We start from the raw sequence: 41953 nt of genomic DNA, 5'->3' as shown, positions 1-41953 counted from the left end.
AGGATGTCGTTTTTGCTCAGACCGAAGCGCAGGTGCCAGGGCGTGCCGTGTTGCGCGCGGTAGTCCAGGCGCGCGACTTCGTGGGCCAGGTTATGGAGGGCCAGGATTTGCTCGTGTGGGGTTTGCGCCTGTTGCAGGGCGATCAGCGTGTTTTGCTCTTGGAGGATAAGCGCACGGTTGCCGTTGAAGGACAGGAGCAGGCCGATGGACGAGACCAGAGCCGACGCCATAAACAAGGCGTAGAGCATCCGGGTCGCGGGCCAGCCCAGGCGACGGCCTTTGCCGCCGCGCTCGCTGAGCACGCCCTGCCAGGTCGCGTCCGCGCACCAATGGTTACTTTGCAGATCCTGCGCTTGAGCGGCGGGCAACGGCAGGCTGAACCACAAACCGCGCAGAGGCAGGCCATACGCGAACTCACCGAGCAGCGGCGTCAGGGCCTTGCGCCAGCGAGCGATACCCTCGACATGCAGATCACGGGACAAGCGCGTCAAAAAGTCATGGGTGATCTTGACCTTCATCTGCTTCCAGCCAAGCTGACGCAGCGGCTCCACCAGTTGCGTGAGGCTGTCTTCCAGATGCTGCGCGGTAAAGCGTGCCGCCAGGCTTACGCCCACCGGCTGGGTGTCACGCCCGGTCTGCGGCGACAGACTGGCACAGACCTGCCACAGGTGGATCGGCAACTGCCAGTGCAGCGAGCGCGCCAGATCCTGCAGACGGCGCACGCCCTGACTCATCGCCGCCGTACCGCTGCTGCGGTCCTTGTCCAGCGCCCAGATCACCCCGTCCAGCGCCCGCCAGCGACTCAGGCCCTGCCATTGCTCGGCAAAGGTGACCTTCAATTCATCCTGCGGTCGGCCGCCCCACAGCAACACGGCGTGCTGGCCTTCCAGCCAGTGCTTGTCGGTCAGGCCGGGGGCGATGGCCTCGACGTGATCGGGTTCGCCGACCACCAGCAGCAGCCGTACCTTGTAGCGCCAGAGAGGGCCGTAGTGTTCGCGGAGATACGCACGCGCCTTCGCTCCTTGGTTCGGTTCAATGGCTGCGGGCTTGGGCAGCGAAGGCAGCGGCTGACGCCCCACCCGCATCAGTTTGCCAATGCTGTCCTGCAGTAACTGCCACACCACCAGCGCGACGACAAACAACACCATCCAGCACAGCAGCGCCTTGAACTGCAGATCACGCACCCTGGCTTGATCAATGGGCGGCGCGCCTTCCCAGCCCCACCAGATCACGCCACCTCCGGCGACCAGGAGCGCCGTGATCAGGGCCAGCAGCAGCGTGGTTTGCCAGAGCGGTGTTTTTTCAGTTTCAAGTTCTTGAGTCATCAGGTTTCACGACTCCCAGGGTCAAGGTGTGATGAGGGTCATTGCCCAGCCAGGCGCAAGGCACGCCATGGGTCTGGGCATAAGCGGCGGCCAGGGTCTGCACGACCATGGCCTCCAGGCTGCCCAGGGCACCGAAGTTGGCGTCCTGCACGAACGGACGAATGTTCCAGTTGAGCGCCGCGAGCTCGGCGATAGTGGGTTGGGCGAACGACACGCAGGCGGGCGCGGGTTTATCCAGCTCGCTCTGTTGCAACACCCGCTCGGCCACCGTCGCCAGGTCTTCGGACTCGGCGGCGAACCATTCGCCACGGCAAAAGCGCACACCGCCCTGCGTGCCGAGCAGCCACAGCACCGCCGCTTCCCCGGCCGGCAGGCGGCTATTGGCTTGAGGTGGCAAGGACGCACAGCCGGCACAGAGAATCCGCGCATCGGCGGCCGCGCCCTGCAACTGATCGATGATCACGTCCAGGCTGGCCAGGCCTTGCCAGGGTTCGGGGTGCTCCGGCAGTTTTACCTGCGGGCAGGAGCTGGCCATTTGTTCAACGAAGGCTGCCCAGGCGCTGGCGGTGCCTTGCCAGTAGCAGCGCAGGGGGTGCAAGGCGATGGAGGTTTCATGTTGTCCTTTCCACTGCATCGCAAGCAGCATCGCCAGCTTTCGTTCGCGCTCGGCGATACCGTTACCCTTGAGCTGACGCAGACGCATCGCCAGGCCGCCATCGACTTTTTCCGCAACGGGCGGCTGGTGATCCGGGGTAAACAGTTTCATGCGCGATTCAACGGAGTTACAAACCGGCCCGACCAGCACCGCCTCGACCAGCGCAACCTGCTGCCGATGGCGGGTCCACCAGGCACGCTGAATCTGCCGCGCCGTCTCGGTGTAAGTGTGAGCAAAGTGCTGATTGAAATGGACGTACAGCACCCGCAGCAGAAACACCGTCAGCCACAACAAAAGCACGCCGACCATGCCGACAATCATCACCCTTGGCTCGTACAGATCGGCCAGGAATAACTTGCCGCCCACGATCAAAACGCTTAGCAATGCAGCGCCACTGAGCCACCAGCGTGAGTAGACCGGAGAGCGCGCTCGTGGGTACGGCGCGAAATAGGGGGCCTCGTTCATGGGGTCACCGGTGCAGTAGATTTTGCTGATCGGGTTGAGGCGTTGGGCTTCACGATACCCAGAACCGGAGGGCGTTGAGGATCGCGCCCCCTCCACGAAGTGGGCTTTTTTTGGCGAACAACACCCAAGGCGGCTTGGGTCATCGAAATCATGTCAGACAGATCATCCAACGTCCTGACAGTTGGATCGTCCTTCTCGCTTCTTTTATCGCAGCGGATATCAAGTGTGCGTGGCACGTATGGCTGGGCAAACGACACGCAGATTTGATCAGGCAATGTGTATCCACACAGGTACGGCTTCCCCTGAACCATCGGAGCAAACCTCGGTGCGACGGGAGTGGGCCATTCACCTCGGGAAAAAAACAGCCTGCCCTCCGCGCCGAATACCCAAAGCAACGCAGTCGCATTCTCAGGCTGAGAGCTTTGCGCCAACGTCGATAAGCCTTGGCAACCGCCGCAGAAAATAAAGGCATCGTCAGGCACGTCCTGTAACCGATCGATGATGGCGTACAGGCTGTCAATGCCCTGCCAGGACTCCGGATGTGCGGGTAATCGAACCTCTGGGCAAACATGTGCCATCTGTTCGATAAAGGCCTCCCAGCTATCTTGGGAGCCCAGCCAATAACAACGTAAAGGCTGTAATACGACAGGCTTCGATTGCTGTACAGACCACTGCACTGCAAGCAATTTCGCCACTTGGCACTCGCGCTCAGTAGTATCTACACCGGACACAGTGCCGTGATGGATCGTTATCCAATCAAGGGGTTCTGTTAAATCGGTGGGTTGACGATCTGGATCGAACAAAGCCTGGGTGGCCTCAGGTCTTCTGCAAGTAACCTCTACCAGTACCGCCTCGACCAGTGCGGCTTTGTGCCGATTGCGAGCCTGCCAGTCGAGCTTGAGCTGTTCTACCGTGTTGGCAAAGCGCAGAGCGTCGCGCTCGCGAGAGAAATAAATCAGGTGGACGCAAATAAACCCTACTAGCCAAAGTCCGAGGATGAATCCCGATAGGGGAGGCATAAATATCACGAGGTACCCCCATGGGAGAGTGCTACCAAGCAACACCAGTAACACCAATAGACTCGTGAACCACCACTTATAACGCGGCGGTCGTACTTCAGGACAAAAATCAAATTCAGGCATCTTGCTCATGACACCACCGTCCCTTCATCCATGGAGCTGACCAACGTGCAGCCACAGGCACAACGATGCCCCGCCAGCGCCAGCGCCACCGCACAGCCGTCGACTTCGTACAGATCACTGCCTTCGGCGATAGCGTTCAGGCCATGCAAGTTGCAGAGCACCGCATCGCCCTGGCAGGCAATGGGCTTGCCGTAATAGGGGTAATGCCCCTCCAGCACCTCGCCACCAAACTCACGCAAGGCGTCGCCTTGTCGAATCACGAACTTCATGGCATCACCTCGCGCACTCGGGCGCTCTCGGGTTGTGGGCAGGACTGCGGCTCCGGCAGGCGCAGCGGCGTCTTGATCGGGTAGTCGGGGCTGCCATAGGCGTGGCAGGAGGTCGTGACCTCAAGCTCGTCGCAGGGCAGGAAATGCACGGTGATGCCGCAGACCTTCTGGTGGGTGTAGTCGGGGACGGGGATGACTTTGCTGTGTTTGCGTTTTTGGGCACGGACCTTATCTCGCCAGATCACGTACTTTGCTTCGTCAGCAAAACCCGGGAATTCATAGGAGAGTGGACTCACGGCACTGGCTCCCGTCACCCAATCGACGCGCACTGTCATACCTGGCTGCCAACGCTGAGGCGCGATATAGCAACAGCCTCCCCCACCTCCTTGGTAGGCGCCGATTATGTCTATACCCGACTGGCCATCGACGCTAAAGCGGTTGATGGCCCAGTGAGTGTGGTTGATGGCTTCGATGGTGCTGGCTTGGGCGTTCAGGCTAATCACCGTGGCGGCCATCCCGCACAGAACAGCAAACAACGAGCGCAGCGGGGCAAAGTAATAGTGAGTAGCATCAGGCTGGCGCATCGTTCACCTCGCTGGCCTGCGCGTGATAAGCATCCCAACGGGCGGCGATGGATCTTTGTGCCTCGGCCTTGCGCTCGGCGTCCATGGGCGCTGGCTGCGCGGGCAGAGCCTGCTCAATACATTGCAGGCGTGGATCACCCGGCAGTAGCGCCTGACCGTTTCTGTCATAGGGCGCCAACTTTCTGGAGTTGGTCTTGCCGAAGAACACCATGCGCTCGCGCAGGTAGCTGCCGAGGGGTTCACGGGACCAGATCGGCAAACTTAAGAACATGTAATAGAGAAACCAGGCGCGGGAGTCGTGGACCTGATTGTCGAACAGATCGCGCAACAAGCGCTCGGGCTGACAGGCCTCGCGAACGTCATCCTGGTAAGTGCGCCAGCGCTCACTTGCAAGGCTTTTCGCGGGTGGGAACATCCGGCCGACCAGGGCCTGAGATTGCGATGTCATCCACTCGCCCCCGGTCATGGCGGCTTCGAACTGCCGGGCGGCCTCAGGCGTTGTGGGCTTATCCCGGCCCAACCGGATGGCCAAGGCGTCAGGGCCTCTATCGCGGTAATGCTCAGCAAACTCCTCGGCTGCTTCGCGCAACTGGGTTCGCGCCATATCCGGATCGAAGTCCTTGAAGCCGGGTTTCATCGGCTTTTTGACCTTGCCACCGCCGCGCTCGTTGGCATATTGCTGCTTGCGGTCCGCGACGACCAGCGCATGTTTACGGTCGCGCAGGGCTTCGGCTTCGGCGCGGATGGCAGGGTCGGCATGATCATCTGTTGCCGCCTGGTAGAACGCGGTCTGCTTGAGGCTGCCACCGGCATAACGATCAATACGCCAGGCAGTGATCCAGGCCATCTGTGTGAGCAGGGCTTCTTCCAGGGTAACGCTGGCGGACACTGGCTCATAGCGTATGGCCTGTTCGTCTGTGATGGGTTGCTCGGCAGGAGGCAGACCGAGGGTGACTTGACGCCAGGCGTTGAAGCGGTTTATGAGTTCTTGCGCGACATCAAACTCCCTCACTGCTTCAGTATCCATCACCCGCCATGGCTCATTGTTTCTCGATACAGGCAAGGCGGTTTTTGGCACTTTCAACGGGGCGCCGTGGGCAAACGCATCGGCATACAGATCGCCCAGCGCTATCTGCGACAGCAACAGGCCGTCACCTACCCTGGGATCGTCGCTTATGGCCTTGCCCTGATCCCCCGGCGGATATCCCCCACCCTGATCGGAGTGCATGCCGGGATGCAGCACCTCCACGCTATTGGTCGGGTAACGGCCATCCTCGCGCCGGATCGAGTCCAGCGGAAAGCACAGCCGCTGCTCATGGCTGGCGACGATATGCAGGCAACGCTTGACCAGTTCACCGTCGGGCAATTGCTGATTACCATCGGCCCAGCCCTGATGGCCTTCGGCCCAGGGAATGATATCGGCCGCGCCCACCGAAGCCACGGTATCCAGCAGGCCGATGTATTCGACCGTAATGGGCAACGTCACTGTATTGTTCATTTTCAGGGCGGGCGGATTCTCGTAAGCCGTTTTGCCGAAGGGGATCAGCAACTCGTGCAGCCAACTGACAAAAGCCCGCGCCGCCGCCGCGCCCCGGGAAAAACCATAGACATACAGCTTGACCCCCAGCAGTTGGCACTGACCGGCATTGGGCCGCATGGCAATTTCCAGGGGTTTGACCAGGGGCCAGAATTGCGTGATGAACTGGCGCTTGCGATTCTGGCTACCACTCAAGGCCTCCATGCCGTGAGTGGTGCCCATGGCGTTGACAGCCGCGCGCAGGCTGTCGTTGTCCTGCCGGGGCAACTTCAGGGCACGGCGCAGGGCATCGATGATCATCAGCAGGCCCCAGTTGATCCGTTCTTCGCCATAACCGGCGACAGCCAGGCCATAGGTGCCGTAGTCAAAGTCGCCCACTTCCGGAAAGGGCGTGCCAACGCCGGGCATGTAGTACTTGTAGTACTGGCCATTGCCCGTGCCGGGTTCATCGGTCAGGCGCTGGGCCTGATCGTTATGTGCAGTGCCTGCGGCATAGCCATCACCAATACTGGCGCGAAATAGCCGGGCGATATTGGTCGGGTGCGGTGCATTGCCGGACTCATACAAATCGTTATTGAGGTTATTGCCCGTGCCATCGAAAAACAGGCTGATATGCAGGGTCTTGCAGCACGGTGGCTCAACCGGGTGCCCGGCCGCCACGCTCAGGGCATCCTGGTAATCGTCTTCGAGTTGCTGCTGACGCTGGATATTCTGCTGGACCTGCTCTGGGCGGCTGGGCAAACGGCCCTGCATGGGAAATTGCGGCGGGTACCAAAGAGAGGCAGGTTTCATTGCGGACATGATTGTGGCTCCGGCAATTGCAACGGGGTCTTGATCGGGTAGTCGGGGCTGCCATAGGCATGGCAGGAGGTGCTGACCTGCAATTCATCGCAGGGCAGGAAATGCACGGTGATGCCGCAGACTTTTTGGTTGGTGTAATCGGGGACGGCCACGACTTTGCTGTGTTTGCGTTTTTGTGCCTCAAGCTTGTCAACCCAGGCGTAATACTTGGCTCTATCGGCAAATCCCGGAAACTCATAGGCAAGGGGGCTTACCCCACTGGCTCCCGTTTCCCAATCCACCCGCACCTTCATCCCCGGCTGCCACCGCTTAGGGGCGATATAGCAACAACCTCCGCCACCCCGTTGGTAGGCGCCGATAATGTCGATACCCGACTGGCCATCAACGCTGAAACGGTTGATGGCCCAGTGGGTGTGGTTGATAGCTTCAATGGTGCTGGCCTGGGCATTCGGTGTGAATAGAGTGATGGCTAGGCAGCAGGCACTGCTGAGCACGGTGAATTTCATTGCGGACATGATTGTGGCTCCGGCAATTGCAACGGGGTCTTGATCGGGTAGTCGGGGCTGCCATAGGCATGGCAGGAGGTGCTGACCTGCAATTCATCACAGGGCAGGAAATGCACGGTGATGCCGCAGACTTTTTGGTCGGTGTAATCGGGGACGGCAACGACTTTGCTGTGTTTGTGTTTTTGAGCGTCGATTTTGTCAAGCCATGCATAGTATTTGGCTCGATCAACGAAACCAGGGAACTCACCCGCGAGATCGCTCATCCCGCTGACGCCCGTTTCCCAATCCACCCGCACCGTCATACCCGGCTGCCAACGCTTAGGGGCGATATAGCAACAACCTCCGCCACCCCGTTGGTAGGCGCCGATAATGTCGATACCCGACTGGCCATCAACGCTGAAGCGGTTGATGGCCCAGTGGGTATGGTTGATGGCTTCAATGGTGCTGGCCTGGGCAGTTGAGGCGAGCAAGCTGATGGCCAGGCCGCAAAGCGTGGCTGCCAGCGCCTGGGACAATGAGGTTTTAAGCATCGGGTTTTTCCTGCCCATGCAGTCGTGCGAGGGCGAAAGCTGCGCGTTCGGGCTTAAGCAACAATCCCGCCTGACTGGCCTCAAGCAGAGCAGCGAAACAGGTTTGAAATCGCTGTTCGGCGTTCGAGGTACGAGGCAGGTTGTCTACCAATTGACTAGCCTCACCGGCACATCTGAGGGCAGCCATCTGCAGGTCATCGAGCACGATGGGGCCTGGGGCCTCCGGGTGGGCAGGTGCTGTATCCTCGCCTGGCAGGTACTGAGGCGCACCATCGCGATCAAGCCAACTCCAGAACACCACAGGGCGCAGCAATAGCTGTTGCTGCTCAGGATCCAGGACATGACTGAGCAGTTGCGGGAGCAGGCGTGCGCTATAGAAGCGAAACAGCCCCAAGTCGTTGCCATGGCGCGCCTCTGCGCAGGCACCGAAGTGTTCGGCCAAGGTCTCAAAGGGCCAGCGCGAGGCCAGCAACAAAAGCGGCAGATTGTTTTGGTAGTGCTCGATCAGATTGATCAGCCAGAACCGCTGCAGTGGTTGCGCCAGATCGACCCGCACCAGCAGTGGCACCAGATCGTCGTCGCCTTCTTCCGCCAACCCGCTGAACAGCGGGTGCCAGAGCAGTGGCGGCTCGACGCTTAGTACGCTGCGCAGCAGAAAATCAGCGTTGCGGGCCTGATCGATGATGAGGTCAATGCTGCTGATGGCCGCATCGACGCAGCTGTCTTCGAGCAATTTGAACCAGGTATCGATATGAGTAGCGGTCATACTTTTCTCTCCTTGCGTACGAACCCTGTTTCTTGTGCGGCTGCTTTTATCTGGCATTCCCGGCACACCGACCCCGGCAACTCCGGCAGCGCAAACGCCTGCCCCTGCGGCCCCTCGACCCGATGCCGGCCCTTGATACTCACCAGCCCCGGCCCGTGGATCTGGATCTCGCCACTGGGGGTGATGCGGATGTAGCCGCCGCCACTGGCCAGGGTGATGCCGTTCTTGGCGGTCAGTTGCAGGTGGCCTTGCACCGATTGCATGGTGATGTCCTGCTGGGCGATGAGGTTGAGCAGGTCGCCGTGGGACTCGATCTCTAGCGGGCCTTTGCCCGAGACCAGGCGCATGCCTTCCTGCTGGGCCAGCAGGGAGATGGCCTGGTTGGACTGGGCAGACAGGCGCTGGGCGGCGGCGATGTGGATGTCATCCTTGCTTTGCAGGTACAGGGCCTTGCCGCTGTTGAGCAGCAGGCTGGCCGGGGTGACAGCAGCGATGCCGCTTGGGGCGCTGAGGAGGATGGCCGGGGCGTGCAGGTCCTTGGCGTCGGTCTGCAACTGGCGCAAACCGTCAAGGGCGGGCTCGTGGCTGTGGTGGGCCTGGGCGACGGTTTGCCAGCCGGCCATTTGTGTATTCGCGCCCTCGATCAGGTGGGTCGCCGGGGTCATGTCCAGCGCTTGGCCCTGGGCCTTGGCCTGCTTATCCGCACTGATAAACACACCCTTGCCGCCACGTATCGCGCCCCAGCCATCGGTGCGCAGTTCAAACCCCTCACCACGTTTCTTCTTCTCGGCATCGACCAGATGCCCGAGATTGAGCTGGCTCTTGCCGCTGTACTCGGTACTGAGCTTGACGTGCTCTTCACCGCGCCGATCTTCCATGCGCAGTTTGTTGTTGGCTGGCGTGCGCAGGACGTTGCGGGTGTAGTCGCGTTTGCCCAGGGTGACGTGGTCGGGGTGTTTGTTGTCATGCAGGGCGTGGGCGATGTAGGGCCGGTCGATATCGCCTTGTTCGAAGGCCACCGCCACTTCTGTGCCGCAGATCAGCGGCAGGTGCAGGCCGTGGGTGTCACCGGCGTAGGGCCGGGCCAGGCGCAGCCACATACTTTCCCAGCCGGGTTTCCAGGTGTCGCGGTCGAACAGGAAGTTGACCTTGTAGCGGCCTTCCATATCGATATGCCCGTAGGGGTCATTGGCGCGGGTGCTGGCGACTCGCGCGGGGACGGTGCCGGCGATTTGGGGTTTGGGCAGCAGCGGTGGGCGAAAGCAGATGTCTTCCGCGTAGGGCATGGCCTGGAATGTCACTTCCAGGCTGCGGTTACGGGCCGCAGTGAGTGTTACCTGGGTAATCACTGCGCCGGGCTTGAAGGCGACGGGGGCATTGTCGGTGATCTTGAGGATCTGCGCCGGGGCCAGGGTCGCCAGGCTGCTGATACCGCTGAGGCGGGTCTGGTCGTTGAGGTAGCGTTCGTGACGCAGGCGCGCATAGAAGAAGCCGCTTTCACTTTGCAGGTCTTCGTCCTTGGCCAGTTTGTCGCCGAGTACGCTGTAAGGCTCACCGTAGTGGTAGGCCTCACCGTAGGTGGTGGGGTCGCCTCGGGTCTGGTCCACCTCGCCATCAAGCCAGGCGCGGGCATCACGGTGATGGTAGGCGCGGAAGTTGATGGCTTTTTCGACAACCTGATGCTGGGTCTGCAGAGCCCAAACGCTGTCCTGATCGCTGTCGCTGAGGCCCGAAGGCGGCAGGTTGGGCAACTCGATACGCGGCCTGATGTAGTGACGCTGGTCGTCGTGGAACTCCACCACGTCGATCTTCAGGCGCTCGTCACGGGTCAGGCGATACCAGATGCCGACCTCGGCCAGCAGCCGGGAAATAAACGCCAGGTCGCTTTCGTTGTACTGCATGACCTGTTCACGCTGGGGGTAGTCGCGCACCAGACTGAAGAGAAAGTCCTGCCCCTCGAAGTCGTGACGACTGCGCAGGACACTTTCAACGATCTGCGGCACGGACTGCTGTTGGTAGATGCGAAACTGTTTGCCCTTGCCGAGCAGGGCCAGGCGTGGCTGCACGGTGACTTCATAGCGCGCTTCGTCGCGGGAACTGGACAGGCGTTTGAAGTCAGTGATCATGCCGTGCAGGGTGCGCAGGGGCGCTTCGGGCAAATCGTTGAGCGAGCTATAACTTCTTTTTGCAAGCGTTACAGGCATCCGGTGCAGAGTGAAATCAGCGCGTTTGCCGAGGATGCGGTCCACGGCGATGTCCTGCTCGGGGCAGGTGAATTCCACGATGTATTTGTAGGGTTCGCTCAGTTGCTCCGTGCCGGTGAAGGCGAGGATGTCGAGGGTGGCGTCGAGGCCTTTGACGCGGAGTTTGTGGCGGGTGTGGTCGAAGAAGATGCGTGAAGGCGTGGACATGGTCAGTCATCCAGGTGCAAGAGCATGCTGATTTAGGCAAGGAAGGCTTTTATCAAGCGGCTAACAGTGTTTTTTCACAGGTGGCCCAACTAAAATTATTAGTAGTTAGTGAGAGTCAGCCCTTGTTTGACGCGCTCAATAGACGGCCTGTCGCGAAGGCTTTAACGATTATTGAAATGGTTCGAGTGTGGTAATTAACTGCGCGTTGCGAGGGCGACATTGATTTATCGCTGAGTGGAAATCTATAGGTATTGCTGAATTAGAGATGATCCTTACATTGATTTCGGAAAACTCCTACGTATATGGCTTTTTAACGTAATTAAATAAACTGTTACTTCATTCTAATGTTTTGTTACTCAAGTCGAATAAGCCGAGGTACTCAAGAGTGCAGATGGTGATGCGTCTCAATCGTAACGACGTACTGACGTTCCCTCATTCCCGGTTTGCCGCTGGGTCGGGCTTTCGCCCATAATCGATTTCTTTAGCCTCATCGAATATCCGCAGGAGCCCCATGGAGCAATTTCGCAATATCGGCATTATCGGCCGCCTGGGCAGTGTCCAGGTGCTCGATACGGTTCGCCGACTCAAGAGGTTCCTGCTCGAACGGCACCTGCATGTGATCCTCGAGGAGACCATCGCCGAAGTGCTGCCCGGTCACGGCCTGCAGGTCTCTTCGCGCAAGATGCTCGGTGAAGTCTGCGACCTGGTCATCGTCGTCGGCGGCGATGGCAGTCTGCTGGGCGCGGCGCGGGCCCTGGCCAAGCACAATGTGCCGGTGTTGGGGATCAACCGTGGCAGCCTGGGTTTCCTCACCGACATTCGTCCCGATGAGCTCGAGCTCAAGTGCGGCGAGGTGCTGGACGGCCACTATCTGGTGGAGAACCGCTTCCTGCTCCAGGCCGAAGTACGGCGGCACGGCGAGGCCATTGGTCAGGGCGATGCCCTCAATGACGTGGTGCTGCACCCCGGCAAGTCGACGCGGATGATCGAGTTCGAGATCTATATCGACGGCCAGTTCGTCTGCAGCCAGAAGGCCGACGGCCTGATCGTTGCCACGCCTACCGGTTCGACCGCCTACGCGCTGTCCGCAGGCGGGCCGATCATGCATCCCAAGCTCGATGCCATTGTGATTGTGCCGATGTACCCCCATACCTTGTCCGGGCGGCCGATTGTGGTCGACGGCAACAGTGAGCTGAAGATTGTGGTGTCCAAGGATATGACGATTTATCCACAGGTGTCCTGTGACGGCCAGAACCACTTTACCTGCGCACCGGGCGATACGGTCACGGTGAGCAAGAAGCCGCAGAAACTGCGGTTGATCCATCCTCTCGATCACAACTATTACGAAGTCTGTCGCACCAAGCTTGGCTGGGGCAGCCGACTTGGTGGTGGAGGCGACTGATGCTTGATCCGGCGCGAAGCTACGACTTGATTGGTGACGTGCATGGTTGTGCCCATACCCTTGAGCAGTTGCTCGCGGACATGGGCTATCGGCTCCAGAACGGAGTCTGGCGGCATGCTTCGCGCATGGCGGTGTTCGTCGGTGACATCATCGACCGCGGCCCGCGCATCCGTGAAGCGCTGCATATCGTTCGCAATATGGTCGAGGCCGGCCAGGCGTATTGCATCATGGGCAACCATGAATTCAACGCCCTGGGCTGGATGACCCCGGCGCTCCCCGAGACCGGCAAACAGTTCGTGCGTGAGCATACGCCGCGTCACGCCCGCCTGTTGGGCGAGACCCTGGCGCAGTTCGAGCCTTACCCTGACGAGTGGCTGGACTTCATCAACTGGTTCTACGAGCTGCCGTTGTATATCGACGCCGAGCGCTTCCGCGTGGTCCACGCCTGCTGGGACGCCAACCTGATCGAACCGTTGCGCGGGTTGCATGGCAACGGCTGCATCGACAAGCATTTCGTCCAGGCCTCGGCCGAGGCGGGCAGTTTTGCCAGTGCGGTGTTCGACCGCCTGCTGCGCGGCACCGACATGCGCCTGCCCCACGGCATGACCCTGACCGGTGGCGACGGCCTGACCCGCGCCTTCTTCCGCACCAAATTCTGGGAAGATGACCCGCAGACCTACGGCGACGTGGTGTTCCAGCCGGACGCTTTGCCCGAAGGCGTGGCCAAGACGCCGCTGTCCAGCACCGAGAAAAACGCCTTGCTGCGCTATGGCATGGACGAGCCGCTGTTGTTCGTCGGCCATTACTGGCGCAGCGGCATCCCCGCACCGATCCGGCCCAACCTGGCCTGCCTGGATTACAGTGCCGTGCTCTACGGCAAACTGGTCGCCTACCGGCTGGATCAGGAAACTTCTATCGACCCGAGCAAGTTTGTCTGGGTCGATGTGCAACGTCCCGAGGCGGTTTGATGAACCCTGTTGCTGTCTTTCGCCTGCCATTGACCACTGATCTGAGTGGCTTTGTCAGTCTGTTGCACCGTTTGAATGTGCCCCATCGCGTCAGCGAAGAGGGTGGCGAGCAAGTGCTCTGGGTGCCCGACGCGCCTTCGCTGGTAGACGACGTACGCACCCTATATGAACGGTATCCCCAGGGCGATCCCCAGGCCGAGCTGCCTCAAGGCAGCAAGGCCCCGCTGTTGACCCGGCACGCAGGCGTCATTCAGCAGATACGCAATAGCCCGATGACCTCCTTCGTGTTGCTGCTGTGCCTGATCGTCGGCGGCGTGACCCTGCTCGGTGACAACCTGCAGGCGATACGCTGGCTGACCTTCATGGACTTCCACGTCATGGGCGACCAGGCCTATTTCGTGCCTCTGGCCGACAGCCTGGCGGCAGGGCAGTGGTGGCGTATCGTCACGCCGATGCTGATCCATTTCGGCATCCTCCATCTGGCGATGAATGCCCTGTGGTTCTGGGAGCTGGGGCGGCGCATCGAGCTGCGCCAGGGCGCCTGGCACCTGTTGGGCCTGACCCTGATATTCAGCGCTGTGTCCAACTACGTGCAATACGCCTGGAGCGGTCCCAACCTGTTTGGCGGCCTGTCCGGCGTGCTCTACGCGTTGCTCGGACATTGCTGGATCTACCAGATGCTGGCGCCCAATCCGGTCTATCGCATGCCCCGTGGCGTGTTGGTGATGATGCTGGTGTGGCTGGGCCTGTGCATGTCGGGGCTGGTCAGTGCCATAGGGTTCGGCGAAATCGCCAACGGCGCCCATGTCGGCGGCCTGATCATCGGTTGTGTTACGGGTCTGCTCGGCGGGGTAATTGCCCGCTTTAAGCGCTAAACTGCCGCCCATATTTTTTGGAGAGCCTTATGTCCTCTTTTATCGAAATGATTGAAAACATCACCCCGGACATCTACGAGAGCCTCAAGCTGGCGATCGAGATCGGTAAATGGTCCGATGGCCGCAAGCTGAGCCAGGAACAGCGCGAGCTGTCCATGCAGGCCATGATCGCCTGGGAAATGCACAACCTGCCGGAAGACCAGCGTACCGGCTACATGGGCGCCCAGGAATGTGCATCCAAGTCGATTACCGTGCCCAATATCCTGTTCAAGTCGGATGCCATCCATTGATCGAGATTGGCCGCGGTGCAGTCAACAAAATGTCAGCGCGTCTTGATACGCCGCTGGTGCAGTACGGTTTTCGCCTGGGTGACAGCGAGTTTGCGGTCAACCCGTTGATCGGCCAGCAGGTCCGCCTGGAATACCTCGGCGCCATCCATTGCAGCCATTGCGGGCGCAAGACCAAATCCAGCTATAGCCAGGGCTATTGCTTCCCGTGCATGCAGAAACTGGCTCAGTGCGACATCTGCATCATGAGCCCGGAAAAGTGCCATCACGCTGCGGGCACCTGCCGCGACCCGGCGTGGGGCGAGCAATTCTGCATGACCGATCACATCGTCTACCTGGCCAACTCGTCCGGCGTAAAAGTCGGTATCACCCGTTCGACCCAGTTGCCGACCCGCTGGCTCGACCAGGGCGCCAGCCAGGCGTTGCCGATCCTGCGCGTGGCTACCCGCCAGCAGTCCGGCTTCGTCGAAGACCTGCTGCGCACCCAGGTGGCGGATCGCACCAACTGGCGCGCGCTGCTCAAGGGCGACGCCGAGCCGGTGGATCTAGTCGCCATCCGTGAGCAACTGTTCGACAGCTGTGCAGACGGTCTGGCCGGTCTGCAAGAACGATTCGGTCTGCAAGCCATCCAATTGCTGCATGACGCCGAGCCGGTGGAGATTCGTTACCCGGTCGAGGCCTATCCGACCAAGATCGTCAGCTTCAACCTGGACAAGAACCCAATCGCCGAAGGCACGTTGCTGGGCATCAAGGGCCAGTACCTGATCTTCGATACCGGGGTCATCAATATTCGTAAGTACACGGCCTATCAACTGGCCGTGCATCAGTAGAAGGAACGCCTCATGCGCACCGAACAGCCGAAAATGATCTACCTGAAGGATTATCAGGCGCCCGAGTACCTCATCGATGAGACGCACCTGACTTTCGAGTTGTTCGACGACCACTCGCTGGTGCACACGCAACTGATCATGCGCCGTAACCCTGCCCGTGGTGGTGGCCTGCCGCCGCTGGTGCTGGACGGTCAGCAACTTGAGCTGCTGTGCGTGCGCCTGGACGATGTCGAGCTGACGTCGGCTGACTACCAGTTGACCCCCGATCACCTGACCCTCCAGCCCAAGACCGTGCGTTTCGTCATCGACAGCACGGTGCGCATCCATCCGGAAACCAACACCGCCCTGGAAGGCCTGTACAAGTCCAGCGGCATGTTCTGCACCCAGTGTGAGGCCGAGGGTTTCCGCAAGATCACCTATTACCTCGACCGCCCGGACGTGATGAGCAAGTTCACCACCACGGTCAGTGCCGACAAGCACAACTTCCCGGTGCTGCTGTCCAACGGCAACCCGATTGCCAGCGGCCCCGGCGACGAAGGCCGGCACTGGGCAACCTGGCAGGACCCGTTCATGAAACCGGCCTACCTGTTCGCCCTGGTGGCCGGTGATCTGTGGTGCGTGGAAGACACGTTCACCACCATGAGCCAGCGCAACGTCACCCTGCGTATCTACGTCGAGCCGGAAAACATCGACAAGTGCCAGCACGCGATGGACAGCCTGAAGAAGTCCATGCGCTGGGACGAAGAAACCTACGGCCGTGAATACGACCTGGATATCTTCATGATCGTGGCCGTCAACGACTTCAACATGGGCGCCATGGAGAACAAGGGCCTCAATATCTTCAACTCCAGCGCTGTACTGGCCCGGGCCGAGACCGCCACCGACGCCGCGCACCAGCGGGTTGAGGCCATCGTCGCCCACGAATACTTCCACAACTGGTCGGGCAACCGCGTGACCTGCCGCGACTGGTTCCAGCTGTCGCTCAAGGAAGGCTTCACCGTGTATCGCGATGCCGGTTTCTCGGCGGACATGAACTCGGCCACGGTCAAGCGCATCCAGGATGTCGCCTACCTGCGTACCCATCAGTTCGCCGAAGACGCCGGCCCCATGGCCCACGCCGTGCGCCCGGACAGCTTTATCGAGATCTCCAACTTCTACACCCTGACCGTGTACGAAAAGGGCTCGGAAGTCGTCGGCATGATCCGTACCCTGTTGGGCGCCGAAGGCTTCCGCAAGGGCAGCGACCTGTATTTCGAACGCCACGACGGCCAGGCCGTGACCTGTGACGATTTCATCAAGGCCATGGAAGACGCCAACGGCGTCGACCTGACCCAATTCAAGCGCTGGTACAGCCAGGCCGGCACGCCACGCCTGACGGTGAGCGAGTCCTACGACGCTGCAGCCAAGACCTACAGCCTGACCTTCCGCCAGGGCTACCCGACCACGCCGGGTCAGCCTGCCGAAAGCAAGAAGCCCTTTGTCGTGCCGGTCGAACTGGGCCTGCTCGACCCGCAAGGCCAGGAGATCCCTCTGCGCCTGCAAGGTGAAGCCGCGGCGTCCGGCACCAGCCGTGTGCTGTCTGTTACCGAGGGCGAGCAGACTTTCACCTTCGTCGATATCCCGGCCAGGCCGCTGCCATCGCTGCTGCGCGGTTTCTCGGCACCGGTGAAGCTGAGCTTCCCCTATGATCGCGACCAACTGATGTTCCTCATGCAGCACGACAGCGACGGCTTCAACCGTTGGGATGCCGGCCAGCAACTGTCGGTGCAGGTCCTTCAGGAACTGATCGGCCAGTACCAGCAAGGCCAGGCCCTGCAAATGGATCAACGTCTGGTCACGGCCCTGGCCACGGTGCTGGGCGACCATTCCCTGGATCAGGCCATGGTCGCGGAAATGCTTTCCCTGCCGGGCGAGGCTTATCTGACCGAAATCAGCGAAGTGGCCGACGTCGATGCTATCCACGCCGCCCGCGAGTTCGCCCGCAAGCAACTGGCCGATACCCTGTTCGACACTCTGTGGACCCGCTACCAGGCCAACCGCGAGCTGTCGCGCAGCACCGCGTATGTCGCTGAGGCCGAGCACTTCGCCCGTCGCGCCCTGCAGAACATCGCCCTGTCGTACCTGATGCTTACCGAGAAGCAGGAAGTGCTGACGGCCTGTATCGACCAGTTCGACACTGCCGATAACATGACCGAGCGCCTGACCGCCCTGGCGGTATTGGTCAACTCGCCGTTTGCCGAAGAAAAGGCCAAGGCCCTGGCGGTGTTTGCCGAGAACTTCAAGACCAACGCCCTGGTCATGGACCAGTGGTTCAGCGTCCAGGCCGGCAGCCCGTTGCCGGGTGGCCTGGAGCGGGTCAAGGCGCTGATGCAGCACCCGGCCTTCACCCTGAAGAACCCGAACAAGGTCCGCGCGTTGATCGGCGCCTTCGCCGGGCAGAACCTGATCAACTTCCATGCGGCGGACGGCTCCGGCTACCGCTTCCTGGCCGATCTGGTCATCGAACTGAATGGCTTCAACCCGCAGATCGCTTCGCGTCAACTGGCGCCGCTGACTCGCTGGCGCAAATACGACAGCGCCCGTCAGGCGTTGATGAAGGCTGAGCTGGAGCGCATCCGTAACTCCGGCAACCTCTCCAGCGACGTGTTCGAAGTGGTGAGCAAAAGCCTGGCGTGATGCTCGTCTGTGGCTGAAAACAGGGCTGCCCATGCAAATGGGTGGCCCTTTTTATGCGTCCTACTAACGCATCAGAAGTTTCCGAGGATTCTCCAGATCCCTCATACACAACGATTAGATACGCCCCGCAGAGACATTTCGTAACCCCGTTCATCCTGTCCTGGCGCGCTGGAACGGCCTGTTTGCCGTTCTGCGCGTCATCCAATAAACGGTATGGACGTATTGATGAACGGACCGAAAACACTGCTATTACTGGGGCTGGTCGCGGTTGCGCCACAGATTTGGGCGGATGCACAGGTGAGTCGTGAGCAGCTGTTTCAAGTGGGCGATCTTGAGCTGAGTGTGGGCATGGGGCTGTTGAGTGGCAAGGCTGAGGAAAAAGCCTATGACACCGAAGATGGCAAGAAAATCAGCCAGTTGGATTGGGATATCAAGCAGGCCACTACACTGCATTTTGGCTTGGCCTATCACCCACTGGATTGGTTGTCCCTGAATTTAGGTGGCTGGACCCGTGTGGCGGGGGGCAGCAGTCATATGAAGGACTATGACTGGCTCGACGACGAGCAGGATGACTGGAGTCATTACTCGACCCACCCCGATACTCGTCTCACCAAGGCTTGGCAGGCTGAAGTCTCCGCCACTGCCTGGGCTATCAAGCGTGACAATCTTGCCCTTGGTGTCATGGCAGGCTATCAACGCAATCAGCTGGGCTGGGAAAGCAACGGTGGCCGTTACACGTACTCCTCGGAAGGGGATTATCGCGACCGGCAAGGAAGGTTTCTGGATGACGTCAAAGTCATCAGCTATCGGCAAACCTACGATACTCCGTAAGTTGGCCTGGTCGGCGTGTACACCTGGCAGAATTGGACCCTGGACAGCCGCTTCAAGTACAGCCAGTGGGTCAAGGGCAAGTCCTTCGATAACCACTACCTGCGCGACCTGTCCTTCAGCGGCGACTACGGCAACTCGGGTCGCATGCAAAGCCTCGCCCTGGGGTTGACCTGGCGCGTCGACCCGCAGATGTCGCTAAGGGCCGGCGTTGACTATCAGGTATATGCCGAAGCCAAGGGCAGCGTCCTGGCACGACATGTACCGAGCGGTGAAACTCATCTGTACGACGGCAAGGCCGGCTCCCAGGCCAGCCGTACGTTGTTGTCCAGTGTGGCATTGACCTATCAGTTCTAACCTGAGAGAAGCACGTGGGAGCCAGCTTGCTGGTTCCCGCACCTAAATCATTTGAACTGAAATGCGATTTTGTAGGAGCCGCCGAAGGCTGCCAAAGCGATGTATCAGGCACACCCCTTCGCAGCCTTCGGCAGCTCCTGCAGATCCTGTTGTGTCAGGGCCTGCCGGAATCTCTTGCTAGCTGTGTTTGTAGTTTATATGTGATTTGGCATCCCATCCCGCCAGCTACAGTTCTCAATCAATCCCAGTGATAACGCTTCAATCATCGCCTCGCGCTTAACAAAAGATAACGTCATGTCGATTGTCATGGCTTTCCAAAGCTGGATAGGATGGAGCCGCTCCGAAAGCTGTTCTAGAGCGTTTGCACTGCTTCTGACGCTTCGCGGCACCCTGATAAAAATAAACAAAGGGGACCTTCATGAGTGAGCCTGTCAATTGGCACACCCGTACCAGTGTTATTGCGATCAATCGTTATCCATTGGCATTGCAGATCAAAACAGCCCTGACGCTGTTGCTTGCCCTGACCCTGACTGATGCGGTTCAGGCAGCTGATGCACCGGCTACCGATGCGGCTGCGCTCTATTCCATCGAGTCGACCAAGTCTTCCCGCGACCTTCTGCTGGATGTCGTCCATGCTGGCGCGCGCCTGGTGGTGGTCGGCAATCGTGGCCACATCCTTTACTCCGACGATCAGGGCAAGACCTGGGTCCAGGCCAAGGTGCCGACCCGGCAGTTGCTGACCTCGGTGTATTTCATCAACGACAAGCAGGGCTGGGCGGTCGGTCATGACGCGCAGATCCTCGCCAGTACCGATGGTGGCGCGACCTGGACCAAGCAGTTCGAAGATATCAAGCGTGAAGCGCCGTTGCTGGATGTCTGGTTCAAGGACGCCCAGACCGGTTTTGCCGTCGGCGCCTATGGCAGCCTGATGACGACGACTGACGGTGGCCAGCATTGGCAAGACGTCAGCGACCGCCTCGACAACGAGGATCAGTACCATCTCAACGGCATTGCCCAGGTCAAGGATGCCGGGCTGTTCATCGTCGGCGAGGCGGGCGCGATGTTCCGTTCCGCCGACGACGGCCAGACCTGGGAAAAGCTCGAAGGGCCTTATCAGGGCTCGCTGTTCGGTGCGATCGGCACCGCCCAGGCCGACACGCTGCTGGTCTACGGCTTGCGTGGCAACCTGTTTCGCTCCACTGATTTCGGCAGCACCTGGGAGCCTGTGCCATTGCAGGGCGAACGCGGCTCGCTGGAATTCGGCCTGTCCAATGCTGCGCTGCTGGCCGACGGCTCGCTGGTGGTGGTGGGCAATGGCGGCACGGTATTGCGCAGCACTGACGACGGCCTGACGTTCCAGGTGTTCAACCGCCCGGACCGGATCTCCCTGTCCGGTGTCACGGCGGCCGCTTCGGGCAACCTGGTTCTGGTAGGGCAGGGCGGCGTTCGCGTCACCTCGCCAACGGGCGCCGAGACGACCCAACAATAAGACCGAACAAAGGCGGGGCAATACAGGCATGAGCAATCTTCAACACACCCAGCACCAGCATGATGAGAAGGCCACCTTTCTAGAGCGGTTGATCTTCAACAATCGCCCGGCGGTGATCCTGATCTGTCTGGTCGTGAGTATCTTTCTGTTCTGGCAGGCCACTCTGGTAAGGCCATCGACCAGCTTCGAGAAAATGATCCCCCTCGCTCATCCGTTCATCCAGAACATGATGGAGCACCGCAACGATCTGGCGAACCTGGGTAATACGGTGCGTATCTCGGTGGAGGCCACCGACGGCGATATTTTTTCCAAGTCGTACATGGAGACCCTGCGGCAGATCAACGACGAAGTGTTCTACATCGCCGGGGTCGACCGCTCCGGGCTCAAGTCCTTGTGGAGCCCGAGTGTGCGCTGGACCGAGGTGACGGAGGAGGGCTTTGCCGGTGGCGAGGTGATTCCCCAGAGCTATGACGGCTCCGATGCCAGTCTCGACAAATTGCGCAACAACGTCCTCAAGTCAGGCCAGATCGGTCGTTTGGTAGCCAACGATTTCAAATCCAGCATCGTCGATATCCCGTTGCTGGAGTCCTATCCGGATCCGGAAGACCAGGGCAAGTTGATGGCCCTGGACTACCAGAAATTCTCCCATCAACTGGAAGAAAAGATTCGCGACAAGTTCGAAGCGCAGAACCCCAATATCAAGGTGCATATCGTCGGTTTCGCCAAGAAGGTAGGTGACCTGATCGATGGTCTGGTGATGGTGGTGATGTTCTTCGGGGTGGCCTTTATCATCACCCTGGTCCTGCTGGTCTGGTTCACCCGCTGCATGCGCAGCACCATTGCGGTGCTCAGTACCACCCTGATTGCGGTGATCTGGCAACTGGGCCTGATGCATGTGGTGGGGTTCGGCCTGGACCCGTACTCGATGCTGGTCCCGTTCCTGATTTTCGCCATCGGCATTTCCCATGGCGTGCAGAAGATCAACGGTATTGCCCTGCAATCCAGTGATGCCGATAACGCCCTGACGGCGGCCCGGCGTACCTTCCGCCAGCTGTTCCTGCCGGGCATGATCGCCATTCTGGCCGATGCGGTGGGCTTCATTACCCTGCTGATCATTGATATCGGGGTGATTCGCGAGCTGGCGATTGGCGCGTCCATCGGTGTTGCCGTCATTGTGTTCACCAACTTGATCCTCCTGCCTGTAGCGATTTCCTACGCCGGTATCAGCGGTCGGGCCATTCGCCGCAGCAAGAAAGATTCGGTCAGCGAGCATCCGTTCTGGCGTCTGCTGTCGAACTTTGCCAACCCGAAGGTCGCCCGTGTCTCGGTGATCCTGTCTTTGATCGCCCTGGGTGGTGGCCTCTGGTACGGACATAACCTGAAAATCGGCGACCTCGATCAGGGCGCGCCGGAACTGCGACCCGATTCGCGCTACAACAAGGACAACAGTTTCATCATCAATAACTACTCGACCAGTTCCGATGTACTGGTGGTCATGGTCAAGACGCCTCGCGAGGGCTGCTCAGCCTATCCGACCATGTCGGCGATCAACGAGCTGGCCTGGAAAATGGAAAACACGCCGGGGGTGCAATCGGCGATTTCCCTGGTCACTGTGTCCAAGCAGATGATCAAGGGCATGAACGAAGGCAACCTGAAATGGGAGTCGCTGTCGCGCAACAAAGACGTGCTCAACAGCTCCATTTCCCGCGCCGATGGCCTGTACAACAACGATTGCTCTCTGGCGCCACTGCTGGTGTTCCTCAACGATCACAAGGCCGAGACTCTGGATCGTGCGGTGCATGCGGTGCAGGACTTCGCCAAGGACAACAACCGCGACGGCCTGCAATTCCTCCTCGCGGCGGGTAACGCCGGGATCGAAGCGGCGACCAACGAAGTGATCAAGCAGGCTGAGTTGACCATTCTGATCCTGGTCTACCTCTGCGTGGCGGGCATGTGCATGATCACCTTCCGCTCCTGGGCGGCGACCCTGTGCATCGTTCTGCCGCTGGTGCTGACTTCGGTGCTGGGTAACGCGCTGATGGCGTTCATGGGCATCGGCGTCAAGGTGGCGACCCTGCCGGTAGTGGCGCTGGGCGTGGGTATCGGTGTGGACTACGGCATCTATATCTACAGCCGCCTGGAAACTTTCCTGCGCGCCGGTCTGCCACTGCAAGAAGCTTATTACGAAACCCTCAAGTCCACCGGCAAGGCCGTGCTGTTCACCGGGCTGTGCCTGGCCATCGGTGTCTGCACCTGGATCTTCTCGGCTATCAAGTTCCAGGCCGACATGGGCCTGATGCTGACCTTCATGCTGCTATGGAACATGTTCGGCGCGTTGTGGCTGCTGCCAGCGTTGGCGCGTTTCCTGATCAAGCCGGAGAAGATGGCGGGCAAGGTGGGGAATTCGTTGTTTTCCCATTGATACAAAGGCGCCGCTTTATTTGTGGGAGCAGGCTTGCCTGCGAAGGCTATGTGTGGCCCCTCGCAGGCAAGCCTGCTCCCACAGGGACGTCTCAGACCTTGCGGGTCTTCTGCCGCAAAATATAGATGCTGACCAGCACCGCGCTGGTCAGCATGAACCCTTGGGCCCACGGACGGCGCACCAGGTAGCAGGAAAAGCCGATACTCAGCCACATCAGGCCAATGGCGTAGACCTTGCCCTTGAGCGGGATACCGTTGCCTTCCAGATAGTCACGAATCCATGGCCCGAGATACCGGTGATTGACCAGCCAGGCATAGAAGCGCGGAGAGCTGCGGGCGAAGCAGGCGGCGGCGAGGAGGAGGAAGGGCGTCGTGGGCAGCACCGGGAGAAATATCCCGATGACACCCAGTGCGACGCTCAGCCAGCCAATGCCGGCGAGGAGGAGGCGTAGCATCTGATCAGCGCAGGCGCCTGATCAGTGGTGGCGTGGCTTGAGGATCGCCGGTTTTTCGTCCGGCGCGTGCAGCAGCAGATACAGCGCGGTCAGGGCTTCCGGGATCTGCACAATCATGTCATCCATCAGATTGGCATCGGCGGCGATGTCGGCGAACTCGGGTTGCTCGTCGAACAGGCCGGAACCGACCATGATCGGCAGCAGCATTTCGCTGACTTCTTCTTCGTCATTCTCGAACCAGACCGACTCACGCAGGAACACGCCTTCCATGAAGCCGATGCACCAGCCACGCAGCTCGGAATCATCCGGGTCATCGCCTAGATCCAGGTCGCACGGCAGTTCGAATTCATCGTCCGAGGCCAACTGGCGGGCGATATGGGCCTGTAACTGGATCAGGGTGGCTTCGATCTCTTCGCGCTGAGCATCACTGCTGTAGTGCGGCGGCTCGGCGAACAGGGCGTCGATCCATTCACGTTCAGGGACCGATTCGGAGCAGATCGACAACGCGGTCAGGTAGCCATGAGCGGCCACGTAGTCCAGCGCTTCATCGTGCAGCTCATCGGCATCGAGGAAGACTTGCAGGCGGGTGAGTTGCTCAGCAAAGGACATTGAGGGGTTACCTGAGGTAATAAACGATGCTGAATTCTAGGCCCTGAGCGCCACAGATGCCAGCGCCAAGGCCTGTGGCAGTTAATTTCGACCGCTCATGTCCGCACCGCCCAATGGCCGCAGGTGGTCGGGTATACTGCCGCGCTTCAAGTCGCGGTATGCGGTTGGCAGGACAATCTGGGGTTTTTATGCTCGAACAGGCTCAACGCGTCCTCAAGGACATCTTTGGTTACGACAGCTTCCGGGGTCGCCAGGGTGCGATCATCGAGCGCGTAGCCAGCGGTGGTGATGCGTTGGTACTGATGCCTACAGGCGGCGGCAAGTCGCTGTGCTTCCAGGTGCCAGGCCTGTTGCGCGAAGGCTTGTGCGTAGTGGTCTCGCCGCTGATCGCGCTGATGGACGACCAGGTCGCGACCCTTGATGAACTGGGTGTGGCAGCGGCAGCGCTGAACTCCACCCTCAGCGCCGAGCAACAGCGCGACCTGGCCAACCGGATTCGTCTCGGCGAGGTCAAGATGCTCTACCTGGCCCCCGAGCGCCTGGTCCAGCCGCGCATGCTGGCCTTCCTGCAGAACCTGCAAATCGCCCTGTTCGCCATCGACGAAGCCCACTGCGTTTCTCAGTGGGGCCATGATTTCCGCCCGGAATATCTGCAACTGGGCCAGTTGGCCGAGCTGTTCCCCAACGTTCCGCGCATTGCCCTGACCGCCACCGCCGACAAGCGTACCCGGGAAGAAATCGTTACGCGCCTGCATCTGCAGAATGCCGAGCGCTTTCTGTCCAGCTTTGACCGGCCGAACATTTTTTACCGCATCGTGCCCAAGGAGCAGCCGCGCAAACAGCTGCTGGCGTTCCTCTCCGAGCGGCGCAGCGATGCCGGGATCGTCTACTGCCTGTCGCGCAAGAAAGTCGACGAAGTCGCCGTGTTTCTCAGTGAAAACGGCTACCCGGCGTTGCCTTATCACGCTGGCCTGCCTGCCGAAACCCGTGCCCACAATCAGAGGCGCTTCCTTAATGAGGAAGGCCTGATCATGGTCGCCACCATCGCCTTCGGCATGGGCATCGACAAGCCCAACGTGCGTTTTGTCGCGCACCTGGACCTGCCCAAGTCCCTGGAAGCCTACTATCAGGAAACCGGTCGTGCCGGTCGTGACGGCCTGCCCGCCGATGCCTGGATGGCTTACGGCCTTCAAGATGTGGTCATGCTCAAGCAGATGCTGCAGAACTCTGAAGGCGACGAGCGTCACAAGCGTCTGGAGCAACACAAGCTCGACGCGATGCTCGCCCTGTGCGAAGAAACCCGCTGCCGTCGCCAGACCCTGCTGGCCTATTTCGACGAAGACATGCCCGAGCCGTGCGGCCACTGCGACAACTGCGTCGATGGCGTGCAGACCTGGGACGCCACCGAACCTGCGCGTCAGGCGCTTTCGGCTATTTACCGCACTGGCCAGCGCTACGGCGTCGGCCATCTGGTGGACGTGCTGTTGGGCAAGGAAAACGACAAGGTGCGCAGTTTCGGCCATCAGCATCTGTCGGTGTTCGGCGTCGGCAAGGCTCGTGCAGAGAGCGAATGGCGCTCGCTGTTCCGCCAACTGGTGGCGCGGGGTCTGGCCGATATCGACCTGGAAGGCTACGGCGGCCTGCGTCTGAGCGACACTTGTCGCCCCCTGCTGCGCGGCGAAGTCACGTTGGAGTTGCGCCGCGACCTCAAGCCGCAGACCGTAGCCAAGAGCAGCTCCGGCAGCCCGGCCAGCCAACTGGTGCGTGGCGACGAGCGCGAAGAGTGGGAAGCCCTGCGTGCCCTGCGGCGCAAGCTGGCCGAAGAGCATGGCGTGCCGCCTTACGTCATCTTCCCCGACTCAACCCTGCTGGAAATGTTGCGCAGCAAGCCCGGCAACATGGCCGAAATGGGCCGGGTCAGCGGTGTCGGTGCACGCAAGTTGGAACGCTATGGCGAGGCCTTCCTGGAAGTGCTCGGCGGCACGGCCCCGGCGCCGAAAGTCGTGGCCGATATCCGCCATGAGCTGATCAGTCTGGCCCGTGCAGGCATGACCCCGGCGCAGATTGCCGGTCAACTGCAGTGCACCGAGAAGAACGTCTATACCTTGCTGGCCGAGGCCATTGGCAAGCAGCAACTGTCGGTGGAGCAGGCCCTGGATCTGCCCGAAGATCTGCTCGGCGAGATTCAGGACGCCTTCCTGGACGGCGAGGGCGAGTTGCCTCCGGTCGCCGCTATTGCCGAGCAATTCACCGGCCGAGTGCCCGAAGGCGTGCTCTATTGTGTGCGCGCCGCTTTGCAGTCCGAATTCGAGGTCTGAATAGAGCTTGCCTCACCTCAGGCTCCATGATTAGCTGACTAATAATTAGTTTCGATCATGAGTTGGTTATGCCCTTGAACAATGAACACCGCTTCGGAATGCAGCTGGCCCATATGTCCCGTGGCTGGCGCGCCGAGCTGGATCGCCGTCTGGCTGACTTGGGGCTGTCCCAGGCCCGCTGGCTGGTGCTGCTGCATCTGGCCCGGTTCACCTCGCCGCCGACCCAGCGCGAGCTGGCGCAGAGCGTCGGTGTCGAAGGGCCGACCCTGGCACGCTTGCTGGACAGCCTTGAAGCGCAGGGCCTGGTCCTGCGTCAGGCGGTGCTCGAGGACCGTCGGGCGAAGAAGATTGTCCTTTGCGACACCGCCCGGCCGCTGATCGAGAAAATCGAGACCATTGCCACCGCCCTGCGAGTGGAGTTGTTCGAAGGCATCAGCGAAGAAGATCTGCGGCTGTGCATGAGCGTGCACACCCGTATCCTGGCCAATCTGGAAAAATCATAGCGCGAGCATATTGCCGGATCTGCCATCATACTTGTCAGGCCCTGTACGGAACGTGGCGGCCGCTCGCCGACTTTTTGTACAGGCCCTGGTCCGGGACCGAGAGAAGCGGTCCGAAAAATTGAATATGCCGAGAAGTCTGCTTTGGTTTCCATAAGGGTTCGTATGCTGAAGAGTTCTGAGGCCGTCGTGCCGGGTGCGCTGCGGCGCACGATGCCCGGTGTACGTGGCGGGTTGATGGCATTGCTCATCGCTTCGGCTTCCATGCTGTATCCGGCGATGGCGTCTGCCCTGGGACTGGGTGATATCACCCTGCATTCCGCGCTGAACCAGCCGCTGGACGCGGATATCGATCTGGTCGAGACCGGTGGCCTGAACGAAGAAGATGTCATCGCTAAGCTGGCAACGCCGGAAGCCTTCACCCGCGCGGGTGTCGAGCGAGTGTTCTTCCTCAATGACTTGCGCTTCACGCCGATCATTCATGGCAACCACGGCGTCATTCATGTGGTGTCGAGCAAGCCGGTTACCGAACCTTTCCTGAATTTCCTTGTGCAGTTGTCACGCCCTAATGGCGATTTGCTGCATGAGTACACCTTGCTGCTCGATCCGGCGACTACCCCGGCAGGCCGTGCGGCGCTTCAGGGGCGTAATCGCGAGTCGATCACCCAGACCGGCGGCTCGCGCATGCCCGTAGCGCCACCGCCAGCGGTGCAGAGCAAGCATTACGTCGTGGTGGCAGGTGACAACCTGGGTTCGATTGCCCGGCGCCTGCATGGCACGGATTCGAAGATGTCCGCCGATGAGTTGGCTACCGGCATCAAGGCTCTCAACCCCCAGGCGTTCCCCGCTGGCAACACCAAAGAGCTGAAGGTCGGCCAGAACCTGTTGCTGCCAGATGCGGCGGTCCTGCCGAGCGTTGCCCCGGTTACTCCAACCGCTGCGGCTTCTGTAGCGAGCGGCGCGACTGCCCCCGCCAACGCTGCTTCGCCAACGACTCCTGCCGCAGCGCCGACCAGCGCACAACAGCTGGCCGGTGCGACGGTGGAAAATCAGCAGCTGAACCATGAGGTCGACGATCTCAAGGGGCAATTGAGCGGCAAGGACAAGGAAATCGTCACCCTGGAAACCCAGCTGGCCGAGCTCAAAAGTGCACCTGCTCAGCCGGTGGCAGTAGCACCGGTGACACCTGTCGCGCCGACTCCGGTTGCAACGCCTGTTCCCGCGCCAGTGGCAACCCCTGCTCCGGTAGTCGTGCCTGCGCCAGCCCCCGTTGTCGATGATTCCTTTATCAGCCAGCCGATCCTGCTGGGCGCCTTGCTGATCCTGCTGTTGCTGTTGGGCCTGGTCTACTCCATGCGCCGTAAGCGGCAGAAGGAGCTGGACGATGACGATTACGACGAGCCAATGCCGGACGATATCGGTCCGACCCCGGTTATTCTCGACGTGCCAGGTGTCTCCGCCCCACGTACCGTCGCCCCCGTGGTTGCGCCGGTTGTTGCCCCGATCCGGCCGCAGGCACCCCCTGCGCCACGCCCGGCCAGTGCGCCGCCGGATGCCCTTGACGGGGTCAATATCTATATCGCTTACGGCCGCTTTACCGAGGCCCTGGGCATTCTGCGCGATGCTCTGGATAAGCAGCCGGAGCGCATGGATATTCGCGCCAAGATTCTTGAGCTGCTCGCCGAACAGGGTGATGCCAGCGGTTTTGCGGCCCAAGAGCAGAATTTCATCGAGCAGGGCCTGGATCCTGAGAAGGTCGCGGAGATTCGCGGGCGTTATCCACTGCTGAAAAAGGCCGAGCCCCCGGCTCCTGCCGCCCCTGTGGTGCCGGTTGTTGCGGCAGTCGCAGCGGCTGCGGTAACGGCGGCGGTGGTCAAGCCGACCCTGGCCAAGGCTCCACCGGCGCCTGCCGAGGACGAGTTCCAGCTGAACCTGGATGATCTGTCCATGGATGCCGACTGGGATCTGGTCGATCCATTTGATACCCCGCGTTCGCGTAAGCAGGAGACGGTTCAGCCAGAGGAAGAGGATCCAGGCTTCGCCTCGAACCTGACGCAGCTGCCGGAAGTGTTCGAGATGCAGGAAGAGCAGTTCCTCAGCGACTTCTCCGAACCCGAGGACGACTTTTCCGAGCCTGAAGTGATACCTGAGCCGATCGTCCAGGCCGATAGCGATGCTCTGGACGATGATTTCCTCGATGGCTTTATGGATGACACGACTGATTTCGATCTACTGGATCTCGATGAGGCTCCACTGAGCAAGCTCAATGAAGCTCAGGTGCTGATCGATGACGGCGATATCGAAAGCGCTCGCCTGATTCTTCAGGAGTTGATCGAGAACGGCGACGATGCCCACCAGCAGGCCGCCTTCGAGATGCTCAAGGGGCTTGATTGATATGTCCGCAGCGCGCCCCGAAGTCGTCATTACCTACTGCACCCAGTGCCAGTGGCTGCTGCGAGCGGCCTGGCTGGCGCAGGAACTGCTGAGCACCTTCGCCGATGACCTCGGCAAGGTATCCCTGGAGCCGGCTACCGGCGGCGTCTTCCGCATCACCTGCGACGGCACCCAGATCTGGGAACGGAAGGCTGACGGCGGCTTCCCCGAAGCCAAGGTGCTCAAGCAGCGCGTACGCGATCTGATCGACCCGCAGCGGGACCTGGGGCATAACGAACCCAAGCCATAGCAAATGTTTTTGGTGGGACCGGCTTTAGCCGGGAAGGCAATGGAGCAGGCGATAGAAATGTATCGGCCTTGCCAATGCATTCCCGGCTGAAGCCGGTCCCACAGAGTCTTGTGTTTGCTGTGAGACGGCGCCGGGCCCGGCGCCATCCCCGCTAATACGCGCTGCTTCAGACACTCAGCGAGTGATCCACCATCGCGGAAATCATCTCTATCTGGTGGAGAATGCAGAGCATTTTCTGCCGCGCAGGACCATCCAGGCTTTCACCAAATTCATCGGCGGCGACCTGGACACAGCGCAGCATGTCCGAGGCGTGGTTCATGGCGTGGGCCTTGCTGAGCGATGGATGGGCGATGATCAAGGGTGGGTCGGGGGTAATGATTTTCATTGGATAAAACTCCGATAGAACTCATGGAGCCGCCATCCGATCGCTACCAACGACAGGGAGGCGGCCGTACGCAGGTTGGTAGAACCGGCTATCGGCACCCGGCTCGCCCGAAGGCGACATGCGCACGGCCACCAAAACAGAGACCATCGAAAACGGTCTGTTTAACGTGGCGCCTTGCGCCGATAGAACCTCAGATCTACCAAATCTGATCGCTGATTTTGCAGCGACCGCGCAAGAGTAGAGAGCTGAATTCCGTGGCACAAGGGGTCTGGATTTTCTCGGAAATTTCATTCAAAAGAAAGAGATACGTCTGGCTATGGGGGGGGGGAGTCGGGAAGTTTTACCCCGATCTCCGGGCTCACCAGAGTTTTCCCAGCAGCGCCAGGCTGATCATTGCAGTCCCCATGCTCACGCAAAACACGTGCATGGGAATGCAGATCCATCGTCGATGGCTCAATGAGACGCTATTGACCTCATCCATATCCACCAGGCCTTTTTTGCTCAAACTTTTTGCCGAGGTGAGCGCAAAGTTGACCATGGCGTATCGATAGCTTTTGCCAGCCAGGCTGCTGGTTCCCCAGAACGCTACGGCATCAGTCACGATTTTGCAGTTTTTCAGCTGGGCTTCAACCTTGGGCAGGATGTAGAGCTTGACGTAAAGGGTTGCGAAAAAATCAAGGATTATGACGATGGTCGAGATCACAATCAGCCACCCCAGAATCCCGTCATTCATTGCCGGTCAACTCGTAACACGGCGTTCCCACGTCAAACTCGATGACCAGCTCGTTCACCAGAGTTTCCCCAACAGCGCCAGGCAGATCATGGCAGTCCCCATGCTCACGCAAAACACATGCATGGGAATGCAGATCCATCGTCGATGGCTCAATGACACGCTATTGACCTCATCGATATCCACCATGCCTTTTTCGCTCAAGCTTTTTGTCGAAGTGAGAGCGAAGTTGACCATGGCGTACCGATAGCCTCTGCCAGCCAAACCGGTGGTTCCCCAGAACGCTATGGCATCAGTCACGATTTTGCAGTTCCTCAACTGGGCTTCAACCTTCGGCAGGATGTAGTGCTCGGCGTAAAGGATTGCGAAAAAAACAAGGATTATCACGATGGTCGAGATCACAATCAGCCATCCCAGAATCCCGTCAGTCATTGCCTTTCAGCTCGTAAAGCAGCGTGCTTACATACTCGCCAGCAGCCGAACCTCCCTTGCCTGCCGCCCATGCCCCAATAGCACCTCCTGCAATACCGCAGGCCAACAGACTTCCCCCTCTTGACGGCCCCACCAGTTTGAAACACAGACTCGCACTGGCTTTCAAACCAACCCTCCCCCCAACCATGGCTGAAGGGATCCCTGCCACCATCTTTCCCACTTCCACAAACTTGGCTTTGGTGCATTGCTCCTCGCGCCCGGTCGAGCATGCTTCTTCAATTTCCAGTGCCCCCGCGCCGATATCCAGTGTGACACCCACAAAGGTTCCATTACTCAGCGCGCGCGCCATTGAGCCAATACGTTTCACCTGCTGTGCATAAGCCCGCAGCTCGCCGGTATGCAGAAAACGCTTGCTGGAATAGCCGAACATTTTCTTGATGGTCGAGTTCTTTTTAAGGCCCGTGCCCCAGCGGCCGATGCCGCGCAGTTGGTCGTCCAGCGCTGCAAAAAGCGCCTGACGTCGGGCAATGAACTGGTCTTTGTTGAGCGCACCCGAGCGCCAACTCTGATAGGCGCTATTGATCTCATTGAGGGTGGTTTCAACCTGCTTGAGGTGGTTCTTCCAGGCACCGGTAACGCTGCCAACCCCGATGGAGCCGTACGTCAGGATATCTTGAAGGACATCGAAGTTCTCCATCAACCCGCGCTGGACGGTAAAGCTGCTTCCGATAAAAGCGCTGCGAACGTCCCGAGCCTGCCAGCTCATCTGGTCTTCCTCATAAGTGCATTGGCTGGATGAATCATCGCCGTAGATCAGCACCTGTCCGGGGAAAACAGGATCGTTATGGTGATAGCCATGATTAAGACGGTCGAACTTGTTCCGGGCGGCCGGGCTGGTTAGTTGGTCCCGGTACCAGGAGTAGATCTGTACCTGATCGGTGATAAACGCATAGGCGCGAGTCATGAATGCAACGTCCTTGGTCCTCAAAACATGAGGGCGGACGATAAATAGTTGTTGTAGGCAGAGTCATTAGACAGAACGTTGAAAACGGCTTGACCACAGAACTTTCGGAAATGACCTACTTCAGTGTTCATCAGAACTTACAACCAGCCCCTGGCCTCATGCCTGAAATCAAATCCTTGCCAGTCAGTTAATGGGACCGGTAGGAGCGAACTTGTTCGCGAGGCGGCGTGCCTGATTCACTGTGTTGTCTGCCTCGCCAACGAGTTGGCTCCTACCGCTGCGCACGGGGCAGGGCCTGCCTGTCACAACATTGCCACGCCATCGTCATTTTCAATTAACCGGCAGCACGCACTATCGTCAAAACCCAGTCGGAGGTTGACGACCATGACCAGTGCCCAGCTCGCCAAACCCAGCCGCAAGCAACATGTGCGGACCTTATGGATTTCCGATGTTCACCTGGGCACTCGCGATTGCCAGGCCGAGCATCTTTCGACCTTTCTCAAGGGCTATCAGGCAGACAAGGTCTATCTGGTCGGAGACATCATCGACGGCTGGAAACTGCGCAGCGGCATGTACTGGCCCCAGGCCCATACCAACGTGATTCGCCGCCTGCTGACCATGAGCAAGCGCGGCACCGAGGTGATCTACGTCACCGGTAACCACGATGAATTCCTGCGTCGCTACTCCAAGCTGATCCTGGGCAATATCCAGCTGGTGGACGAAGCCATTCACCAGACTGCCGATGGCCGCAAGCTGCTGGTCATCCACGGCGATCAGTTCGATGTGATCACCCGCTATCACCGCTGGCTGGCCTTCCTCGGCGATTCGGCCTACGAGTTCACCCTGACCCTCAACCGCTGGCTCAACCACTGGCGTGCCAAGTACGGCTATGGCTACTGGTCGCTGTCGGCGTACCTCAAGCATAAGGTCAAGACGGCGGTCAGTTTCATCAGCGACTTCGAAGAAGCCATCGCCCATGAGTGCGTGAAGCGCGGTCTGGATGGCGTGGTCTGTGGGCATATCCACCATGCCGAGATTCGTCAGGTGGGCGGGGTGGAATACCTTAACTGCGGCGACTGGGTCGAGTCCTGCACCGCGCTGATCGAGCATCTGGACGGCAGCATCGAGCTGTTCCGTCTGGCCGACGCCCATCAGCGCGAAAAGGCCCGCGTGCAGGAAGAGCAGGCCGAAGTGGCTGAGCCGGTCAACTGACTCCGGTCAGAGACTGACTTTGCCCAGCAGAATATCGCGGTACATCACGAAATCGCCCAGCAGGCTGTAGAACGGATGCTGAAAGGTGGCCGGGCGATTCTTCTCGAAGAAGAAATGGCCGGCCCAGGCAAATCCGTAACCTGCCAGAGGCACCAGCCACAGCAGGCTCCAGCGGCCGCTGCCGATACCGAACGCCAACAGGAAAATCACCAGGCTGGTGCCGATAAAATGCAGGCGCTTGCAGGTGCTGTTGTTGTGTTCGGCCAGGTAGTACGGGTAGAAGTCGGCAAAACGGCTGAACTGTCTGACGTTGTCCATGGTGACTCCCGCAAAGAGTGACGAGGCTTTCAGTCTATTGCCGTCGGGCCCCCTGCCGCCATGGGTTTTATCGGCTATTCATGCTGTCAATGACGCCAGAATGCCGGTACGCATAGCACCAGCACCGTAATGATCTCCAGGCGCCCCAGCAGCATGCCGCCGGACAGTATCCATTTGGCCGCGTCCGGCAGCGTTGAGAAGTTGCCCGCCGGGCCGATCGTCTCGCCCAGGCCGGGGCCGACGCCGGACACGGTGCTGGCTGCGCCGGTCAGGGCGGTCATCCAGTCCAGACCCAGCAACGCCAAAGCCAAAGCGATACCGCAGATGGTGATGGTGAAGAAGAACGAAAAGGTCAGGATCGAACGGACGATTTCATCATCCAGACGGTGGCCGTTGTAGTTCTGGCGGATCACCGCGCGGGGGTGAATCAGCTGATTGAGGTTGGCCTTGAGCAGGATATAGGCCACCTGGAAGCGAAACACCTTCACTCCGCCAGCCGTCGAGCCGGAGCAGCCGCCGATAAAGCCCAGGTAGAAGAAGAACATCAAGGCGAAATTGCCCCACAGGCTGTAGTCGCCCAGAGCGAAGCCGGTGGTGGTCACAACCGAGGTAACGTTCAGCGCGACATGACGCAAGGCGTCGTACCAGGGCAGGTCGGTGGTGCTCCAGTACCACAGGGTCATTACCAGCCAGGTCGCCAGCAGCAGGCCGATCAGGCCGCGCACTTGTTCATCGCGAATCAATGCCTTGCGATTGCCCCGCAGCGTGGCGACGTACAGGGTGAACGGCAGGCTGCCGAGGATCATCACCACGATCGCCACCCAATGCACCGCCGGTTGCGGCCATTTGGCCAGGGACTGATCCGATGTGGAGAAACCGCCAGTGGCAATGGCCGACATGGCGTGGTTGATCGCGTCGAACAGGCTCATACCCGCCGCCCAGAACGCCAGGCTGCCCAGTGCCGTGAGACCGACATAAGTCAACACAATGAACTTGGCGACCATGTGCGAGCGCGGCATGACCTTCTCCGAGCGGTCGGAAGATTCAGTCTGGAACAGGCGCATGCCACCGATACGCAGCAGTGGCAGAATCGCCACCGCCATGCCGATAAAGCCGATGCCGCCCAGCCAGTGCAACAGCGAGCGCCAGATCAGGATGCCCGGCGAGATGCTGTCCAGGCCGCTGATCACCGTAGAACCGGTGGCCGTGATGCCCGACATGCTTTCGAAAAACGAGTCGGTGAAGCTCATGTGCTGGGTCAGCAGGAACGGCAGGGCGGCGAACACGCAGACCACGATCCAACTGGACACCGTCAACATGTACATGTCCCGCGGGCGCAGATGCACATGCTCCGGGCGGCCAGGGATGATCAGCGCCATGCCGGCGAGGAAGGTCAGTACGCTGGACCAGAGAAACGAGCGCAGGTCGTCCAGATGATCGAAGATCACCAGGGTGGCGATCGGCACGACCATGGCGATGGCCAGGGTGATCAGGAAGATGCCGATGATGAAACCGATGATGCGAAGGGTCGGCAACGCCATGAAGTCGCTCTGACTGGAGTGAGGAAAGGGCGCCATTCTACCTGCGCCTATTAGAGTGTAAACCGACGGCGATTAGCCAGCCGGCCTCGGACTAAAAGTGGCTGCAGGCTGGGCGCCTTCGGCGCTACGCGCACCATGCTGCGTTAAAAACAGGCTCGGACGACTGAAAGGAGAACGTCCGAAGGACGGCCCGAAGGGGGCGCGTAGCGGATAATGCTCATTTAGGGGCCTAAACTCCGCTTCCTCGCCTGTTTTTGCCTTGCCTGACCATCGCTCGCCGACTTTTCGTCCAGACCCCTAGATAACTAATTCCCTTGCCCAGACGTTATTGCTTTTAGAATGTTGAATCATTTTCCAAGGAGAAAGCCGATGCAGGCTGTCGACGTTTTGCTCAATCGTGTTTCGGTGCCCCGTCTGGTCGAGCCGGCCCCGGATGCTGCGCAGCGCGAAGTGTTGTTTGGTGCGGCATTGCGTGCGCCGGATCATGGCATGTTGCGTCCGTATCGTTTTCTGACGGTGGAAGGTCTGGCCCGTGAGCGTATGGGCGAATTGCTTGCCCAAGCCCTGCAGCAGGGAGGTGGCGAAGTGACCGAGCAGATGCTCGACAAGGCGCGCCTGGGTCCGCTGCGGGCACCGTTGGTTGTCGTAGTTATCGCGTCCTTGCAGGAGCACTTCAAAGTGCCGAAGAAGGAGCAGCTGCTAACGGCCGCCTGTGCCGCCCACGGCGTACTGCTGGCGGCTTATGCCTTGGGTGTCGGTGCGGTCTGGCGGACTGGAGAGCTAGCCTACGCGGGCCACGTGGCCAAAGGGCTGGGACTGAAAGAAGACGAAGAAGTGGTGGCGTTTCTTTATCTGGGGACGCCGCAGAATCCACCTCGGGAAGCGCCCAAGGTGGATGTGGCAACCGTCGTCAGCGCCTGGCAGGGCTGATATCAATTCACCGTTGGCATCACTGGTTCCAACGGCAGATCCAGGCATGCGAGGAAACCGCCTTCGGGATGGTTTTGCAGCGTCAGATGACCGCCATGGCGTTCAGCCGCGCGTTTGGCGATGGCCAGGCCGAGGCCATGGCCCGGCGCGGTCTGGTCCGGGGCGCGATAGAACGGCTCACCCAGTTGCGCCAGATGTTCCGGCGCCACACCGGGGCCGTGGTCGCGCACGCTGAGTTGCGCCCGGTCGCCGACGCGACAGGCCTGCATTTCGATGCGAGCACCCGGCGGGTTGAAGCGCAGAGCGTTGCGCAGCAGGTTGTCCATGGCGCGTTCGAGCATGTCCGGCCAGCCGTGCAATACCAGGTTGTCCTCGATATAGACGTGGATATCCTGCCCCTCATCGTTGAACTGCGCTTCGCCCTGCAAATGCTCAAGCATGCCGCGCACATCCACCGGCTCGGGATTACCCACCGTGGCATCGAGACGGGCCAGGGCGAGGATCTCGCTGATCAGTGCTTCCAGACGATCACAATCCCGGGCCAGGCGTGGCCATAGCTTCTCGCGTTCTGCCGGTTCCGCCCGCTCGGCCAGAGCGAGGGCGATCCGTAGTCGCGCCAGCGGCGAGCGCAGTTCATGGGATACATCACGCAATAGTTGGCGCTGACTGCCGATCAGGCTTTGCAGGCGCGCGCCCATGCGGTTGAAATCGGTGGCCAGGACGCCAAATTCGTCGCGACGGTTGGCCAGTTGCGCCAGGCTGTTCTGTTGATAAACCGTCAGCCCGAGATCATGTACTGCGCCCCGCAAGCGACTGAGGGGGCGGGTAATGGACAGGGTCACCAACAGGCTGAACAGGGTCAGTACCACCAGGGCGATGCCCAGGGCGCTGAATGGCCAGAGCAGGCTTTGCCGGTGCCAGGCGTCGAGTTCGGGGTGAGGGATTCGATAGATCAGCAGATAGGTTTCGCCGGTTTTCGGGCTGGTGTACTCGGTGGTCAGACGCCGCCAGGGCAACTGGCGTGGATCATCGTGCTGGCGAGCTTCGAAGGCGGCGGCGCGAGCCGGGAAAGTCCCACTGACCACCGCTTCACCGGCGTCGTTAAGTACCTGCACATCGATGTGATAACGCCGCTTGAGGCCTTGCAGGTAATCCTGGGATGCCGCTTCGCCCTGGTTTTCGTAAAGCTCGGACCAGGTTTGCGGCAGATTGTTGAGGCCCGGGTGGCGGCTGAGAATCCAGGCGTCCTGGTTGAGCATATGCCCCAGCAGAATGGATAGACCTGCCACCAGGGCAATGGCCAGCCAGAAACTGGCCAGGATTCGCCAGAACAATGAACGCACGGTTTGACCTCAGCTGAAATAGAGACACCCGACCAGCTTGGGGCAGGTCGGGTGTGGGTAAGCGGATATTACTGGGCTTTCTGGGCCTTTTGCGCTTTCCAGGCTTCGAATTCAGCACGATCGGCGCGGCGTTGTTCCTGTTTCTTCAGGATTTCGTCGAACTGTTTCTGCTGGTCCGGCTTGAGTACGGCGCGGATGTCAGCCTGAGTCTTGTCATGCTTGGCCTTGATCTCATCCTGCATGGCTTTCTGATCGGCGGCTGGCAGCTTTTTCAGGTAGCGCTCGGTGAGTTCGTGACGGCCGCGCATTTGGTCGCCCATCAGCTTGGCGATCTGCTGATGCTGTTCCGGCGTCAGGTTCAACTCGCGGAACGGGCCGCCGTCACGTGGACCGTGCTGGCCGTGCATGCCACCACCCTGCCAGCCGTTGTCCGGACCATCTTGTGGCGGCATGGCCATGGCGAGGGTTGGCAGGGCAGTGGCGAACATCAAAGCGATCAGGGTCTTGCGCATCATGGTGTCTCTCCTTTGTCTCGAATCCGGTTCTTGTCCGGTTGAGCTCAGTTTAAGGAGATGAAGGTCAAGGGCAGTCAGGCGACGGTAAAGCTTGCGTAAAGAGCCGCGTCGAGCGAGCTGACACAAGGCCAGCCCGATCAGGCGCTGTAGTAGTAGCCGCGGCTGCGCAGGGCGACGATGCGTGGACGGCCATCGGCATGGGGGCCGATCTTCTTGCGCAGGTTGCTGACGTGCATGTCCAGGCTGCGGTCGTACAGCGTCAGCTTGCGGCCCAGGGCCAGTTGCGCCAGTTCCTGCTTGTCCAGGGGCTCGCCGGGCTGGCGCAGCAGGGCTTCGAGCAGACGGCTCTCGGAAACGGTCAAGGTCAGTTCCTGCTCACCGATGGTGACTACGCCACGCATCGGGCTGAAGCTCAGGTCGCCCAGTTCCAGCTGGCTGGCCACGGCGGTCGGGTGACTGCGGCGCAGCACGGCCTTCAGGCGTGCGGTCAGCTCCCGGGGGTCGCAGGGCTTGGCCAGGTAGTCGTCGGCGCCCAGTTCCAGGCCGAGGATACGGTCCAGCGGCTCGCCACGGGCCGACAGCATGACCACGGGCATCTCGGGGTGATCACTGCGCAGTTGCTTGAGCAGTTCCAGGCCGCTGCCGTCGGGCAGCATGACATCCAGAACCACGGCGGCCGGCACCGATTGGGCGAGGGCGCGACGGGCGCTGACGCCATCGTGGCAGGCCTGTACCTGAAAGCCTTCCTGACTCAGCCAACTGCTCAGCAGTTCGCAGAGTTCCTGATCATCATCAATTAATAACAGCTCGCTCATGACTCACTCAATTCAGCCACTGCCGACGCTCTCTACGTCCGCCAGTGGCAAAGATACCGCACAGTAGGGCGATCAGTGCAACGCCGCCTCCGGTGACGAACCATTGTTGCTGTTCGGTGAGAAAACGCAGGGGCAGGCTGGTTTGTGCTTCTTTGAGTTGTGTCCGGAGTTTTTGGTTCTCCAGGCGCAGCTCTTTGAGCGGAGCGCTTTCACGGCTGGCGTCTGCACTCTGCAACTGCTTTTGCAGTTCTTCGCGCTGGCGCTCGCTGTCTTTCAGACGCTGTTGCAGGTCAATGACCTGAGCGGCCGCAGTAGGCAGCGGCAAGGTGATGCCCGAGCCATTTGTTTCTTCGGCTTGGGCATCGGTGCCCACCGCCAGCACAGCCAACAACACACATAACGGACCTGGACGCATCTGAACTCCCTTCTATTGCCGGCAGAATCGATTTTCAGTTTGTCGGCAGGAAGAACGGAATGATGAGCGGTCGTCTGTGCAGTGTGGCATCTGCGCGCTGTTGCTTACACGGATGCCACGATTTACCTGGATTCAGGGCAGTACTTGCTTGAACGGCTTGACCACGACACTGGCGTAGACGCCCGCAGCGATATACGGATCGGCATCGGCCCAGGTCTTGGCGGCAGCGAGGGATTCGAACTCGGCGACGATCAGGCTTCCAGTGAAACCCGCAGCGCCCGGGTCGTTGCTTTCAACCGCCGGATGCGGGCCGGCCAGGACCAGGCGGCCGGCATCCTTGAGCACGACCAGGCGCTCGAGGTGGGCAGGGCGTACGCTCAGGCGTTTTTCCAGAGAATCAGCGACATCGGTGGAGATAATTGCAAAGAGCATGTCAGTCCTCGGTCTTGGAGGTGGGATTCGACGCGGCAGGGTCCGGGTCGTGCATATGCTTGGCGAGGAACAGGCCCTGACCGACCAGGAACAGCACGGTCATGCCCAGGCTGCCGAAGACTTTGAAGTCGACCCAGAAATCCTGGTAGGTGAAGGCCACGTACAGGTTGGCCGCGCCGCAAAAGATGAAAAAGATGATCCAGGCCACGTTCAGCTTGCGCCAGATCGGCTGCGGCAGGCTCAGGGCATGGCCCATGATGCGCTGGATCAGCGGGCGCTCACCGATGAACTGGCTGCCGAGGAAGGCCAGGGCGAACAGCCAGTTGACCACCGGGGCTTTCCATTTGAGGAAAGTCTCGCTGTGGAAGGCCAGGGTCAGGCTGCCGAAGACCAGGCAGGCGAGGAGGGTCAGCCACTGGCTTTTCTCCAGTTTGCCCTGCTTGAAATAGAGGAAGCCGTAGACCACCAGCGAACTGATGATCAGCATGGCGGTCGCACTGAAAATACCGCCGATGACGACGCTGTGACCCAGCAGTTCATGGGTTTGCGGTTCGATTTTGTAGACGACGAAAAACAGCAGCAGCGGGATGAAGTCGATGAATTGTTTCACAATGGCAGCCAGAAGCAGGATGTAGCGGCATAATAACAAACATCAATGACTGCGAAAGCGCCCCTATGAATGTTGATCTGCACTGCCACAGCACCGCTTCCGATGGCTCGCTCGCGCCTGCCGTACTGGTTGCCCGTGCCTTCGAGAATGGCGTGCGCGTACTTTCCCTGACCGACCATGACACCACCGAAGGCCTCGCAGAGGCCCGCACGGCGGCGCTTGGGCTGGGTATGCAACTGGTCAATGGGGTAGAGTTGTCTTGCACCTGGGGCGGTGCAACCATCCATATTCTGGGCTACGGTTTCGAGGTCGACGCCCCGGCGCTGGTCGAAGCCATCGGCCGTTTGCATGAGGGGCGCTGGCTGCGTGCCGAAGAAATAAGTCGTAAATTGGCGATGAAAGGTATGCCGGGAGCGCTGGAAGGCGCCCGGGCGATCCAGATGGAGCTGGGCGACAGTGGCAATGCCCCGGCCCGACCGCATTTCGCCGAGTTCCTGGTGCGTGGCGGTTTCGTCAAGGATCGCGCCGAGGCATTCCGCAAATGGCTGGGTGCCGGCAAGCTGGGTGACGTCAAGCAGCACTGGCCGACCCTGGAAGATACCGTCGCCACCCTGCGCGACTCCAAGGCCTGGGTCAGCCTGGCCCACCCCTCGCATTACGATTTCACCCGTAGTAAACGTCGCAAGCTGGTCGCCGACTTTATCCAGGCCGGCGGCCATGCCATCGAAGTCGTCAATGGCCTGCAACCTGCCGATCAGGTCGGGTCGCTGGCCATTCTGGCTCGTGAGTTCGGTCTGCTGGTGTCTGCCGGCAGTGACTTTCATGCTCCTGGCGCATGGTCCGAGATCGGGGTTTACCGCCCGTTACCGGAGGACTTGCCGCCACTTTGGTGCCGATTCAAAAATGACCAGCCTACTGCCGTCGTCTGAACAGGGAGTTACCGTGAGTCAATTTTTCCAGGTCCACCCGGAGAACCCGCAACCGCGCCTGATCAAACAGGCCGTGGAAATCATCAAGGCGGGCGGTTTGGTGGTCTATCCCACAGATTCGTCCTACGCGCTGGGTTGCCAGATCGGTGACAAGAGCGCCATCGAGCGCATTCGCCGTCTGCGCCAGCTGGACGACAAGCACAATTTCACCCTGATGTGCTGCGACCTGTCGCAACTGGGCCTGTTCGCCAAGGTCGATACTGGCGCCTTTCGCGCTCTCAAGAGCCATACGCCGGGGCCGTATACCTTCATTCTCAATGCGACACGTGAAGTGCCACGGCTGATTCTGCATCCCAAGCGCCGCACCATCGGCCTGCGTGTGCCGCAGCATCCGATTGCCCAAGCGCTGCTTGAACAATTGGGCGAGCCGCTGATGAGCGTCAGCCTGATCATGCCCGGCGAGAGCCTGCCCATGAGCGACCCCTATGAGATGCGCGAGGTCCTTGAGCATCAGGTCGACCTGATCATCGACGGCGGCATCGGCGGGGTTTCGGCGTCCACCGTCATCAACCTGGCCGATGGCGAGCCGCAGATCATCCGTATCGGCTGCGGCGACCCGACGCCCTTTGGTGGCGAGGCCTGATGACCGCCGTGGAAACCGTGGACCCCCAGGCTGACGCCCAGCAGGAGCTG

39 protein-coding genes and 2 pseudogenes are annotated in these 41953 nt (G+C 60.1%); 17 read left to right on the top strand and 24 right to left on the bottom strand.

Going from position 1 to position 41953, the window contains the following annotated elements; translation table 11 throughout:
* The 10 genes and pseudogenes from M2401_RS21095 to M2401_RS21050 form a co-directional block, all read right to left on the bottom strand.
* Window positions 1–1325, bottom strand: a pseudogene (locus M2401_RS21095) (type VI secretion protein VasK); the annotation flags it as partial.
* The gene (locus tag M2401_RS21090) at window positions 1309–2445 is read right to left on the bottom strand and encodes a hypothetical protein (RefSeq protein ID WP_259105755.1); all 1137 of its coding nucleotides are present in this window, start codon (window positions 2443–2445) and stop codon (window positions 1309–1311) included. The gene M2401_RS21090 and the pseudogene M2401_RS21095, both read right to left, overlap by 17 nt.
* The gene (locus M2401_RS21085) at window positions 2442–3596 is read right to left on the bottom strand and encodes a hypothetical protein (RefSeq protein WP_259105753.1); all 1155 of its coding nucleotides are present in this window, start codon (window positions 3594–3596) and stop codon (window positions 2442–2444) included. The genes M2401_RS21090 and M2401_RS21085 overlap by 4 nt, the downstream gene beginning before the upstream one ends.
* Complete coding sequence (locus tag M2401_RS21080) at window positions 3593–3856, bottom strand: PAAR domain-containing protein (RefSeq protein ID WP_259105752.1); 264 nt, start codon at window positions 3854–3856, stop codon at window positions 3593–3595. Before M2401_RS21080 ends, M2401_RS21085 begins: the two co-directional genes overlap by 4 nt.
* Window positions 3853–4371, bottom strand: a complete 519-nt coding sequence (locus M2401_RS21075; RefSeq protein ID WP_259105771.1) for a DUF3304 domain-containing protein — start codon at window positions 4369–4371, stop codon at window positions 3853–3855. The genes M2401_RS21080 and M2401_RS21075 overlap by 4 nt, the downstream gene beginning before the upstream one ends.
* A 55-nt stretch (window positions 4372–4426) precedes the next feature.
* Entirely contained in the window at window positions 4427–6778 is a 2352-nt protein-coding gene (locus tag M2401_RS21070) for a DUF2235 domain-containing protein (RefSeq protein WP_259105750.1), read from the bottom strand.
* Window positions 6766–7284, bottom strand: coding sequence for a DUF3304 domain-containing protein (locus tag M2401_RS21065; protein ID WP_310504144.1), 519 nt, complete (start codon window positions 7282–7284; stop codon window positions 6766–6768). Before M2401_RS21065 ends, M2401_RS21070 begins: the two co-directional genes overlap by 13 nt.
* On the bottom strand, window positions 7281–7814 hold the full coding sequence (locus M2401_RS21060) for a DUF3304 domain-containing protein (protein ID WP_259105749.1): 534 nt from the start codon (window positions 7812–7814) through the stop codon (window positions 7281–7283). Before M2401_RS21060 ends, M2401_RS21065 begins: the two co-directional genes overlap by 4 nt.
* Complete coding sequence (locus tag M2401_RS21055) at window positions 7807–8580, bottom strand: DUF4123 domain-containing protein (protein ID WP_259105748.1); 774 nt, start codon at window positions 8578–8580, stop codon at window positions 7807–7809. The genes M2401_RS21060 and M2401_RS21055 overlap by 8 nt, the downstream gene beginning before the upstream one ends.
* Window positions 8577–10991, bottom strand: coding sequence for a type VI secretion system Vgr family protein (locus M2401_RS21050; RefSeq protein WP_259105747.1), 2415 nt, complete (start codon window positions 10989–10991; stop codon window positions 8577–8579). The genes M2401_RS21055 and M2401_RS21050 overlap by 4 nt, the downstream gene beginning before the upstream one ends.
* A gap of 511 nt (window positions 10992–11502) precedes the next feature.
* Here M2401_RS21050 and M2401_RS21045 point away from each other — a divergent pair.
* From M2401_RS21045 to M2401_RS21005, 9 genes and pseudogenes are all read left to right on the top strand, one after another.
* Window positions 11503–12393: an NAD(+) kinase gene (locus tag M2401_RS21045; protein ID WP_259105746.1), complete on the top strand. Its 891-nt coding sequence runs from the start codon at window positions 11503–11505 to the stop codon at window positions 12391–12393.
* Window positions 12393–13361: a metallophosphoesterase gene (locus M2401_RS21040; protein WP_259105745.1), complete on the top strand. Its 969-nt coding sequence runs from the start codon at window positions 12393–12395 to the stop codon at window positions 13359–13361. Before M2401_RS21045 ends, M2401_RS21040 begins: the two co-directional genes overlap by 1 nt.
* On the top strand, window positions 13361–14236 hold the full coding sequence (locus M2401_RS21035; protein WP_259105743.1) for a rhomboid family intramembrane serine protease: 876 nt from the start codon (window positions 13361–13363) through the stop codon (window positions 14234–14236). Before M2401_RS21040 ends, M2401_RS21035 begins: the two co-directional genes overlap by 1 nt.
* A gap of 29 nt (window positions 14237–14265) precedes the next feature.
* The gene (locus M2401_RS21030; RefSeq protein WP_259105742.1) at window positions 14266–14526 is read left to right on the top strand and encodes a YeaC family protein; all 261 of its coding nucleotides are present in this window, start codon (window positions 14266–14268) and stop codon (window positions 14524–14526) included.
* Window positions 14523–15353, top strand: coding sequence for a DUF2797 domain-containing protein (locus M2401_RS21025; RefSeq protein WP_259105740.1), 831 nt, complete (start codon window positions 14523–14525; stop codon window positions 15351–15353). Before M2401_RS21030 ends, M2401_RS21025 begins: the two co-directional genes overlap by 4 nt.
* A gap of 12 nt (window positions 15354–15365) precedes the next feature.
* A complete protein-coding gene (pepN, locus tag M2401_RS21020; RefSeq protein ID WP_259105739.1) occupies window positions 15366–18029 on the top strand; it encodes an aminopeptidase N in 2664 nt (887 codons plus the stop codon).
* Between the two features lie 213 nt (window positions 18030–18242).
* Window positions 18243–19214 (top strand): annotated as a pseudogene (locus M2401_RS21015) (omptin family outer membrane protease).
* Window positions 19215–19632: 418 nt separating this feature from the next.
* Complete coding sequence (locus tag M2401_RS21010; protein ID WP_259105737.1) at window positions 19633–20703, top strand: YCF48-related protein; 1071 nt, start codon at window positions 19633–19635, stop codon at window positions 20701–20703.
* A gap of 28 nt (window positions 20704–20731) precedes the next feature.
* Window positions 20732–23125, top strand: coding sequence for an RND family transporter (locus M2401_RS21005; RefSeq protein ID WP_259105735.1), 2394 nt, complete (start codon window positions 20732–20734; stop codon window positions 23123–23125).
* Between the two features lie 91 nt (window positions 23126–23216).
* Here M2401_RS21005 and M2401_RS21000 read toward each other — a convergent pair whose 3' ends face one another.
* Window positions 23217–23579: a YbaN family protein gene (locus M2401_RS21000; protein WP_259105733.1), complete on the bottom strand. Its 363-nt coding sequence runs from the start codon at window positions 23577–23579 to the stop codon at window positions 23217–23219.
* 21 nt (window positions 23580–23600) lie between these two features.
* Window positions 23601–24188 carry a YecA family protein gene (locus M2401_RS20995; RefSeq protein ID WP_259105731.1) on the bottom strand — a complete coding sequence of 196 codons (588 nt, stop codon included), beginning with the start codon at window positions 24186–24188 and terminating at the stop codon, window positions 23601–23603.
* Window positions 24189–24376: 188 nt separating this feature from the next.
* On the opposite strand from M2401_RS20995, the gene recQ reads away from it, so the two are divergent.
* The 4 genes from recQ (at window position 24377) to M2401_RS20975 (ending at window position 29689) form a co-directional block, all read left to right on the top strand.
* On the top strand, window positions 24377–26506 hold the full coding sequence (gene recQ, locus M2401_RS20990; RefSeq protein ID WP_259105729.1) for a DNA helicase RecQ: 2130 nt from the start codon (window positions 24377–24379) through the stop codon (window positions 26504–26506).
* Between the two features lie 68 nt (window positions 26507–26574).
* The gene (locus tag M2401_RS20985) at window positions 26575–27009 is read left to right on the top strand and encodes a MarR family transcriptional regulator (protein WP_259105728.1); all 435 of its coding nucleotides are present in this window, start codon (window positions 26575–26577) and stop codon (window positions 27007–27009) included.
* Window positions 27010–27171: 162 nt separating this feature from the next.
* Window positions 27172–29400: a FimV/HubP family polar landmark protein gene (locus M2401_RS20980; protein WP_259105727.1), complete on the top strand. Its 2229-nt coding sequence runs from the start codon at window positions 27172–27174 to the stop codon at window positions 29398–29400.
* Window position 29401: 1 nt separating this feature from the next.
* Window positions 29402–29689: a SelT/SelW/SelH family protein gene (locus M2401_RS20975; RefSeq protein ID WP_259105726.1), complete on the top strand. Its 288-nt coding sequence runs from the start codon at window positions 29402–29404 to the stop codon at window positions 29687–29689.
* 166 nt (window positions 29690–29855) lie between these two features.
* Here the strand turns inward: M2401_RS20975 and M2401_RS20970 are convergent, their stop codons facing one another.
* The 4 genes from M2401_RS20970 to M2401_RS20955 all read right to left on the bottom strand — a co-directional run bounded on the left by M2401_RS20970 (window position 29856) and on the right by M2401_RS20955 (window position 32200).
* A complete protein-coding gene (locus M2401_RS20970; RefSeq protein WP_259105725.1) occupies window positions 29856–30074 on the bottom strand; it encodes a DUF6124 family protein in 219 nt (72 codons plus the stop codon).
* A 358-nt stretch (window positions 30075–30432) separates the two neighbouring features.
* A complete protein-coding gene (locus M2401_RS20965; RefSeq protein WP_259105724.1) occupies window positions 30433–30807 on the bottom strand; it encodes a hypothetical protein in 375 nt (124 codons plus the stop codon).
* A 54-nt stretch (window positions 30808–30861) separates the two neighbouring features.
* Entirely contained in the window at window positions 30862–31236 is a 375-nt protein-coding gene (locus tag M2401_RS20960; protein WP_259105723.1) for a hypothetical protein, read from the bottom strand.
* Window positions 31229–32200 (bottom strand): hypothetical protein, encoded by a 972-nt coding sequence (locus M2401_RS20955; protein ID WP_259105722.1) that lies wholly within the window; start codon window positions 32198–32200, stop codon window positions 31229–31231. The genes M2401_RS20960 and M2401_RS20955 overlap by 8 nt, the downstream gene beginning before the upstream one ends.
* Window positions 32201–32584: 384 nt before the next feature.
* On the opposite strand from M2401_RS20955, the gene M2401_RS20950 reads away from it, so the two are divergent.
* Window positions 32585–33412 carry a UDP-2,3-diacylglucosamine diphosphatase gene (locus tag M2401_RS20950; protein WP_259105721.1) on the top strand — a complete coding sequence of 276 codons (828 nt, stop codon included), beginning with the start codon at window positions 32585–32587 and terminating at the stop codon, window positions 33410–33412.
* A 6-nt stretch (window positions 33413–33418) separates the two neighbouring features.
* On the opposite strand, the gene M2401_RS20945 is transcribed toward M2401_RS20950, so the two are convergent.
* Entirely contained in the window at window positions 33419–33730 is a 312-nt protein-coding gene (locus M2401_RS20945) for a DUF962 domain-containing protein (RefSeq protein ID WP_259105719.1), read from the bottom strand.
* Between the two features lie 86 nt (window positions 33731–33816).
* Window positions 33817–35271 (bottom strand): TrkH family potassium uptake protein, encoded by a 1455-nt coding sequence (locus M2401_RS20940; protein ID WP_259105770.1) that lies wholly within the window; start codon window positions 35269–35271, stop codon window positions 33817–33819.
* Window positions 35272–35640: 369 nt separating this feature from the next.
* Between M2401_RS20940 and M2401_RS20935 the strand changes: the two genes are divergently transcribed.
* Entirely contained in the window at window positions 35641–36201 is a 561-nt protein-coding gene (locus M2401_RS20935) for a nitroreductase family protein (protein ID WP_259105718.1), read from the top strand.
* A gap of 2 nt (window positions 36202–36203) precedes the next feature.
* Here the strand turns inward: M2401_RS20935 and M2401_RS20930 are convergent, their stop codons facing one another.
* The 6 genes from M2401_RS20930 to M2401_RS20905 form a co-directional block, all read right to left on the bottom strand.
* Window positions 36204–37544: a HAMP domain-containing sensor histidine kinase gene (locus tag M2401_RS20930; protein WP_259105716.1), complete on the bottom strand. Its 1341-nt coding sequence runs from the start codon at window positions 37542–37544 to the stop codon at window positions 36204–36206.
* A 68-nt stretch (window positions 37545–37612) separates the two neighbouring features.
* Window positions 37613–38056, bottom strand: coding sequence for a Spy/CpxP family protein refolding chaperone (locus M2401_RS20925; RefSeq protein WP_259105769.1), 444 nt, complete (start codon window positions 38054–38056; stop codon window positions 37613–37615).
* Window positions 38057–38196: 140 nt separating this feature from the next.
* Window positions 38197–38874 (bottom strand): response regulator transcription factor, encoded by a 678-nt coding sequence (locus M2401_RS20920; protein WP_259105714.1) that lies wholly within the window; start codon window positions 38872–38874, stop codon window positions 38197–38199.
* 7 nt (window positions 38875–38881) lie between these two features.
* Complete coding sequence (locus tag M2401_RS20915) at window positions 38882–39289, bottom strand: translation initiation factor 2 (protein ID WP_259105712.1); 408 nt, start codon at window positions 39287–39289, stop codon at window positions 38882–38884.
* A gap of 132 nt (window positions 39290–39421) precedes the next feature.
* Entirely contained in the window at window positions 39422–39721 is a 300-nt protein-coding gene (locus M2401_RS20910; protein ID WP_259105711.1) for a YciI family protein, read from the bottom strand.
* Window position 39722: 1 nt separating this feature from the next.
* Window positions 39723–40331, bottom strand: coding sequence for a septation protein A (locus tag M2401_RS20905; RefSeq protein WP_259105710.1), 609 nt, complete (start codon window positions 40329–40331; stop codon window positions 39723–39725).
* A gap of 65 nt (window positions 40332–40396) precedes the next feature.
* Here M2401_RS20905 and M2401_RS20900 point away from each other — a divergent pair, with 65 nt between their 5' ends.
* Together M2401_RS20900 and M2401_RS20895 are read left to right on the top strand one after the other, a co-directional pair.
* On the top strand, window positions 40397–41260 hold the full coding sequence (locus M2401_RS20900) for a PHP domain-containing protein (RefSeq protein ID WP_259105709.1): 864 nt from the start codon (window positions 40397–40399) through the stop codon (window positions 41258–41260).
* Between the two features lie 13 nt (window positions 41261–41273).
* Entirely contained in the window at window positions 41274–41903 is a 630-nt protein-coding gene (locus tag M2401_RS20895) for an L-threonylcarbamoyladenylate synthase (RefSeq protein WP_259105708.1), read from the top strand.
* Window positions 41904–41953: the final 50 nt, after the last annotated feature.

It is taken from the genome of Pseudomonas sp. JUb42, assembly GCF_024807945.1.
GTDB lineage: Bacteria > Pseudomonadota > Gammaproteobacteria > Pseudomonadales > Pseudomonadaceae > Aquipseudomonas.
Note: the sequence above shows the minus strand (reverse complement) of the source record. Positions and strands in the feature narration are given on the sequence as shown.

Excerpts from the sequence above, each read along its gene's own strand:
- M2401_RS20910 (WP_259105711.1), bottom strand. The coding sequence starts at position 39,721 with ATGCTCTTTGCAATTATCTCCACCGATGTCGCTGATTCTCTGGAAAAA.
- M2401_RS20915 (WP_259105712.1), bottom strand. The coding sequence starts at position 39,289 with ATGCGTCCAGGTCCGTTATGTGTGTTGTTGGCTGTGCTGGCGGTGGGC.
- M2401_RS20900 (WP_259105709.1), top strand. The coding sequence starts at position 40,397 with ATGAATGTTGATCTGCACTGCCACAGCACCGCTTCCGATGGCTCGCTC.
- M2401_RS20970 (WP_259105725.1), bottom strand. The coding sequence starts at position 30,074 with ATGAAAATCATTACCCCCGACCCACCCTTGATCATCGCCCATCCATCG.
- M2401_RS20965 (WP_259105724.1), bottom strand. The coding sequence starts at position 30,807 with ATGAATGACGGGATTCTGGGGTGGCTGATTGTGATCTCGACCATCGTC.
- M2401_RS21050 (WP_259105747.1), bottom strand. The coding sequence starts at position 10,991 with ATGTCCACGCCTTCACGCATCTTCTTCGACCACACCCGCCACAAACTC.
- M2401_RS20980 (WP_259105727.1), top strand. The coding sequence starts at position 27,172 with ATGCTGAAGAGTTCTGAGGCCGTCGTGCCGGGTGCGCTGCGGCGCACG.
- M2401_RS21085 (WP_259105753.1), bottom strand. The coding sequence starts at position 3,596 with ATGAGCAAGATGCCTGAATTTGATTTTTGTCCTGAAGTACGACCGCCG.
- M2401_RS20920 (WP_259105714.1), bottom strand. The coding sequence starts at position 38,874 with ATGAGCGAGCTGTTATTAATTGATGATGATCAGGAACTCTGCGAACTG.
- M2401_RS20995 (WP_259105731.1), bottom strand. The coding sequence starts at position 24,188 with ATGTCCTTTGCTGAGCAACTCACCCGCCTGCAAGTCTTCCTCGATGCC.
- M2401_RS21040 (WP_259105745.1), top strand. The coding sequence starts at position 12,393 with ATGCTTGATCCGGCGCGAAGCTACGACTTGATTGGTGACGTGCATGGT.
- M2401_RS21070 (WP_259105750.1), bottom strand. The coding sequence starts at position 6,778 with ATGTCCGCAATGAAACCTGCCTCTCTTTGGTACCCGCCGCAATTTCCC.
- M2401_RS21075 (WP_259105771.1), bottom strand. The coding sequence starts at position 4,371 with ATGGCCGCCACGGTGATTAGCCTGAACGCCCAAGCCAGCACCATCGAA.
- M2401_RS21010 (WP_259105737.1), top strand. The coding sequence starts at position 19,633 with ATGAGTGAGCCTGTCAATTGGCACACCCGTACCAGTGTTATTGCGATC.
- M2401_RS21045 (WP_259105746.1), top strand. The coding sequence starts at position 11,503 with ATGGAGCAATTTCGCAATATCGGCATTATCGGCCGCCTGGGCAGTGTC.
- M2401_RS20985 (WP_259105728.1), top strand. The coding sequence starts at position 26,575 with ATGCCCTTGAACAATGAACACCGCTTCGGAATGCAGCTGGCCCATATG.
- pepN (WP_259105739.1), top strand. The coding sequence starts at position 15,366 with ATGCGCACCGAACAGCCGAAAATGATCTACCTGAAGGATTATCAGGCG.
- M2401_RS20940 (WP_259105770.1), bottom strand. The coding sequence starts at position 35,271 with ATGGCGTTGCCGACCCTTCGCATCATCGGTTTCATCATCGGCATCTTC.
- M2401_RS21055 (WP_259105748.1), bottom strand. The coding sequence starts at position 8,580 with ATGACCGCTACTCATATCGATACCTGGTTCAAATTGCTCGAAGACAGC.
- M2401_RS21060 (WP_259105749.1), bottom strand. The coding sequence starts at position 7,814 with ATGCTTAAAACCTCATTGTCCCAGGCGCTGGCAGCCACGCTTTGCGGC.
- M2401_RS20975 (WP_259105726.1), top strand. The coding sequence starts at position 29,402 with ATGTCCGCAGCGCGCCCCGAAGTCGTCATTACCTACTGCACCCAGTGC.
- M2401_RS21035 (WP_259105743.1), top strand. The coding sequence starts at position 13,361 with ATGAACCCTGTTGCTGTCTTTCGCCTGCCATTGACCACTGATCTGAGT.
- M2401_RS20945 (WP_259105719.1), bottom strand. The coding sequence starts at position 33,730 with ATGGACAACGTCAGACAGTTCAGCCGTTTTGCCGACTTCTACCCGTAC.
- M2401_RS21090 (WP_259105755.1), bottom strand. The coding sequence starts at position 2,445 with ATGAACGAGGCCCCCTATTTCGCGCCGTACCCACGAGCGCGCTCTCCG.
- M2401_RS21065 (WP_310504144.1), bottom strand. The coding sequence starts at position 7,284 with ATGAAATTCACCGTGCTCAGCAGTGCCTGCTGCCTAGCCATCACTCTA.
- M2401_RS20955 (WP_259105722.1), bottom strand. The coding sequence starts at position 32,200 with ATGACTCGCGCCTATGCGTTTATCACCGATCAGGTACAGATCTACTCC.
- M2401_RS20925 (WP_259105769.1), bottom strand. The coding sequence starts at position 38,056 with ATGCGCAAGACCCTGATCGCTTTGATGTTCGCCACTGCCCTGCCAACC.
- M2401_RS21005 (WP_259105735.1), top strand. The coding sequence starts at position 20,732 with ATGAGCAATCTTCAACACACCCAGCACCAGCATGATGAGAAGGCCACC.
- M2401_RS21000 (WP_259105733.1), bottom strand. The coding sequence starts at position 23,579 with ATGCTACGCCTCCTCCTCGCCGGCATTGGCTGGCTGAGCGTCGCACTG.
- M2401_RS20950 (WP_259105721.1), top strand. The coding sequence starts at position 32,585 with ATGACCAGTGCCCAGCTCGCCAAACCCAGCCGCAAGCAACATGTGCGG.
- M2401_RS21030 (WP_259105742.1), top strand. The coding sequence starts at position 14,266 with ATGTCCTCTTTTATCGAAATGATTGAAAACATCACCCCGGACATCTAC.
- M2401_RS20935 (WP_259105718.1), top strand. The coding sequence starts at position 35,641 with ATGCAGGCTGTCGACGTTTTGCTCAATCGTGTTTCGGTGCCCCGTCTG.
- recQ (WP_259105729.1), top strand. The coding sequence starts at position 24,377 with ATGCTCGAACAGGCTCAACGCGTCCTCAAGGACATCTTTGGTTACGAC.
- M2401_RS20960 (WP_259105723.1), bottom strand. The coding sequence starts at position 31,236 with ATGACTGACGGGATTCTGGGATGGCTGATTGTGATCTCGACCATCGTG.
- M2401_RS21080 (WP_259105752.1), bottom strand. The coding sequence starts at position 3,856 with ATGAAGTTCGTGATTCGACAAGGCGACGCCTTGCGTGAGTTTGGTGGC.